A 55,960-nucleotide genomic window follows, 5' to 3' on the forward strand; every position below is an offset into this window, starting at 1 on the left:
GGGTGAAGCAGGCGTTCAGCGAGTTGTAGAAACCCTGGTTGTCCTGGGTCTGGTTCACCGATTCCTTGACCAGCAGTGCCGCCATGGTCGGCACCTTGGCGATACGGCGGGCGAATTCGACCGTCTTGTCGGCCAGTTCGTCGGCCGGGAAGATCTTGGACACCATGCCCAGCGCGTGCCCCTCCTCGACCGAGAGGGTGTCACCGGTGAGCATCAGCTCCTTGGTCTTGCGGGCACCGAACTCCCAAGGGTGCGCGAAGTATTCGACACCGCACATGCCCAGCCGGGTGCCGACGACGTCGGTGAACCGGGTGTTGTCGGCGGCGACGATCAGGTCGCAGGACCACATCAGCATCAGCGCCGCCGCGTAGACGTCACCGTGCACCGAGGCGATGGTGATCTTGCGCAGATTGCGCCAACGCCGGGTGTTCTCGAAGTAGTGATGCCACTCCTGCAGCATCAGACTCTCCGCGCCCTGCCGCGTCCCGCCGTTGACGGTGAAGCTGGGGTGCTGGTCCGGGCCCGGGGTGTATTCGGCGCGCTGCACCTTGGAGCCGACATCGTGGCCCGCGGAGAACATCGGACCGTTGCCGCCGAGGATGACGACACGCACGGTGTCGTCGGCCTCGGCACGCAGGAACGCCTCATGCAGCTCGACGAGCATGCCGCGGTTCTGCGCATTACGCGCCTCCGGCCGGTTCAGCATGATCCGGGCGATGGTGCCCTCGTCGAGGGTTTCGTATGTCACGAAGCGATATTCGGGAGTCTCGTCTGCCATGAATCGCACTCTATTCCTATGAGAACGCCGTTACCGCGACGGGCGCATTACAGCGAAAGGATGGTCGCCGACGCCGTTCCGGGGGCGCCGTACACCTGGGCCAGACCGACGCGCGGACTGCCGGGGACCTGACGCTCGCCCGCCTCGCCGCGCAACTGCCGGACCAACTCGTGCATCTGGCGCAGGCCCGAGGCACCGATCGGCTCGCCGTTGGCGATCAAGCCGCCGTCGGTGTTCACCGGGATGGAACCGTTGATCTCGGTGGCACCGTCGATCAGCAGCTTCTCCTGCTCGCCGTCGGCACACAGCCCGGTCTCGGCCATGTGGATGACCTCGGCGCCGGCATCGGTGTCCTGGAGCTGCGCGATGTCGACGTCCTCGGGCCCGATGCCGGCGGCCTCGTAGGCGGCCTTGGCGGCGAACACCGTCGGCGAGGGATCCTCGTCCAGCGGAGCCGAGGTGGCGTGCACCTCGTAGGCCCCGAAGGTGCGGGTGCGGATCTCACTGGCGCGCACGTACACCGGCTTGTCGGTGTATTTGTGGGCGATGTCGGCGCGGCACATGATGACCGCGGCCGCGCCTTCGTCCGGGGCGCAGAACATGTACTGGCGCAGCGGGTAGTTCAGCACCGGCGAGGCCATGATCTCCTCGACGGAGATCTCCTTGCGCCGGAAGGCGTTCGGGTTCAGCACACCGTTGCGGAAGTTCTTGTTGGCCACCCGCGCCAGCGTCTCCTCGGAGATGCCGTGCTTGTGGATGTAGTGATTGGCCTTGATGCCGAAGAACTTCGTGGTCACGAACTGGCCATTGTTGGCGTACCACTGCGGCAGCGCCAGCTTGGCCGGGTCATCGGTGAAGGCGCCGCGCGGATGCTTGTCCAGGCCGATCGCGATACCGATGTCGTACTTGCCCAACCGGATGGTGTCCGCGGTCTGCTGGATGGCGCTGGCCGAGGTGGCGCAGGCGTTGAAGACGTTGGTGAAGGTGATGCCGGTGAGCCCCACCAGGCGCGTGACGGCGTCGGGGTTGGACACCTCGTAGCTGCCGCCGAACCCGAACTGGATGTCTTTCCACTCCAGCTTCGCGTCGGCCAGCGCGCTGGTGATCGCCTCGGCGCCCATTTCCATCGCGGTCTTGTCGAACCGGCCGAACGGATGGATACCGACGCCGATGATCGCTACGTCATTGCTCATGAGTCGGAGCCTTTCTGAACCGGCTTGAACCAGAAGGTGACGAGCTCGTCACCGTCGGCATCGGTGGCGAACGGCTCCATGGTCAGTTCGACCTCCATGCCGAATTCCAGTTTGGCGGGGTCGTTCTCGGTAAGCCGTCCCTCGACGCGGATCAGGTCACCGAGTTGGACCAGGCCGACACCGAACGGCACGAAGTCCTTGCCCGTCGGACCGGCATACGGCGCTCCCGGCGGGAAGCCCTGGGTCGTCCACGCCACGACGGTGCCGCGGCGGGGCAGCAGCAGATCAGCCATCTCGGCCTTGCTGCATTTGGGGCAGCGCTCTTGACGCGGGAACGTCGTCGCGGAACACGCGCCACACTGGCTGCCGATGAGTTGCGGGTTCTCATCGGGCCAGGTGGAGATCTCGGGGGCAAGCGCCTTCTGCATCAGGCTCCTCGGCTACCTGTAGAAGAATGTATTGACGAATTCGTACAGTAGCATTTGTCTAAAGTGGAAACCACATTCTCATTGAGGTTTGACCTGCGCACCATCGAGTAGCCGGGTGGTCGCCGCGTAGACATCGAGGTGGCCGTCGGCCACCTGCGCGGCCAGTTCATCGAGACCGGAATCAGACTGCAGCGCACTCTGTGCCAGCGACAGAATCTGCAGCCGGGCACGAATCGCCCGTCGCTCGGCAGTATCGGTGCGATGGTGGGCGTCGATGGCGACGATCAGTTCCTCGATACCGGTGTTCTGCGACGCGATGATCTTGAGGAYCGGCAACCCGGTCTCGATGTGCAGGTCCCTGGCGGTCTGATCGGCACCGTCGCGGTCGGCCTTGTTGACGACGATGATGTCGGCGATCTCCAGCAGACCCGCCTTGGCGGCCTGGATCGCATCTCCGGCCCCCGGGTTGAGGATGGCCACCGTCGGGTCTGCGACGGCGGCGATCTCGATCTCCGACTGACCCACTCCCACCGTCTCCAGCACGACGATGTCGTAGTGCAGTGCCGCCAGCAGCCGGATCGCCGCGGGCACCGCGGCGGCCAACCCGCCGAGGTGTCCGCGGGTGGCCACCGAACGGATCATGACGTCGGGGTCGTTGATGTGGGCGGCCATCCGGATCCGGTCACCGAGCAGCGCTCCCCCGCTGTACGGCGAGGACGGGTCGACGGCCAGCACCGCGACCCGTAACCCCCTGGCCCGGTACGCCGATACGAGCACCGCGACGGTGGTGGACTTTCCCGCGCCCGGCGGACCGGTGATCCCGACGGTGCGCACCGGCGATGCGGGCAGCATCGCCAGCACCTCGTCGCGACGCTCGCTTTCGACCAGGCTCAGCAGCCGGCCTGCGGCACGCTGCGATCCGGCACGCGCGGCGTCGAGCAGTTCCTGGATGTCCATCGACTGCGACTTTATGGCGCGACCTCGATGACCGTGGCCGAACCCATACCGCCACCCGCGCACATCGCGGCCACGCCGATACCACCTCCGCGCCTGCGCAGTTCGTGCACCAGGGTGACGATCATCCGGGCGCCGGTGGCCGCCACCGGATGCCCCAGCGAACAACCGCTGCCGCTGACATTGACCTTGTCCGGGTCGATGTCGAGCAGCTTGATGGTGGCCACGCACATCGCCGCGAACGCCTCGTTGATCTCGAACAGGTCGACATCGGAGAGCGAGATCCGGGCCCGGGTAAGGGCTTTGGTGATGGCCTCCACCGGGGCGAGCCCGGTGAATGCCGGATCCACCCCGACCGATGCCCAGGCGCGGATGGTGCCGAGCGCGGGCAGTCCGAGCCGGTCGCTGGCGATGGCCAGCGCCGCCGAGGCGTCGTTGGCGCCGCAGGCGTTGCCCGCGGTGATCGAGAAGCCGTCGATCTCCGGGTGCAGCACCTTGAGTCCGGCCAGCTTCTCCAAGGTGGTGTCGCGGCGGGGATGTTCGTCGGTGTCGAATACCCCGTGCGGGGTGTCGATGGGCAGGATCTCGTCCTTGAAGCGTCCCTCGTCGATGGCCGCGATGGCCTTCTGATGTGAGCCCAGCGCCCAGGCGTCCATCTCCTCGCGGGTCACCCCGGCCTTGACCGCGGCGTTCCATCCGACGGTGATCGACATGTCCATATTCGGTGCGTCGGGCCGGTCGGGATGGGTCGGCGGGAACCACGGCTGGAACTCCTCGCCCACCTGGCGGATGAACCGTGGTGAGGTGGAGGCCGAGTTCACCCCTCCGGCGATGATCAGCTGATCCATCCCGGACCGGATGCTCGCGGCGGCAGTCTGTACCGCCGCCTGTCCGGCGGCGCAGTGCCGGTTGAGCGCCAGTCCGGGTACCGAGGTCAGGCCGGCGGTGACGGCCGCGTGCCGGGCGACCACGCCGCCGCCATAGAGGCCCTCGCCGAGGACGATGTCATCCACCGGGGCGCCGTCGAGTCCGGCGGCCACCGCTGCGACCACGTGGTCGGCGAGCACGTAGGCGTCGGTATCGCGCAGTGTGCCCTTCTTGGCGGTGCCGATCGGTGTGCGCACTGCGGAGACGATGACTGCCTCAGGCATCGGAACTGCCCCTTTCACGCTGGAATGAGAATGTTATTCTCTCAGTCTGAGAGTGCCAGTTGCAAGAAGGAGAAGTAGATGGACATCGCCGGTAGCTCCGCGCTCGTCGTGGGTGGCGCAGGAGGCCTTGGAGAAGCGACGGTCCGCCGATTGCACGCTGCGGGCGCCAAAGTGGTGGTCGCGGATCTGGCCGACGAGAAGGGCCCCAAGCTCGCCGAGGAGCTCGGCGTGAAGTACGTCCGCACCGACGCGACCTCCGAGGAATCCGTCAACGCCGCCATCGCCGAGGCAGAAGCCCTTGCCCCGCTGCGTATCTCGGTGGACACCCATGGCGGCCCGGCGGCCGGTGGCCGGCTGATCGGCAAGGACGGTTCGCCGCACGGCCTGGAGGGGTTCGAGACGACGGTCAAGTTCTATCTGACCGCGGTGTTCAACGTGATGCGGCTGGCCGCAGCGGCCATCGCGCGCACCGAACCGCTGGAAGAAGGCGGCCGCGGCGTCATCGTCAACACCGCATCCATCGCCGGCTACGAGGGACAGATCGGCCAGCTGGCCTACGCCGCGGCCAAGGGCGGCGTGCTGGGCATGACGCTGGTGGCCGCACGCGACCTGTCCCCGTTGGGCATTCGGGTCAACACCATCGCCCCCGGCACCATCAACACCCCGGCCTATGGCAAGGCCGCCGACCAACTGGAGCAGTACTGGGGCCCGCAGATCCCGTTCCCCAAGCGGATGGGCCGCTCGACCGAGTACGCCCAACTCGCCCAGAGCATCATCGAGAACGACTACCTCAACGGTGAGATCATCCGTCTCGACGGGGGTCTGCGGTTCCCGCCCAAGTGAGCTCGCTCGCCGGTAAGACGGCATTCGTCGCCGGAGCCAGCCGCGGGATCGGGGCCACCATCGCCCACGCGCTCGCCGCGGCGGGTGCATCGGTGGCGGTCGCGGCCCGTTCCGAACAGCGCGGCAAGATGCCCGGCACCATCGGCTCGGTGGCGGATTCGATCCGCGCACAGGGCGGTCGTGCGTTGGCCGTCCCATGCGATGTCACCAGCGAGGAGTCGGTCGACAGCGCTGTCGCCGAGACGGTTTCGGAGTTCGGCGGGATCGACATCCTGGTCGCCAATGCGGGCGTGCTGTGGCTGGGACCGGTGGAATCGACACCGCTCAAACGCTGGCAGCTGTGCCTGGACGTCAACCTGACCGGCGTCTTCCTGGTGACCAAGGCGGTGATCCCGCACGTGCGGGCCCGTGGCGGCGGATCGCTGATGGCCATCACCACCACCGGCGTCGGGATGGCCGGCGCGAACGCCTACTGGGTGTCCAAGGCTGCCGCCGAGCGGCTCTACCTGGGTTTGGCCGACGATCTGCGCCCGGACAATATCGCGGTGAACTGCCTCAGCCCGTCCCGGGTGGTGCTCACCGAGGGGTGGCAGGCCGGTGGCGGCGGAGTCGAGATCCCGCCCGAGTTCGTCGAACCACCCGAGGCGATGGGCCGGGCCGCGGTGCTGCTCGCCGGGCAGGACGCCACCGGGATCACCGGCACCGTGCAGCGCTCCGAGGAACTCACCGTCTGATCTTCGATCAGGAGTACTGGTCGCGCAGTACCCGCCGCAGCACCTTTCCCGACGGCAACCGCGGGATCGCGTCGACGAAGACCACCCGGCTCGGGCGTTTGTAGGACGACAGCCGCTCCCCCACCAGCGCGATCAGTTCCCGCTCGGCGACCGGCGTTCCGGCCGCGACGGCCGCGATGACCGCCTCACCATTCACGCCGTCGGGGATGCCGAACACCGCGCAGTCCTCGACCGCCGGGTGCCCGTGCAGCACCGCCTCCACCTCCGCGGGCGCCACCTGGAAACCGCGGACCTTGATCATCTCCTTGAGCCGGTCGGTGATCCGCAGCCAGCCATCGCTGTCCAGTTCGCCGATGTCCCCGGTGCGGTACCAGCCGTCGTCGAACGCGGCCGCGGTCGCGTCGCCGGGCAGGTAGCCGACCATCGCCGACTCCGAACGAACCTGGATCTCACCGCTGCCGGCGATCCGCACCGCCACACCGGGCACCGGTTTGCCCACCGTGTCCAACCGTGCGTCTCCGATCGGGCAGCAGGCGATCACCGGTAGTTCGCTGGCGCCGTAGGCCGAAATCCATGGCACACCGACCCGTTCGGTGACGGTATCGGCGACGCTCTTGGTGACCGGAGTCGCGCACCACATGATGTAGCGCAGCGAGGACAGGTCGTAGTTCTCCAGGTCCGGATGCGCGGCGATGGCCAGAGCGATGGGCGCGACGGCCATTTCGATGGTGATGCGGTCATCCTGGATATGGGACAGCATCCGGTTGATGTCGAAGCGTGGATGCAGGCGCATCCAGGCGCCGGCGTCGAGCACGGTGGCGATGTTGAGCAGCCCGAGGATGTGCGAGGGCGGCGTCATGATCTGCATACGATCGTCGGCCGTGAGACCGAGCGCGGTCCGCCAGTGCCGCACCGCCGCAGCGAAGCCCGCATGTGTGTGCCGCACGGCCTTGGGCATCCCGGTCGTCCCGGAGCTGAACACGAACAAAGCGTCGGCCTCGGGCAGCGCCGGTGCCCATCCGCCGTCGGCGGGTGAAATCGGCTCGTCCAGATGCAGCATAGGGATCAGGTCGGCCAGCACCGCGGTATCCCCGACGCCCAGCACCGGCGAGGTCAGCTCCAGCGCATGCGCAACCTCGGCCGGTTTCCAGGCAGAACTGAGCAGCACCACCGATGCACCCAGGCGCCAGATCGCCCGCAGTGCAACGACGAACTCGGGACGGTTGGACGACATCAGCGCGACCCGGTCACCGGCGCTCACGCCGCGGGCGGCGAGCGTGGCGGCCATCCCGTCGGACAGCGCGTCCAGCTCGGCCATGGTGTACTGACGGTCCCCGAATGCCAGGACCGGTTGGTTCTCTGCAGCCATCAACCGACTACCTTATCCGTAACGGAGAATGATATTCTCCATTTGTCAGAATCCGACGCCCAGGAGAGCTTGATGACGGCCGAACCAGTGCCCGCCGACGAAGTGACGATCCTGCTCGACGGTGCCCGCACCACGACGCTGCCGGTCGCAGGCGACACGCTGCTGGAAACGGCACGACGCGCCGGCCTGACTCCCCCGTTCGCCTGCGAGGCGGGTAACTGTGGCACCTGCATCGCCAAACTCACCGAGGGCAGCGCGACCATGAAGGTCAACGACGCGCTCGACGACGACGAGGTCGAAGAGGGCTATGTCCTGACGTGCCAGGCGATCCCGAACCCGGGCCCGCTGACGGTCGATTACGACGACTGAGGCACAACGTCGAACATCGGTGCCGGCCGGTACTCCGGTTCGAAACCCTCCACCCGGATCGGGCTGGCCACCAGCCGGAAATCACCCGCGGTGACCACCATCTCCGGGGTGTCCTCCAACGCCTGCGGCAGTGAGCGCACCGCCGCCGCCGGGATGCCGAGCGGCTTGAGTCTGATCTCCCAGTTCACCGCGGTGTCGGAGGCCAGCGCCGCCGACACGAGCGCCAGCACGTCCTCGCGGGCCGCGGCCCGCTCCACCCTGGTCTCGAAGCCGGCGATTCCCGCCTCCCCCGCGAAGGAACGCCAGAACCCGTCATGGGTGATGAACAGCGCGAGGTGGCCGTCAGCGGTCGGAAAGAGCTGTGCGGGAACGTAATAGGAGTGCGCCCCGAACGGGTAGCGCTTCGGCTCGGCGCCGTCGTTCAGGTAGGCCGCGGCGCGGTAGTTCAGTTGCGAGAGCATGACGTCGCGCAGGCACACGTCCACCTGTCCGCCGTCGCCGGACACGATCTTCGCGAGCAGGCCCAGCGCGGCGGTCAGACCCGTCGAATTGTCGGCGGCCGAGTAGCCCGGCAGCGTGGGCGGCCCGTCCGGGTCACCGGTCATCGCGGCCACGCCGGTCGCGGCCTGGATGACGTAGTCGAAGGCCGGGTCGTCCCCGCCGTGCAGGCCGAATCCGGTGAGTGCGACGCACACGATCTTCTCGTTGTACCGGCGCAGATTCTCATACGTCAGGCCCAGCTTCTTGATCGCCGAGGGCTTCATGTTGACCAGCAGCGCGTGCGAATCGGCCACCAGCTCACCGAGTCTGGCGCGGCCGTCCTCGGATGCCAGGTCCAGGCAGACGCTGCGCTTGTTGCGGTTGAGGCTGGCGAAATAGCTGTCGCTGACCTGCCTGGAGATCTCACCGCCGGGCGGCTCGACCTTGATGACCTCGGCGCCGAGGTCGGCGAGCAGCATGGTGGCGTACGGGCCTGCCAGCATCACGCCGATCTCGATAATGCGGATGCCGGCGAGCGGGCCCGTCACAACCGTCTGCTCTTCGCGCAAGCGCTCATCACTGCACCTGCTTGGCGAGTTCGGCGATCACCTCACGCGTCCGATACTTGGACGCGATCAACTCGTCACGGTTATCACCGATCGGCAGCAGTCGCACCGACAGGTCGGTGACACCGGCGTCGGCGAAGGCCCTGAACCGCTTGAGGATCGATTCTTCGTCACCGGCGGCGCAGAGATCGCCGACGGTGCGGGCATCCCCACGGTCGAGCAGTCGCTGATAGTTGGGCGAGGTTTCGGCCTCGGCCAGGATGCGGTTGGCCCGGTCCTTCGCCTCGTCGATCTCGGAATTCGCGCACAGCGTGACCGGGATGCCCGCCACGATGCGCGGCGCAGGTTTGCCCGCCCCGGCGGCGGCCTTGTTGATCTTGGGGGCGATGTGCTCGCCGATGGCCTTCTCATCGGCCATCCACAGCGAGGTCCCGTCGGCGTGCTCGCCGGCGATCTGCAGCATGACCGGGCCGAGAGCCGCCACCAGTACCGGAAGCGGGGTCGCGGCGCCGAGCGCGGTCGGATTGTGCACGGTGAAGGTGTCGTTCTCGACATCCACCGGTCCGGGCCCGGAAATGGCAGCGTTGAACACCTGCAGGTAGTCGCGGGTGTACGCGGCGGGCTTGTCATACGGCAGGCCCAGCATGTCCCGGATGATCCAGTGATGCGACGGCCCGACCCCGAGAGCCAGCCGCCCGTTGGACACGGCATGCACCGAAAGCGCCTGACGAGCAAGGGCAATGGGGTGCTGCGCCTGTAGCGGCACCACGGCGGTTCCGAGTTCGATGCGGGTGCTGTGTGACGCCATCAGCGCCACCATGGTCAGCAAATCGAAATCGTCGGGCACCTGCGGCATCCAGGCGGTGGCCAGGCCGGCCGAGTCGGCCCATTCGATATCGGAGATCAGCTTGCTGACCTTGCGGGCCATATCGCCGCGCTCGGCCCCGATCATCACGCCGAGTCTCATGACTTGGAAACCTTCTCGGTGAGCGCGCGCACATCGGTCACCAGTTTCTCCAGCGACGTCCCGGTGGGGAACACCGCGGCCGCACCGGCATCCAGCAGCTTCTGCACATCGGCTTCGGGAATGGTGCCACCGACCACCACGGCGATATCGCCGGCATCAGCGGCCCGCAGCGCGTCCACAACACGGGTGGTCAACCCCACATGCGCGCCGGAGAGGATCGAAAGGCCCACCAGAGCAACGTCTTCCTGCAGCGCGATGGAGACGATGTCCTCGACACGCTGACGGATACCGGTGTAGACGACCTCGAAGCCGGCATCACGCAGCGTGCGCGCGACAATCTTGGCGCCCTTGTCGTGACCGTCCAGACCAGGCTTGGCGACCAATACGCGTGTAGCCACTAGAACACCACCGGCTGCTGGAACTCGCCCCACACTGCCTTGAGCGCCGAGACCATCTCGCCCACCGTGCAATACGCGTTGGCGCAGTCGATCAGCTTGTGCATCAGATTGTCGTCTCCCTCGGCTGCTCGGGCCAGCGTGGCAAGAGCTTCTTTCACGGCGACGTCGTCACGTTCGGCCTTGACCTTGGCCAACCGCGCAAGCTGCTTGTCCCGGCCCTCGGCGTCGAGCTCGTAGGTGGCCAGGTCGGGTGCGGGCTCGTCGACGACGAACTTGTTCACGCCGACGACCGGCCGCTCGCCGGACTCGATCTCGTGGTGGATCTTGAACGCTTCGTCGGCGATCAGGCCCTGCAGGTAGCCGTCCTCGATGCAGCGCACCATGCCACCGTGCTGTTCGAGATCGTGCATGATCTCGATGATCTTGGCCTCGGTGGCATCGGTGAGCGCCTCGACGAAGTACGAACCACCCAGCGGGTCGGCGACTTTCGTCACGCCGGTCTCATACGCCAGGATCTGCTGGGTGCGCAGCGCCAGCGTCGCCGACTCCTCGCTGGGCAGCGCGAACGGCTCATCCCAGGCCGYGGTGAACATCGACTGCACCCCGCCCAGAACCGCCGCCAACGATTCGTAGGCCACGCGAACCAGGTTGTTCTGCGCCTGCGGGGCATACAGCGACGCGCCGCCCGCGACACAGCCGAACCGGAACATCGCGGCCTTGTCGGTGGTGGCGCCGTAGCGCTCGCGCACGATGGTGGCCCACCGCCTGCGGCCTGCCCGGTACTTGGCGATCTCCTCGAAGAAGTCGCCGTGGGTGTAGAAGAAGAAGGAGATCTGCGGAGCGAACTTGTCGATGGTCATGCGGCCACGCTCGATCACCGTGTCGCAGTAGGTGACACCGTCGGCCAGGGTGAAGGCCATCTCCTGGACGGCGTTGGCGCCGGCGTCGCGGAAATGCGCACCGGCCACCGAGATGGCGTTGAAGCGCGGTACCTCGGCGGCGCAGAATTCGATCGTGTCGGCGATCAGCCGCAGCGACGGCTCGGGCGGCCAGATCCAGGTGCCGCGCGAGGCGTACTCCTTGAGGATGTCGTTCTGGATGGTGCCGGTGAGCTTCTCGCGCGGCACACCCTTCTTCTCGGCGGCGGCGACGTAGAACGCCAGCAGGATCGCGGCGGTGCCGTTGATGGTGAAGCTGGTGCTGATCTTGTCCAGCGGGATGCTGTCGAACAGGATCTCGGCGTCGGCCAGGGTGTCCACGGCGACACCGACGCGGCCCACCTCCTCGCCGTACTCCGGGTCGTCGCTGTCATACCCACACTGGGTGGGCAGATCCAGCGCCACCGACAGGCCGGTGCCGCCCTGGCCCAGGAGGTACCGGTAGCGCTCGTTGGACTCTTCGGCGGTGCCGAACCCGGAGTACTGCCGGAAGGTCCAGGTCTTGCCGCGGTATCCCGAGGCGAAGTTTCCGCGCGTGAACGGGTAGTCGCCGGGCGCGGGCGGATCTCCCGCGCGGTCCGCGGGACCGTACACGGGAGCCAGCGGGATCCCAGAGGGTGTCGCTACCGGGGAGGAGGATTGGTCGCTCATCACTGGATAACGTACTTGCTCAAAATGAGAATGCCAATACCGCTGGCTGAAAACATGCACTGTGACGGCCTGCAACACACTGCGACGCACCCGTCACGGGTTCCTCGACGACACCCCGGCGGCACGTCGTGCCTGGACATGAGCGATTATGACACTTGCCGAAAATGAGAATGCCAATACCATCAGGGGAAGCAAGACCCCTTCCGTCCGAGGAGTCAGTATGTCCAGCGAGCAACGTCCGCTTGCCGATCGCACCCTGGTGGTCTCCGGTGGCAGCCGCGGTATCGGGCTGGCCATCGCCCTAGGCGCCGCCAAGCAGGGAGCCAATGTGGTGTTGTTGGCCAAGACCGCCGAGCCCCACCCGAAGTTGCCGGGAACCGTGCACACTGCGGTCGCCGATGTCGAGGCCGTCGGCGCCAAAGCGGTGGCCGTGGTCGGCGATGTCCGCAAGGAGGAAGACGTCCAGCGGGCCATCGACACCGCGGTGCAGACCTTCGGCGGCATCGACATCGTCATCAACAACGCCAGCGCGATCGCCACCGAGCCCACCGAGGCGCTCGCGGCGAAGAAGTTCGATCTGATGATGGACATCAACGTGCGCGGCACCTTCCTGCTCACCAAGGCCGCGCTGCCCCACCTGCTGCAGTCCGCAGCAGCCCACGTCATCACCTTGGCGCCACCGCTGAACCTGAACCCGTACTGGCTGGGCGCGCACCCCGTCTACACGGTGTCCAAGTACGGGATGACGCTGCTGTCGCTGGGCTGGGCGCAGGAGGCCGCCCTACATCGGGAAGGCTCCAATATCGGGTTCAGCTGCCTGTGGCCGCAGACTTACATCGCGACATCGGCGGTGACGAACCTGGCCGACGGCGACAACCTGGCCTCGGCATCGCGCAGCCCGGAGATCATGGCCGACGCCGCGACCCAGATCCTGCTCGGTCCGCCCAAGGATGCCAACGGCCAGACCTACATCGACGCCGACGTCCTGACCAACGCCGGAATCACCGACCTGTCCCGTTATGGCGGTGGCGACGATCCCATCTGGGATATCTTCGTGGACAAATCATGAGTATCTCGCTGCTGCTGGAGATGGCGTCCTCGACCGATCCGGACCGCACCGCGGTCGTATCGGGTGACCTGCGGTTGACCACCGGCGAACTGAGCGAGCTCGCCGACGGCGGCGCCGGCGTGGTGGCCGCCTCGGGGGCCCAGCATGTCGCCTATGTCGGCGCCGGCGGCGCCCTGCTGCCGCTGCTCTTGTTCGCCTCGGCGCGTGCCGGAGTGCCGGTGACACCGCTGAACTACCGGCTGTCCCACGACGGCCTGCGCGCGCTGATCTCGCGGCTACCGGATCCGCTGGTCGTGGTGGACGACGAGTACCGCGCCGCCGTCGGCGACGGGTTCCGGGTGATCGGGTCGGCGGAGTTCCTGGCCGCCGCCCGCACCGCCGAGCCCGCGGCCGAGTTTCCCGATCCCGACTCGGTGGGCGTGGTGCTGTTCACCTCCGGCACCACCTCGGCGCCGAAAGCCGTTGAGCTCACCCATAACAACCTCACCAGCTATATCACCGGCACGGTCGAGTTCGCCTCCGCCGAACCCGGTGACGCCGCCTTGATCTGCGTGCCGCCCTATCACATCGCAGGCGTTTCGGCGGCGCTGTCGAACCTGTATGCCGGCCGGAAGATGGTGTATCTCACGCAGTTCGATGCCCGGGAGTGGGTGCGCCTCGTCGCATCCGAAGGGGTCACCTCGGCCACCGTGGTGCCGACCATGCTGGACCGCATCGTCACCGTGCTGGAATCCCAGAGCACGGCGCTGCCGACGCTGCGCACGCTGGCCTACGGCGGATCCAAGGTGGCACTTCCGCTGGTACGCAAGGCTCTTGAACTGCTGCCTGCGGTCGGCTTCGTCAACGCCTACGGCCTCACCGAGACCAGCTCGACGATCGCGGTGCTGACCCCCGACGATCACCGGGTCGCACTGAGCTCCGATGATGACGCGATCGCCAAGCGGCTCGGCTCCGTCGGCCAGCCGGTGCCCAGCATCGAGGTGCAGATCCGCGGCGAGGACGGAACCGTCCTGGGCGCAGGCGAAACCGGGGAACTGTTCGTGCGCGGTGAGCAGGTCTCCGGCCGCTACACCGGTATCGGCTCGGTGCTCGACGAGCAGGGCTGGTTCCCCACCAAGGATGTCGCGACCCTCGACGCGGACGGCTACCTCTATATCGGTGGACGCTCCGATGACACCATCATCCGCGGCGGCGAGAACATCGCGCCCGCCGAGATCGAAGATGTACTCGTCGAGCACCCGCATGTGCGGGATTGCGCGGTGGTCGGCCCCGAGGATCCCGAGTGGGGCCAGATCATCGTCGCGGTCGTGGTCCCCGCGGCCGGTGCCGAACCGCAACCCGAGGAACTCCGGGAGTTCGTCCGCGCGCAGCTGCGCGGATCCCGCACCCCGGACCGGGTCGTCTTCCGCGACGAGTTGCCCACCAACGCGACCGGCAAGGTGCTGCGCCGCGAACTCGTCAGCGAATTGAACGCAAAGGAGCCCGCATGATCAAGAACGGCACCCGTCTGCAGAGCCAGGTCTGCGACACCCAGGTCATCGTGGTGCGCGCCTCCGAGGGGCTCGAGGACCTGCGCGCCGGCGGCGCACCGCTGATCCCCGTCGGCGAGACCGCCGCCGAGGGCCTGTCGCTGGATCCCGCACTGTCCGACGGCAACCTGATGGGCAAGCGCTACGTCGATGACAGCGGCGCAGAGATCCTGGTGACCAAGGCCGGCGCGGGCACGCTCAGTATCGGCAGCACCCCCCTGGCGATCAAGGAAGCAAAGCCGCTGCCTGCCAGCGACTGAGTGGGAGACTGGATCTGGCACCCCTTTAGGCTCAGTCCATGACGACCATCAGCAAGTCGCGCTCGCTGGGCGTGGTGACCGCGGCCTACGTCGTCGCCATCGCGGTGGCGGTGGCGTGGTTGTGGCTGGGCCCGAGCACCGATCGACTCTGGCTCGACACCCTGATCGCCGATCTGCTGGCGACCGTGGCGATCTTCGTCTTCAGCCGGGTGTACCGCAATTCCAGCTTCTATGACGCCTATTGGAGCGTCATTCCGCCGCTGCTGTTGTTCTATTGGGTGTATCGCAGCGCCGATGTCGACCCGCTGCGCACCTGGCTCATCACCATCGTCGTGGTGCTGTGGGCGATCCGCCTGACCGCGAACTGGGTGTACGCGTTCCCGGGTCTGCATCACGAGGACTGGCGCTACCCGATGTTCAAGCAGCGCGCCGGCCGCTTCGAGATCCTCGCCGATCTGGTCGCCATCCACCTGATCCCCACACTGCAGGTTTTCCTGGCCATGGTGCCGGTGTACGTGGCGGTGACCCACCCCGGTCCCGGACTGGGGTGGCTTGCCTGGATCGCCTTCGTCGTGGGCCTGGCCGCGGTGACGCTGGAACTCGTCGCCGATGCGCAGATGCACCGTTTCGTCGCCGAGCGCCGCAGCGGTGACGCCATGGATCGCGGGGTGTGGGGTTGGTCGCGGCATCCCAACTATTTCGGTGAGTTCAGCTTCTGGGCGGCGCTGGCGCTCTTCGGTATCGCGGCGGCGCCGGCGGACTGGTGGTGGTTGATCATCGGCGCGCTCGCCATCCTGGCGATGTTCCTCGGGGCGAGCATCCCGATGATGGAAGAACGCAGCCTGCAACGCCGTCCCGCCTATCGGGATGTGGTGGACCGGGTCTCGCGGTTCGTGCCCTGGCCCCCGAAACGCGAAAGCGCGCCCCGCTCGGCGTGAGGCCGAGCGGGGCGCGCGATTGACGACGGTCAGTAAGTGGGGACGAAGACGTTGTTGATCCAGACGCCCCAGTGGTTCCAGCCGGCATCCCAGACCTGCGGGTTGCCCTGCGCCCATGCCGGGTCGGCCGGCTTGGGYGGCGCCCACGCCGGTGCGGTACCCGCGCTGGGGCCGGCCGGCGGCAGCGGAACCGGAGCGGGGTCGGCGAACGCCGTGCCAGCCAACGCAAGCGGGCCGGCGACGAGGCCACCGGCGATGGCGGCTCCAGCGATCATCTTCTTCACATTCATCACGAGATCCTCTTTCTGAGCACCTACGGAGCGGTCTGCCCCGTTGCAAACTGAACTGCAGACAAATACCGCTTCTATTGGCTAACTAAACGCGGGCGTCCGTGTGATCCGCGTCATTTCGCTACGCCCGCATGAGACGTGATGCGACCGTGGCGGCCTCGGCGGCGCCGCCGGGGAGCGGGCTCGCGGCCGTGGACCGCAACCCGTCGAGCAGCAGTGATATTTGACGACGGGCCACCACCGTCGCCTCCGGCCCGCCGTGATCGGCCAGGCAGGCGTTGAGCCACAGCGCGGTGTACAGGTCATCGACGGTGACGTCCGCGCGCAGGGCGCCGTCGGACTGGGCGTCGGCGATCAACCGTGCGCCGAGTTGGAGGCCGGCCCCGCACACCTTTTCGATGGCGGGTGACGCGTACCGCGAGCTGCACATCGCATCGCTGAAGGCGTGGTCGCCGGCCTGCAACTCGGACAACCCGAACACGTAGGCGGCGAGGCGATCCCACGGCGAGGAGGCGGCCAGCGACCGCTCGGACAGTTCCCCCAGCGTCTGGGTGAGCAGCGCCGGCAGGGCCGCATCGATGAGTTCCTCGCGGGTGGAGAAGCGGTTGTACAGCGTGCCGATGCTGACCCCGGCGTGGGCCGCGACGGCTTCCAGCGGTGCGCCCAGTCCGCGCTCACGGAACACGGCCCGCGCCGCGTCCAGCAGTTTCTCCAGGTTGCGCCGGGCATCGGCGCGCATCGCGCGTTGCTGGGCCATCGCACCTCCGGAACTAAGTTGACGCAGGTCCTCAATATAACGGTAGGCTGGCGTCGGTAACTTGAGTGTCGACCTCAATTTGGAGTGAATGTGAAACTGCCCTGGTACATCAAGCCCGGCAACGCAGTGATCGTTGCGCTGTCGCGGATCGGAATCCGTTTCGGTGCAAAGGGTCCGGTGATCCTCACGGCCACCGGACGCACATCGGGGCAGCCGCGGGCGACACCGGTGACACCGATGTTCGTCGACGGCAGGCAGTACGTCGCCGCAGCACCGGGGGCGGCCTGGATCGCGAACGCGCGGGCCAACCCGTCCATCACGCTGGGCCGCGGGCGGCGGATCGAGCGGGTCATGGCGGTCGAACTCGCTGACGACGACGCCCGACCGCTGCTGCGACTGCTACCGAGCCTCATTCCGGGCTGGGTCGGCTTCCTGCGCCAGGGCGGGCTGGTCACCGAGGGCGGTCCCGACGAATTCGAGGCGTTACTCGGGAGGATGCCGATCTTCCGGATGGACCCGAGGTAGGGCGGCCGGCCTAGCCGACCGGCTACGCTGGCCGCGTGAGCACCGAGGGCAGGCTGGCGCCGACCACCTACAGCGCCGCACAGACCCGCGTGATCACTGCCGCCCTGGACCTGTTCGGCGCGCACGGTGTCAGCGGCACCTCGCTGCAGATGATCGCCGATGCCATCGGTGTCACGAAAGCCGCTGTCTACCACCAGTTCAAGAGCAAGGACGAGGTCGTCATCGCCGTCGCCGAGACCGAGCTGGCCGCGCTGCAGGACGCCCTGGACGCCGCGGAAGAAGAGGCCGACCAGGTGACCGCGCGTGATGTGCTGCTCACCCGGGTCGTCGACATGGCTGTCACCCGCCGCCAGCTCACCGGCGTGCTGCAGTTCGACCCGGTCGTGGTGCGCCTGCTGGCCGAGCACCAGCCCTTCGCGCAGTTCATCGAGCGGCTGTATCAGGTGCTGCTCGGCGGCGGTGTCGGAGTCGAGGCCCGGGTCAATGCCGCGGTCATGTCCGGGGCACTCAGCGCGGCGGTGATGCACCCGCTGGTCACCGATGTCGACGATGACACCCTGCGGGCCCAGATCCTCAAGGTGACCCGACGCATCCTGGACCTGCCTCAGGCGTGACGACTGGTCACTCCCCCGTCGACCACCAGGTAGGTACCGGTGATGAACGACGCCTTCGGTGACATCAGGAACGCCACCGCCGCGGCCACCTCCTCGGGATCGCCGATCCGGCCCAGCGGTGCGGCCTGCACGAAACTGTCGCGGACCTCCTCGACGTCCAGCGCGATCTGCAGCATCGGCGTGCGGATGAAGCCGGGGCACACCGCGTTGATCCGGATCCCGGACGGACCGAGCTGAGCCGCCATCGACCGGGTCAGTCCGAGCAGCCCGGCCTTGGACGCGCAGTAGGCCGGGATGAACGGATTGGCCGTCAGCCCTTCGATACTCGAGATGCCGACGACCGCCGGCGCGCCTCCGGAGCGAGCGCTGACCTCCAGCTGAGGCAGCAGCTGCTGCACCAGCATCGCCTGTGCGCGCAAATTCACATCGAGCACCGCATCCCAGGATTCCTCGGTGTAGGCGCCCACCGGTTCCGGGATCACCCGGCCTGCGGCATGCACCAGCCCGTCGACCCCGTCGAGCGACCCGATGGCGGCCGCGGTCGCCGCGGTGTCCGTGACGTCGACGACGGCACCGGGCATCCCCAACTCGGCCGCGACCTCGATGACCTCAGCGGCCATATCCCACAACACGACCCGTCTCCCGTCGGCGACCAACGCCTGCGCGCTCGCCCGTCCGATACCCGATGCCGCTCCGGTGATCACCACTGCTGTCATGGGCAGAACCTAGGTCAGCAGGTACGCCGTTCGTGCGGCTTTGCGCCACGTGCCGCCCGCACCACGTCATCGGTGAAGCGTTCCAGCAGCACGGCCTGGGTGGCGGCCAGGTGCTTGCGCGCGATGCGTTCGGCCTCGGACGCGTTGCCCGCGGCGATCTCCYCGACGAGCCTGCGGTGGGTGCGTACGGCGCCGCGCGCCTGCGCCGGTGAGGGGTACTCGCCGCGCTTGACGACGTAGTCGGCCCACTTCTCCTCCTGTGCCGACCACAGCGCGACCAGGCTTCCCACCACGTGTCGGACGGTGGCGTTCGGGGTGTATTCGACCACCAGATCATGGAATTCACGCGCGATGCGGGTGAAGGCGGCGCCATCGGCGACCGCTTCGGCGGACGCGTCGACATTGCGGGTGAGTGCCGGCACCACGATCTTGAGCCGATCCGTGCGGCGCGCCACCTCGGCCACACACAGCGGTTCGAGTAGCTGCAGTCCGGCCGCCAGGTCGCCCAGCGACACGGCGGACCCCTGCAGCGCCAGACCCAGGTGATAGGCCGCCGACGATTCGTCGGGCCGGTGTACCTCGGCGCCGCCGACGCTGCCGCGGCGCACCGTCACCAACCCCTCGGTCTCCAGGATGCGCAGCGCCTCGCGGACCGAGGGATAGCTGACACCGAACTCGGTGACCAGCTGGTCCTGGGTCGGCAATCGGTCGGCGCCGGCCAGGATCCGGTCCCGCAGCTCGCCCGCGACGGTCTCGGCGATGCGGTGTTGCGGGGTACGCATGGAACAAATACTAGCAATCCTTATAAGGATTGCCCTACGATCGCGAACGTGGACTTCGAAATGGGGCCGGACGCCGCCGCGTTGCGCGGCGAGCTGCGCGACCTGGTGAAATCGCATATCGCCGAGGACTACCTGGGCGCGTTCACCCACAATCCCGACGATCTCGAGGTGGCCCAGGCCTTCTGCCGGCTGCTCGCCGAGCGCGGGCTGCTGTGCATGTCCTGGCCCACCGAGTTCGGCGGGAAGGCCTCCTCAGCCTGGGAGCAGACGGTGGTGCGCGAGGAGATGTGGGCTCACCACGAACCGCGCGGCGCGCAGTACATGGGGGTGAACTGGGTGGGGCCGATCATCATGCGGCACGGCACTCCCGAGCAGCAGGCCAGACACCTGCCGCCGATCGCGGCCGGTGAAGTGATCTGGTGCCAAGGGTTTTCCGAGCCGGAGGCGGGATCGGACCTGGCGTCGCTGCGGACCTCGGCGGTCCGCGACGGCGACGGCTGGGTGATCAACGGGCAGAAGATCTGGACGTCGTACGCGACGATGGCGCAGTGGTGCTTCCTGCTGGCCCGGACCTCCAAGATCGGAGAGGATCCGGCTCGTAAGAAACAGCACGGCTTGACGATCTTCCTGGTGCCCATGGCGGATCCGGCGATCACGGTGCGGCCCATCCAGACCATGATGGGCCCACACCACCTCAACGAGGTGTTCTTCGATGATCTGCGGGTGACCGACGCCGATGTGCTCGGCACCGTCGACGACGGCTGGACGGTGGTGCAGAGCGTGCTGGCGTTCGAGCGCGTCGGCATCGCCCGCTATGCCCGCTGTGAACGGCTGCTGCACCTGGCCCCGAAAGCCCTGGCCGAGCACTGGGCCGAGCTGCCCGAGGAGCTGCGCGGCCGGTGGGCGAGGATGCTCACGCATTGCCGACGCGCGCGGCTGATGGCCTACCGACTGGTGGCGCTGCAGGCCGAGGGACAGGTGCGCCCCACCGATTCGGCGGCCTACCGCATCGCGGTCACCAAACTCGACCAGGACAGCGCCGAGGTGCTCATGGAGATCATCGCCGCACTGCCCGAAGGGGTTTCGCAGATCTACACCTCCGAGGTCGAGGACCACTGGCGGTACTCGCAGCCCTCCACAGTGTCTTCGGGCAGCATCGAGATGCAGCGCATTCTGCTGGCCCGCACCCTGTTGGCGGCGTCGTGAACATCGACCTCAGCCCCGAAGCCCGCGAGTACGGAGACCAGGCGCTGCGCGCGTTCGAGTCCGCCGGCGGTGATGCGCTGCTGCAGCGCGCCGAAGCCGATCCCTCCCAACGGGAATCGCTCGTCGGGGCGACACTGAAGGGTCTGGGCGCCTGGGACCTGGAGCCACGCGGTGACACCGACTCCGCCGAAGCCGCGGCCGCGCTGTGCCGCAGTGCCGGGTACTGGGGTCTGCCCTACCCGTTGGCCGAGCGGCTGGCCCGCCCCGCCGATATCGAGGCCGACGGTCTGATCGTGGTTGCCGGGCCCGCGCCGGCCGCCGCCATCGCCGGTGTCGATGGCGCCTGGGCGACAGTCACGGTGGACGGTCACCGTGCCCGGGTGACGGGTACCTCCGGGGCCCGCACGGGTTTCGTCACCTCGCTGGAACTCGACGACCTCGACGATGCGGGCGCCGGGGATATCGCTCTGGCCCTGGTGCTGCCGTGCTGGACGTTGCTCGGCATGCTGGACCGGGCAATGGAACTCACCGTCGCGCACGTCAAACTGCGCCGGCAGTTCGGTCAGCCGCTGTCGGCATTCCAGAGTGTGCAGTTCCAGCTCACCGATGCCGAAGTGGAGCGCAGCGGCCTGGAGATGCTGGCCCGCTACGCGCTGTCCACCGTGACCGGCCCCGATGCACTCGCCGACGCGCTGGCCCTGCGGCTGGCCGCGCTGGAAGCCGCCGAGGTGGTGTTCCGGGTGACCCATCAGCTGCACGGCGCCGTCGGGTTCTGCGACGAGACCGTGTTGTCCTGGCTGTCGCGGTACAGCCAACCGCTGCGCCGGCTGCCGCTGGGACTGTCCGCGACCCGCGCACAACTGACCGAACTGTTGGGCACCCGTGGCCTGACCGGACTGTACAGCGACGCAACATGACCCAAGATCTCGACGAGTTCCGCGAGCGGGTCCGGCAGTGGTGTGCCGAACATGTGCCCGCCGATTGGCGCGCCGCCCAGACCGGGGTGAGTGATGACGAATACGTGCGGTTCCAGAAGGCCTGGTTCGCCGAACTGCACACCGCGGGTTTTGCGGTGCCACACTGGCCGGCCGAGTGGGGCGGCGGCATGACGGTGGCCGAACAGATCGTGCTGTACTCCGAACTCGCCGCACATGACGCACCCCGGCTGGTGCTGGCCTTCGTCGGCATCCACCACGCCGCGTCCACCCTATTGGCCGCGGGCACCGAGGAGCAGCGCCGCCGACACCTCCCGGCGATCCTCGATGGGGAGATCTGGGTGCAGGGCTTCTCCGAGCCCGAGGCCGGATCCGATCTCGCCGCCCTGCGCACCACGGCACGGCGCGACGGTGACGATTTCGTGGTCAACGGGCAGAAGGTGTGGGCCAGCGGCGGACTGCATGCGGACTGGTGTCTACTGCTCGCCCGCACTGATCCGGAGGCCAAGAAACGACACGGCATCTCGTACTTCCTGATGGACATGAAGTCCCCGGGCATCGAGGTCAGACCGATCAAACAGGCCACCGGCGAATCGCATTTCTGTGAAGTCTTCCTCAACGACGTCCGGGTCCCCGCCGCGAACCTGGTGGGCCCGGAGAACAAGGGGTGGCAGGTCGCCCAGGAGACCCTCGGCGCCGAACGCGGGATGACGATGCTCGAGCTGGCCGAGCGCCTCGGCAACGCCGGCTTGCGCTGGCTGATCATCGAATGTGAACGTGCGGGCCTGCTCACCGATGCACTGGTGGCAGACCGGCTGGCGCAGTTCGAGATCGAGATCACCGGGTTGCGCGGGCTGTGCCGCGATCTTGTCGAGGGCCGAAGCGACGGCCCGGCCGACGCCTCGGTGGTGAAGCTGTTCTACAGCGAGCTGCTGCAGCGGCTGACCGATTTCGGGGCCGAGATCAGCGGCCTGGCCGGGCACACCGTGCTGACCAAACCGATATCCAGCGGCTGGGAATCCGGGGCCTGGGTGCTCGACTTCATCGGATCCTGGGAGTGGACCATCCCGGGTGGTGCCAGCGAGATTCAGCGCACCATCATCGGTGAGCGCGGATTGGGCCTGCCCCGCGAACCGGCAGGAGCCTGATGACACGCGAATTCGCCGACCTGCATCCCGAGCTGCGTTCGGTGGCCAGAAATCTGCTGACCACCGGGCACCCGGACTGGACGCTCGTCACCCGGGCCGGCTGGCCGGGCCTGGAGATCGCGGAGACACTCGGCGGCGCCGAGGTGTCTTTTGCCGAAACTGCCGTCGTCGCAGAGGAACTCGGACGCGCCTCTGCGCGCAGCAGCCACCTCGGCGTCAGCCTCGGCATCGGGGCACTGCTCGCGCTGTCCCCCGACACCGCGCGCGATGACGCGTTGTCCGCGGCCGCCGAGGGCACCGAACTGCCCGTCGCCGTGCTGAGCACCGGTGACCGCCCCGGCGTCGGGTTCACCCTGGCCGCCGGCGGGCTCAGCGGCACCGCCGATTTCGTGCCGGACGCCGCCGAGGCGACCCGTCTGCTGGTTCCCGCCCAGGACTCCGAGGGCACGCCCGTGCTCGTGGAGATCGACCCGGCGGCCACCGGACTGGTGATCACGGTGCAACCGACGCTCGATGAGACCCGTCGGCTCGCCACCGTCACCGCCGACGGTGCGCAACCCACCCAGGTGTGGCCGTTCCCGGCGACCCAGTACCTGTTGGACCGCGGCACCGTCGCCATCGCCGCCGACAGCCTCGGTCTGGCCGAGGCCATGCTGGCCGCCACCGTCGACTATGTCGGTATCCGCCACCAGTTCGGCCGCCCCATCGGGTCCTTCCAGGCGGTGAAACACGCGTGCGCGGACATGCTGGTCCAGATCCGGGTGACCCGCCGCCTCGTCGAGGCTGCGGTCGACGCCGTGGCCGCGAACTCCGACGCCCAGACGGCGGTGTCCATGGCCAAGGCCTACGCGTCCGAGACCGCCGTCGCTGTCGCGGGCAAGGCCATGCAACTGCACGGCGGCATCGGCTACACCTGGGAAAGCGGCGTACACGTCTACCTGAAGCGGGCCACCCTGAACCGGGCGCTGTTCGGGTCACCGATCGCGCACCGGCGCGCACTGGCGGCGCGCTTCCGATAACGCTGCCGGCCCGTCGGACTTGTGCCATCGTGCTGCTATGCCTCGGTGGTCGACGGTCGCGCCGGCGCTGGTCGCCATGGTGATGCTCGGGTCGTGTTCGGTGCCGACCGACAAGAGCGTCAGCAGGGAACGCGTCCAGGATCAGATCGTCGAGGAAGTCACCGAGCAGTCCGGTGCGGCCCCGGATTCGGTCAGCTGCCCGGGCGATCTCGCGGCTTCGGTCGGGGCCACTCTGGAGTGCACGCTCGCCGATGACGGACAGCAGCGCCACGTCAGCGTGACGGTGGGCAGTGCCGAGGGCGACCAGGTCGACCTGCACATCGAGCAGACCATCGGCAGGGAGACCGTCGCCGAACAGATCGCCGAGCAGATCGGCAGACAAATCGGCCGGGCCCCGCAGTCGGTGACCTGCCCGGCCGATCTCGGCGGCAACGAGGGTGCCACGCTGCGCTGCGAACTCAGGGATGCGGGCAAGACCTACGGCGTGACGGTGACGACCGTCAACCGTGGCGAGGTGACCTTCGATATCAAGGTCGACGAGCAGCCGAGGTAGCCCCCAGACAGTTCTCGAACCCAGGTCCCGGCCCGCGCCTTGTTAGCCTGACGGCATGCACCGACGGGCCGGACGCCTCGCTGGATGGCTCAGTGTTGCACTCACCGCGGCCTTGTTGCTCACCGGATGCGGCACGACCATGCTCGACGGCCGCGCCGTGTCGATGCTCTACGACCCCTCCCGTGCCGGTGGATTGCCCGCCAGCGACGGCCCCAGTGGGCCCCGCCCCGACGCGCCCGCTCCCACCCGCACCGCGGAGAACAGCGATGGCGGCCCGGTGGATCAACTGGCGTTGCGGGCCATCGACGATCTGGAGCAGTTCTGGTCGGAGAACTGGAATGGGGCGCTGACCGGGACCTACAGCCCGGTGTCCGCGCTGGTCTCCTATGACGCGTCGGACCCGAACAGCCCGCAGGTCTGCGGCAATGACCTCTACGAACTGTCCAACGCGTTCTACTGCTACGACGGCGACGTGATGGCCTGGGATCGCGGCGAATTCGTCCCCGGCGCGGCGCAGTATTTCGGCGAGATGGGCGTGGTGGGCGTGATGGCCCACGAATTCGGCCATGCGGTGCAAGCCAAGGCACATCTGGTGGAGAAGTCCACCCCGGTGCTGGTCAAGGAACAGCAGGCCGACTGCTTCGCCGGGGTGTACCTGCACTGGGTCGCCGCCGGAAAGTCACCGCGCTTCGCGCTGAGCACCGGCGACGGCCTCAATCACGTTCTGGCCGGCGCGATCTACATCCGCGACCCGCTGATGACACAGGAGGAAGCCATCCTCACCGGGGATGCGCACGGATCGGCCCTCGACCGGATCAGCGCCTTCCAGATCGGGTTCAGCGGCAACGCCGATCAGTGCGCGGCCATCGACATGAATGAGATCATCGAACGCCAGGGCGACCTGCCGCAGTTCCTGTCCTACGACTCCTACGGTGACCCGACCGCCGGCGACAGCGTCATCGACGTCGATCTGCTGAACAACCTGATGACCACCCTCGGTGACATCTACTCCCCCTCCAGCCCCCCGGCGCTGAACATGGAGATGGCCAGTTGCCCGGACGCGGAATCGATTTCGCCCGCCGCGTACTGCCCGTCGACCAACACGATCAACGTCAATCTGCCCGCCCTGCAGGAGCTCGGCACGCCGAAATCCGAACAGCAAGGTGTGCTGCTGCAGGGTGACAACACCGCGCTGTCGATCATCACGTCGCGCTATGCGCTTGCCGTGCAACACGAACGCGGCATCCCGCTGGAATCGCCTGTGACGGCTCTGCGCACTGCCTGCCTCACCGGGGTGGCCCAGGGCCGGATGGCCGAGCCGGGAAGTCCGCTGACGCTGTCGGCCGGCGATACCGACGAGGCGATCTCCGGCCTGCTGACCAACGGCCTGGCCGCCAGCGATGTCAACGGTGTGACCGCCACCGCCGGTTTCACYAGAATCCTGGCCTACCGGGCCGGGTTGTCCGGTGATCCCGAGCAGTGCTACGAACRGTTCTCGGCATGAGCGACGCTTGCGGGTTCCGAGCCTGCGAGGGAACCGCATGACGCGCCCACCGGACCCCTCGCAGCAGCCGTGGTGGACACGCCCGGGTGGCGCGCCGGCACCGGGCGGGCCACCACGGCACGGAGCGCCACCGTCGCCGGGCCGGCCGCCCGGACCACCTCCGCGACAGTCCTATCCGCCTGCCCCGCAGCAATACCCGCCGCGCCAGCAGCCGTACCCGCCCTCCCCGGGATACCCGCCGCAGCCACAGCCGCAGCGCATGCCCCCGCCGCCGCAGCCACAGCGACCGGCACCGGTCGTCGACCCGAACCGCTACACCCTGCCCCCGGGCACCCCGACGCCGCACCGCGCGCCGGCCAAGCGGTCCGGGCCCGACAAGCGCACGTTGCTCATCGGCGCCGGCATGGCCGTCGCACTGGTGATCGCCGGGGTGGCAGTGTGGCAGTTCCTCTTTCGCGATACGACCGTCATCAACGTCGAGCAGGCCGAGGCAGGCGTCCGGGAGATCCTGACGGACCCGATCAACGGTTACGGCGCCAACAGCATCAGCGCGCTGCGGTGCAATGACGGCAAGGACCCGTCGGCGGCCAAGGGTGACAGCTTTACCTGCGCGGTGGAGATCGACGGCACCGTCCGCCACGTCTATGTCGAATTCCAGGACGACAAGGGCACGTTCGCGGTCGACGGACCCCGCTAGTTCACGCTCCGGGGCGCTTGTGCGGCGTCCCGTGCACACCCTCGGCGTAGGCGGTCTCCGCGTGCTGGGTGAAGTCGATGCCGGACAGTTCATCCTCGCGGGTGACGCGGAAGCCGACCGTCACCGCGATGAGTTTGGCAAGCGCGAAGGACACCGCGAACGCGAAGGCAGCGACGACGACGATCGCGAGCGTCTGCTTGCCCAGTTGGGTGATCCCGCCGCCGTAGAACAGTCCTTCCGGTCCGCCCGAGACCATCTCTGCGGCCAGCAGTCCGATCAGAAACGTGCCCACCACACCCCCGACGAAGTGCACCCCGACCACGTCGAGGGAGTCGTCGTAGCCGGCCTTGAATTTCCAGCCGATGGCAAACGAGCAGACCACGCCGGCGACGAGGCCGACCAGTATGGCACCGAGCGGTGTGACGAACCCGCATGACGGGGTGATCGCGACCAGACCGGCGACCACACCGGAGGCTGCACCGAAGGTGGTCGGATGGCCGTCGCGGAACCGTTCGACCGCCAGCCAGCCGAGCATGCCAAGGCATCCGGCAAGCAGGGTGTTGAGGAAGATCACGGCGGCCTTGCCATCGACGGCGAAGGCCGATCCGGCGTTGAATCCGAACCAGCCGAACCACAGCAGGCCGACACCGAGCAGCACGAACGGAAGGTTGTGCGGACGCATCGCCTCGGACTTGAAGCCGATGCGCGGGCCGAGCACCAGGGCAAGCGCCAGCGCCGATGCCCCCGAAACGATTTCGACAACCAGTCCGCCCGCATAATCGAGCGCACCGAACGTCGAAAGCCAGCCGCCCGGTCCCCACACCCAGTGCGCCACCGGCGAATACACCAGCAGAGTCCATGCCGCCACGAACAACACCCAGGACGAGAACTTGGCGCGGTCGGCGATGGCCCCACTCACCAGGGCCGCGGTCAGGATCGCGAACGCCAGCTGAAAGGTGACGAACAGGAGTTCGGGCACATTGGAGCGCACCGCGTCCAGGTCGATACCGGACAGCCCGATGTGCTGCAGCCCGCCGATCAGTCCGCCACCGGCATCCTGGCCGAAGGCCAGGCTGTAGCCGGCCACCACCCACGTCACCGTGACGACCGGGATGGAGATGAAGCTCATCATGATCATGTTGAGTACGCCGGTCGAGCGCACCATGCCGCCGTAGAAGATGGCCAGACCGGGTGTCATCAACAGGACCATTGCGGTGCTGACAAGCAGCCAGGCCGTGGCGGCCGGATCGATCTGCACGGGGACTCCTTCGTCTGAGCAAAACGCCCGGACGACTATGACACAGCCGTGCTGAGCGGCCGACGGTTTCCCGTCGGCATGGAGCAACTGGTGGCGTTCGCCGGCCTCGATGCGGGGTACTAGGGCTTCATGGCTGACAACTCATGGATGGTCCAGATCGGCGTGCTCGACGATCCACAGAACACGGGTGTACCGCCGGTGCCGACCGACGTCTTCCAGGGCGACGAAGTGGGTGCGCGGGCGGAATACGCCGAGCGCTCCGCCGAGGCCCGCGAATCGGATTACCGCTACGTGATGTTGCGGCATCTCGGTGATGTCGTCGAGTGCTGGGGAACTCCGCCGGCCGCGGGCTGACAGCGGCAAGGCTGGACTCGGAAAGTCACTACATGGTGCGGGCGGAGGGATTCGAACCCTCACGCTCTTCCGAGCACCGGCACCTAAAGCCGGCATGTCTGCCGTTCCATCACGCCCGCAAGCGGGTTCAGACTACCGTCTCGCTGCGCGTATCTGGTTGTCGGTAGCCCGAATTAACGTCGAGCGCAGGCAACGGGAGGCCCTATGCGCTCGATCGAAGATTTCACCACTGTGCGCTCGCTCATCGATGCCGGATTGAACGACTGTGCGATCGCACGACTAACGGGGATACCCCGGCGGACCGTCTGCGATTGGCGGCACAACCCCCTTTCAATCGCACCTCGCGACAGCTGCAGCAGCCACGACTACAGCATGCTGCCGTCGGACGCGTACAGCTACCTCCTGGGCATGTACCTCGGCGACGGATACATCAGCCGCTGCCGTTCCGTGTGGCGGCTCCGCGTAACACTCGACAAGAAGTATCCGGGGATCATCGAGAGCTGCTGTGACGCCATTGACAAAATCATGCTCGGCCAACATGCGACGGTATTCCCCCGCAAGACCGGTTGCGTCGACGTGTCGCTCTTCTCCAAACACTGGCCGTGTCTGTTTCCCCAACACGGAGCAGGCCCGAAGCACCGCCGCCCGATCGTCCTGGAACCCTGGCAACAGGCCCACGTCGACGCCGCCACCGAGCACTTCGTCCGCGGCCTCATCCACAGCGACGGCTGCCGGGTGGTGGCCAACGACCGCGGGGTCGCCAGCGTCCGATACCACTTCACCAACCACTCCACGGAGATCCGCGAGCTGTTCTGCGCGGCCCTCGACTCTCTGCGCATCCCGTGGACCCAGAACAGCCGCTACATGATCGCGGTGTATCGAAAAGCCGCGACCGCGCGCCTCGACGAGTTCATCGGCCCCAAGGTATGAATCGGCGGACGGTAAAGTCGACCCATGTCCACTACACGACGTAGGAGACCGGCGCTCATCGCGCTGGCCGCCGTCGGCGCCGGCGGCTGCCTGCTGCTGGCGTGGTGGCAGTGGACCCGCTACGAGTCCAACTCGGGCACGTTCCTGAATCTCGGGTACGCCTTGCAGTGGCCGATGTTCGCCGCGTTCTGCGTCTACGCGTACTTCAAGTTCGTACGCCTCGAGGAAGCCCCACCGAGCTACGAGCCGACCGATGCCGAGCGCGCCACCGAGATCCCGGCCGGCCTCCTCCCGGAACGCCCCAAGGCCGCGGCGCCGGCCGACGACGATCCGACGCTGCGGGAGTACAACGCCTACCTCGCCGATCTCGCACAATCCGAAAACCCTGACGACAGGACCAGCACATGAGCACGCCCGAGACCCCGGCCGAAACCAGCAGCCAGGAACCCTTGGTTCCGCTGTCCTCCATCCAGAAGGCCCTGGCGAGCTACCGGGTCCTGGCCTGGGCGACCGGCCTCTGGCTGATCGCGCTCTGCTACGAGATGGTGCGCAAGTACGGGTTCCAGGACGACTCACTGAGCTGGATCGCCGTGGTGCACGGCTGGGTGTACTTCGCCTACCTGATCGCCACCGCGAACCTGGCGGTGAAGGTCCGCTGGCCGCTCGGTCGCGCGATCGGCACCCTGATCTCCGGAACCGTTCCTCTGCTGGGGCTCATCGTGGAGCACTTCCAGACGCAAGACGTGAAGAAGCGCTTCGGTCTGTGACCTCGGCCTGCTGACGCGCCACCGGGATCAACAGCGTCAGCACCGCGGACAGTGCGGACACCGCCGCCGCGACGATCAGCGCGACCCGGAACCCGTCCAGGGTGGGCACCTCGTGTCCTCCGGCGGTCATCGTCATCGCCGCCAGGATGGCGCCGAGCACGGCACTGGAGATCGAGGTGCCCAGCGACCGCGCGAGCGCGTTGAGACCGTTGGCGGCCGCGGTCTCCGACATCGGCACCGCGGCGTTGATGAGCGCCGGCATGGACGCATAGGCGAAACCCACCCCGATGCTGATGAGCACGTTGAGCGCGAGCACCTGCGGACCGCTGCCGAGCAGCCACAGCCCGGACAGGTAGGACGCGGCGATGATGACGCAGCCGACAAACAACGTGAAACGGGGTCCGCGGGCCCCGGCCACCCGGGCCGCGATCGGCGCCATCACCATCATCGCCAGCCCGCCGGGCGCCATCCACAGCCCCGCCTCCAGCATGGTCATGCCGAGCCCGTAACCGGTGTCGGTGGGTAATTCGAGCACCTGCGGCGCGATCAACGTCAGTGCGAACATCGCGAATCCGACACCGACCGAGGCGATGTTGGTGAGCAGGACCGGCGGCCGAACCGAGGTGCGCAGGTCCACGATCGGTGAGTCGAAGCGCAGCTGCCACACCACGAAGACGGCGAACACCGCCAGCGATGCCGCGAACATCCCGACGGTGATGCCCGAGGTCCAGCCCCAGTCCCGGCCCTTGGTGATACCGAGCAACAACGTCACCAGCCCACCGGCGAGCAGGAGTGCACCCAAAGGATCGAGCCGGTCACTCGAGGAGGCCGGCACCGCGGGCACCAGCACGACGAAGAGCACCAGCAGCACGACGCCGAGCGCCGCGGCGAACCAGAACAGGGCATGCCAGCTGAACTGCTGAGCGATCGCGGCCGAGAGCGGCAACCCGAGCGCGCCGCCCACTCCGAGCGAGGAACTCATCAGGCCCATCGCACTGCCCACCCGCTCGGCGGGCACCGAGGCCCGCAGCACGCTGATGCCCAGCGGGATGATCGGGATACCCAGCCCCTGCAGGCCACGGCCGATGACGAACGGGACGAGCGAGGTGCTCAGTGCGGACACCAGTGATCCGGCGACCAGCACCGCGGCGCAGACGATCATGATCGGTTTCGGGCCGTAGAGATCGCCGAGGCGCCCGAAGACCGGTGTGGCGACGGCGGCCGTCAGCAGCGTGGCGGTGATGGCCCAGGACGCGTTGGACGGGCTGGCGTGCAACAGCTTCGGCAGCTCCGGGATGAGCGGGATGATCAGGGTCTGCATCAGCGAGACGCTGATACCGGCAGCGCACAGCACGGCGACGAGGACGCCGGGATGGGCCGATAACGGCCGTCGCTGCTCGGTGGAGACCACGGCCGCGAGCATTACACGTTAGTTGCGCTATGCAAAATTCTGGCGGTCCCCACACTGTGGCGAAACTCGCGTACCGGTTGCTTGCGCGCGCGGATTTACGACGGGTACGCGAGTTTCACCCGAAAAGTTGTCGAGCGGCTACACCAGCGTGCGCAGTGCCGGCACCAGCAGCGCCAGCGCGCGGCCGCGATGCGAGGCCGCGTCCTTCTCGGCCGGGGTCAGTTCGGCCGCCGACCGCGCCGATCCGTCCGGGACGAAGATCGGGTCGTAACCGAACCCGCCGTCGCCCCGCGGTTCCCGCGCGATCGCGCCGGACCACTCGCCACGGACCACCGTCTCCCCCGCACCGGAGACCACCGCACACGCCGAGACGAAAGCCGCCCCGCGCCGCTCGTCGGGCACATCGCGCAGCTGACCCAGCAGCAGTTCCAGGTTCGCCACGTCATCGCCGTGGGCACCCGACCACCGCGCCGACAGCACGCCGGGCATGCCGTTCAGCGCATCGACGGCCAGTCCCGAGTCATCGGCCACCGCCGGGATCCCGGTGGCGGCGTAGGCGTCGCGCGCCTTGGCCAACGCGTTCTCCTCGAAGGTCGCGCCGGTCTCGGGAGCCTCCTCGAACGGGGGCACATCGGTCAGCGACAGCAGCGTCAGCCCGGAGAGTCCGGCCGCGTCGAGCACCCGGCGCAGCTCGGCCAACTTCTTGGCGTTACGTGAGGCAACCAGCAGCCGGGACATCCCTAGCTTCCGAAGGCCTTCTTGGCCGGCCCGCTGGGCTCCGGCAGCACACCCGGGTACGGCAGCTCCAACGCGGCGCGCTGGATGGTGAACAGTTCCTCGCAGGAGGCCATCGCCAGGTCCAGCATCTTGTCCAGCGTCGAACGCGGGAACGTGGCGCCCTCGCCGGTGCCCTGGATCTCGACCAGGGTGCCGGTGTCGGTGGCGACGACGTTCATGTCCACCTCGGCACGGGAGTCCTCGGTGTAGGGCAGGTCCACCCGTACCCGCCCGTCGACCACGCCGACCGACACCGCGGCGATCGCACAGGACAGCGGGCGCGGGTCGGACAGCCGGCCCGCCGCGGCCAGGTAGGTCACCGCGTCGGAGAGCGCCACATAGGCGCCGGTGATCGCGGCGGTACGGGTGCCGCCGTCGGCCTGCAGGACGTCGCAGTCGATGGCGATGGTGTTCTCCCCCAGCGCGCCGAGGTCGATGCAGGCGCGCRGGGAGCGGCCGACCAGCCGGCTGATCTCCTGGGTGCGCCCACCGACCTTGCCCTTGACGGACTCGCGGCCGGAGCGCTCGTGGGTGGCCGCAGGCAGCATGGCGTACTCGGCGGTCAGCCAGCCCTGCCCGGAGCCCTTCCGCCAGCGCGGCACTCCCTCGGTCACCGATGCGGTGCACATGACCCGGGTCTGACCGAACTCCACCAACACCGAACCGGCGGGATGAGCGGTGAAACCGCGGGTGATGACCACTGGCCTCAGCTCGTCGTCAAGCCTGCCGTCTTCTCGTCTGGACACGAGGCAACACTAACCGGCCTCAGTGACGCGTCACATCGAAGGTCTCGCCGCACACCACCGCATGCACCGGACCGTCGAACTCGGCCTTGGCCTCGCTGATCACATCCTCACGCGATGTCCACGGCGGAATGTGGGTGAGCAGCAGTTCGCCCACCCCGGCGCGGGCGGCGATCTGACCCGCCTCGGTACCGGAGAGGTGCAGGTTCGGTGGGCGCTCCGGCGAGTGTGTCCACGACGCCTCGCACAGGAACACGTCGACACCGCGCGCCAATTCGACTACGGCATCACAGATCCCGGTGTCCCCGCTGTAGGCGAACGTGACGCCGTCACGGTCGGTGAAGCGCATGCCGTAGGACTCGGTGGGATGGCACACCAGCCGCGGCTCGACCGTCAGCGCGCCCAGCTTCACGGCCCGGCCGTCTACCCAGGACTGCACCTCGAAGATGTCGGAGATGTCGTCGACCTCGCCGCCCTCGGGTGAGGACGCCGCACCGAGGCGCTCCCAGGTGTGCGTGGGGCCGAACAACAATGCGCGCCCCTCGGGCGGATTGGGGTGGTACCGGCGCCAGACGAACAGCCCGGGCATGTCCAGGCAGTGGTCGGCATGCAGGTGCGAGAGCAGCACGTTCACCGCGCCGGGATCAGCGTGACGCTGCAGCGCGYCAAGCACGCCGCCACCGAAGTCGAGCACCATCGGCGCCGTGTCGGGTTCGGTCAGCAGATATCCGGACGCGGGCGAATCAGGGCCGACAACACTGCCGGAACAACCCAGTACGGTGACTCGCACATCTCTAGCTTGCCATGCCCTACAGCATCGGGGCGAAGGCATCACCGCATTGGGCGACAAGTTTCATTTTGTGTCCCCGCCGTGACGCGGGACGGCGCCGCGCCGGGCCGTCTGCTGCGCATCATTCGCGTCGGACAGTGGTCCGACGCACACAGCACACGCGACCTCAGCCGATCGACGGGGCGCCGGTCGTTCGCCGCGCACGGGCCTTGCGTTCCGGCCCGGACAACACGTACGCCGCGATGAACCCGGCGATCGCGCCGCACAGATGCCCCTGCCAGGACACCCCGGGAGTCCCGGGGACCACGCCGAGCAGGACACCGCCGTAGACCAGCGCGACGATGACTCCGACGACGATCTCCCAGGCGGTGCGGGTGAAGAAACCGAACACGATCAGGAAAGTCAGCCACCCGAAGATCAGCCCGGACGCCCCGATGTGATTGGTGGTGCACTGCACGCCCACGTAGGGGCAGTGCGCGCCGATATTGCCGATCAGCCAGGTGCCGAATCCGCCGAGCACCCAGATGATGGCGGTGGCGCCGATGAAGCGCCCCATGCCCGCCAGGGTCATCAGGAAACCGAGCACCAACGCGGGCACCGTGTTGGCGATCAGGTGCGGCCAGCCGCCGTGCAGCAGCGGCGCCCACAGGATCCCCCACAGCCCGTCGGTCTGCAGCGGCCGGATGCCGTCGTTGTCGAGGCGGTGCCCCATGGCGGTGTCGACGATCTCCACGACGTAGAGCAGTGCGACGAAACCGATGACCGTCGCACCGCCGACCACCCAGGCCGGCTTCTTCTTCGGCTCGGGGGTGACCGGGTAATTCATGCCCACAACTGCCCTTCCAACGCGTCCTCTGCGTCATCGAGGCTACCGGCGTAGGCACCGGTGGACAGATACTTCCAGCCGGCGTCGCACACGGTGAACGCGATATCGGCGCGTTCACCGGCCTTGATCGCCTTGGCCGCCATGCCCAGCGCGGCGTGYAGGATCGCGCCGGTGGAGATGCCCGCGAAGATGCCTTCCACCTGCACGATCTCCCGGGTCCGCTTGACGGCGTCGAAGGCACCCACCGAGAACCGGGTGGTCAGCACCTCCGGGTCGTAGAGCTCGGGCACGAAACCCTCGTCGATGTTGCGCAGCGCGTACACGCCTTCGCCGTAGCGGGGCTCGGCGGCCACGATCTGAATCCCGGGCACCCGCTCGCGCAGGAACCGACCGGTGCCCATCAGCGTGCCGGTGGTGCCGAGCCCGCCGACGAAGTGGGTGATCTCCGGCAGGTCGGCCAGCAATTCGGGCCCGGTCCCCTCGTAGTGCGCCGCGGCGTTGGCGGGGTTGCCGTACTGGTAGAGCATCACCCACGAAGGGTTCTGCGCGGCAAGCTCTTTGGCGTGCGCGACGGCGGTGTTCGAGCCGCCCTCGGCCGCACTGAAGATGATCTTGGCGCCGTAGAGCTCCAGGAGCTGGCGTCGCTCGATCGAGGTGTTCTCCGGCATCACGCAGATCAGCCGGTAGCCCTTGAGCAGCGCCGCCATGGCCAGGGAGATGCCGGTGTTGCCGCTGGTCGGCTCCAGCAGGGTGTCGCCGGGTTTGATGAGCCCGTCGCGCTCGGCCTGCTCGATCATCCGCAGCGCGGGCCGGTCCTTGATGGAGCCGGTGGGGTTGCGATCTTCCAGCTTGGCCCACAGCCGCACGTGCGGGCCGTTCTCGTCTTCGTCCCAGCGCGGCGAAAGCCGCTGCAGGCCGACCAGTGGGGTGTTTCCCAGCGCCTGCAGCAGCGAGTCGTATCGCGTCAAGGCTTACCCACCTGCAACGGCGGGCAGGATCGTCACCGAATCACCGTCGGCGATCACGGTTTCCAGGCCACCGGAGAACCGGACGTCCTCATCGTTGACGTAGATGTTGACGAAGCGGTGCAACTTGCCGTTGTCCACCAGGCGCTCGGAGATCCCCGAGTAGTTGCTCTCGAGATCGGCGATGATGGCCTGCAAGGTGTCACCGGCGGCGTTCACCCGCTTCTCCCCGCCGGTGTGGGTGCGCAAGATGGTGGGGATCGACACGACTACTGACACGGTGGCTCCTTTTATCCGTACTGCTCGACGATGCTGACAGGTTCTTCGGTGACGACGCCGTCGAGGATGCGATAGCTGCGCAGTTCGTGCACCTCGGGGTCGCGGGTGGAGATGAGCACATAATGGGCGTCGGGCTCTGCGGCGATCGCGACGTCGGTGCGGCTCGGATAGGCCTCGGTCCCTGTGTGCGAGTGATAGATCACCACTGGCACTTCGTCGGCCTCGTCCATCGCCTTCCACACCCGGAGGTGCTCCATGGAGTCAAACCGGTAGAACGTCGGGGACCGCTCGGCATTGACCATCTGGATGAAACGCTCAGCGCGATCCGAACCCTCCGGTCCGGCGATCACACCGCACGCTTCGTCGGGATGGTCGGCGCGCGCGTGGGCGACCATGGCGTCCACCAGATCGGCGCGGATCACCAGCACGTCAAGACTCCGTTTCTCGGGGGAACGCTCCGGGCAACAGGCCCCGGTAGGTGGGTATTCCGGCGATCGACTCCGCTGCCAGCACACCGACCAGTACGGCACGGGCCAGGCAGTCGGCCGCGGCGGCGCCGATCGCGGTGAGCAGCGCCGTCTCCGGTGACATCGCAGTCGGGACCTTCTCCGACGGCGGCACCTGCACCGCCCCGGTGGCCAGCGCGAACACGGTGTCACCGTCCACCGGAGTGTGCGCCGGACGGATGGTGTGGGCAAGTCCGTCCTGGGCCGCGATGGCGATGCGGCGACACCCGGCCGGGCTGATCGCCGCGTCGGTGGCGACGACGGCGATGGTGGTGTTCAGCGGGCCGCTCTTCTTGTCGAGGCCGGCGAAGTCGGCCACCTCGTCGGGCGGCGGCGCGGTCAATCCGAACGCGGCGATGAGGTCGGCCATCCAGGGCAGCCCGGTGGCCGGGTCGATCACATTGCCCCCGGAGTTGACGGCGACGACCGCCCCCACCGTCACCCCGATATCGGGCAGGGTCAGCGAGGCGGTACCGATCCCGCCCTTGAGGACGCCGGCGCGGGCTCCGGCCCCGGCACCGACGTTGCCGACCGCCACGCGGTCGCCGGCGGACTGCACGGCGGTATACCCGAACTCCGCGCCCGGGCGGCAGCCCCAACCGCCGACCGGCAGATCGAAGATGACCGCGCCCGGCACGATCGGCACCACGCCGCCGTCCATCGACACACCGCGGCCATGCTCCTCGAGCCAGGTCATCACGCCGTCGGCGGCGGCCAGTCCGTAGGCGCTGCCGCCGGTGAGCAGCACCGCATCGACGTGGCGGACGCTGTTCGACGGGTCCAGCAGATCGGTCTCGCGGCTGCCCGGGGCCCCGCCCCGGCAGTCCACCGCACCGACCGTGCCCTCCGGCGCCAACACGACGGTGCTGCCGCACGCCCATCCCGAGCCCAGCGTGGCGTCATCGTCGATCCGGTGGTGATGACCGACCCGGATGCCGGCAACATCGGTGATGGAGCCGAAATCGGTCACGGACGCGACCCCATGAGGCTGAGCACCAGGTACTCCTGCAGCACCGTCAGCCACTGATACACGTCGAGGTGGCCGGCCATCGGATGCCCGACGGGCAGTTGGTCGAGGCCTTCGGGACCGATCTCCAGCATCGCACCGAGTGCAAGCCGCACATCGTTGACCGACGAGGCCCAGGCTTGCGCGTCGTCCTCGGAGAGCTCGAACTTCCCGCCACCCTCCGGCATGGTGTCCAGCAGGCGTTGCGCCGCTTGCCGTTTCGCATCGATGATGGCCGGCTCATGCAGGCTGCGCAGCGCACTGTTCAAGCTGTCGGCCGCCGCGGAGCCCGCGGGATGGCCGTTGCGGGACCGGAAGAAGTCCGGCAGCAACCGTTTCATCGTCTCGTCCTCGGGCGGCGACGAATGCCCGGTCCGGATCCCGGTGATTTCGCTGAGTTCGTCAGCCGGAGCGGCAGATTCGCGATCGTCGAGCATCCCGGTCAGCGATGTCACCAGATTGCGCAGCAGCGCAGCCTCGTGGGCGGCCAGCGAAGACCGGAATCGGGGTCCGTCGGCACCGTCGATCCGCTTCCATTTCCGCACGATCAGCGGTCCTGCTGCATGGTGGCCCACAACCCGGCGGAGTGCAGCTTGGTGACGTCGACCTCCATCGACTCACGGCTGCCGGCCGAGACGACGGCCTTGCCCTCGGTGTGCACCTGCATCATGAGTTTGGTGGCGTGCGGTTCGGAGTAGCCGAACAGTTTCTGGAACACGTAGGTCACATACGACATCAGATTGACCGGGTCGTCCCACACGACCGTCACCCAGGGACTGTCCGTGGCGGCGTCTTCGCGGCGGTCGACGTCGGCCGCCGTGTCCTCCCGGGTACCCGGCTTGGTCCGCGCTGGGGTAACCATGACGCACAGGATACCGGGGGCCGACTGCACGCCCGAACCGGAACGGTACCGATACGGTGAGATCGTGAGCGATGGCGTGAGCACAGCACTGCTGACGGACAAATACGAGTTGACCATGCTCGCGGCTGCGCTGCGCGACGGCTCGGCCCACAAGCGCTGCACCTTCGAGGTGTTCGCGCGACGGCTGCCCGAGGGGCGGCGCTACGGAGTCGTCGCCGGCACCGGGCGCTTCGTGGAAGCGCTGGCGCAGTTCACCTTCGACGAGCGAACCCTGGCGGCGGTGTCCGACTTCCTGGACGCCGACACGTGCGCGTTCCTGTCGGATTTCCGGTTCACCGGCGATGTGCACGGTTACCCGGAGGGTGAGCTCTACTTCCCGAACTCGCCGGTGCTCTCGGTGCGCGGCAGCTTCGCCGAGTGCGTCGTCCTGGAAACCCTGGCGCTGTCCATCCTCAATCACGACAGCGCCATCGCCTCGGCCGCGGCCAGGATGGTGGCGGCAGCCGGTGGCCGTCAGCTCATCGAGATGGGTTCGCGGCGCACCCATGAGGAGGCCGCCGTTGCCGCGGCTCGGGCGGCCTGGATCGCCGGATTCAACGGCAGCTCCAACCTGGCCGCCCAGCAGCGCTACGGGGTTCCGGCGCTGGGCACCAGCGCGCATGCCTTCACCCTGCTGCACACCACCGCCGACGGAACAGATGGCGCCGCCGCGCGAGATCTGTCAGAACGCTCCGCGTTCCGGGCACAGGTCGACGCGCTCGGTGTCGGCACCACCCTGCTGGTGGACACCTACGACATCACCGCCGGCGTCGCCAACGCCATCGCGGTCGCCGGCCCCGAACTGGGGGCGGTGCGGATCGACTCCGGTGAACTCGCCGTGCTGGTCCGCCAGGTGCGCGACCAGCTGGACAGTCTCGGCGCCACCGGCACCAAGATCGTGGTCTCCAGCGACCTCGACGAGTTCGCCATCGCCGCGCTGCGGGCCGAACCCGTGGACAGTTACGGCGTCGGCACCTCGCTGGTCACCGGCTCGGGCGCACCGACCGCCGGCATGGTCTACAAGCTCGTCGAGGTCGACGGCATCACCGTGCAGAAACGCAGCGCGCACAAGGCGTCTGCGGGCGGCAGCAAGCAGGCGCTGCGGGTCGCCAAGCCGTCCGGGACCGTCGTGGAAGAGGTCGTCTATCCGGCGGGCCACCCACCGGTGACCGAAGACGGCTTCAGCGCCCGGCCGTTGTCGGTCGAAATGGTCCGGAGCGGGCAGCCCGTGCACAAGCACGACCTCGAGGAGGCCCGCGCCCGGGTGGCGGCCGGGCTCGGCAGCCTGCCGTGGGACGGTCTCAAACTGTCCAGGGGCGAGCCGGCCATCCCGACCCGCGTCGTGGCACCGGACAAACCCCCGTCGTGACCAAGAGCTCAGTCACCGAATTGCTCGCCTCGGCGGTCGCGGCGCTCGGCGGGGCACAGCGGCCCGGCCAGGTCGAGATGGCGCAGGCCGTCACCGAGGCGTTCGACACCGGCCGCCATCTCGCCGTGCAGGCCGGCACCGGCACCGGCAAGTCGCTGGCCTATCTGGTGCCGTCCATCGCGCGGGCGGTCGCGGCCAACGAACCCGTGGTGGTGTCCACCGCCACCATCGCCCTGCAACGGCAGCTGGTGGACCGCGACCTGCCCCGGCTCGCCGACGCCCTCGCCGGCCTGCTCCCCCGGCGCCCCACCTTCGCGCTGCTGAAGGGACGCGGAAATTACCTGTGCCTGAACAAGATTCACAACGGCAGTACCACCGAATCGACGGAGGACCGCCCGCAGGAGGAACTGTTCGACGCGGTCGCCGCCACCGCGCTGGGACGCGATGTGCAGCGTTTGACGAGCTGGTCCTCCGACACCGAGACCGGTGACCGCGACGACCTTGTCCCCGGGGTGCCGGACAGGTCCTGGGGCCAGGTCAGCGTGTCGGCGCGCGAATGCATCGGGGTGTCACGCTGCCCGTTCAGCACCGACTGTTTCTCGGAGAAGGCCCGCGCCAAGGCCGGCAACGCCGATGTGGTGGTCACCAATCACGCGCTACTGGCGATCGACGCGATCGCCGATGCCTCGGTGCTGCCCGAACACGACCTGCTGGTGGTCGACGAGGCGCACGAACTGGTCGACCGGGTCACCAGCGTGGCCACCGGGGAACTCTCGGCCACCGTGCTCGGCGCGGCGCAGCGACGGATCGGCAGGCTGGTCGCCGACGAACTCTCCGACCGCATGGAGGCCGCCGGGGCCAACCTGGCCTCGGCCATCTACGACGCCGAACCCGGGCGCATCGACCACCTCGACGACGAGCTGGCCACCTACCTGACGGCGCTGCGCGACGCGGCGTTCACCATCCGGTCCGCGATCGACACCACCCCCACGGACCCGCAGGCGGCCGCCGCGCGCACCGAGGCCGTCACCGCGGTGACCGAGATCGGCGATATCGCGGCACGCATCCTGGACTCGTTCGGCCCGGCGATCCCCGACCGCTTCGACGTGGTGTGGCTCGACCACGAGGAGAACCATCGGGGCGGCGGAGGAAAACGGGCCATCCTGCGGGTGGCGCCGCTGTCGGTGTCAGGGTTGTTGCGCACCAGGCTCTTCGAACAATCCACCGCGGTGCTGACCTCGGCGACACTGACCATCGGTGGCAACTTCGACGGGATGGCCGCGGCCTGGGGACTGTCCGGCGGGGAAGGCAAGACCACATGGCGCGGTCTGGACGTCGGGTCGCCGTTCGACCATGCCAAGTCCGGAATCCTCTACGTGGCCAAACACCTGCCCCCGCCCGGGCGTGACGGCACCGGCTCGCCGGCCCAGCTCGACGAGATCGAGGCGCTGATCAACGCCGCCGGCGGGCGCACCCTTGGCCTGTTCTCCTCGATGCGCGCGGCCAAGGCGACCGCCGAGGTGATGGCCGAACGCCTCTCGACGCCGGTGCTGTGCCAGGGCGAGGACACCACCGCCGCCCTGGTGCAACGGTTCGCCGACGACGAGGAGACCTCGCTGTTCGGCACCCTGTCGCTCTGGCAGGGCGTCGACGTGCCCGGGCGCACGCTGTCGCTGGTGCTGATCGACCGGATTCCGTTCCCGCGTCCCGATGATCCACTGCTGACCGCACGCCAGCGCGYCATCGCCGCGCGCGGCGGCAACGGATTCATGGCGGTGGCGGCCAACCACGCCGCGCTGCTGCTGTCCCAGGGGGCGGGCCGGCTACTGCGCCGGGTCGACGATCGCGGCGTCGTCGCGGTGCTGGATTCCCGGATGGCGACGGCCCGCTACGGCGGTTATCTGCGCTCATCGCTGCCGCCGTTCTGGGCGACGACCGATCACGATCGCGTCATCGCCGCGCTGGGCCGGCTGACCGCTCGGCCCGGATAACCGCCACCACCGGCAGATTTTCACTATCCTGGCTGCACAAACGCGGCAGGCCCGTCCGGGCGCACCGAAAGGCGGGGCACCATATGAGGCGCCGACAGTTGACGGGTGCGGCGCTGGTCGCCTGCATCGCGCTCCTGCTCAGTGGGTGTGGACAGGAACTGCAGGGCAACGCGGTGTCGGTGTTCGCCGACCCGTTCCGGGTGGCGGGTATGCCCGCCACCGACGGACCGACCGGTCTGCGCGATGACGCCGCCGAACCCACCCGTGAGGTGACCGATACCGACGGCGGCGAGATCGACCACCTCGCGGTCAGCTCGATCAGTGACATCGAGGAGTTCTGGGAGACGGCCTACCCCGAGACCTTCGATGACGACTTCACTCCGGTGTCCGACGTGATCTCCTGGGACGCAGATGGTTTCGACGGCGTCTTTTGCGACACCGACACCTACAACCTGGTCAACGCCGCGTTCTGCCACGAGGACGAGACGATCGGCTGGGACCGCGGCGTGCTGCTGCCCTCGCTGCGCCGGGCCAACGGCGACATGGCCGTCACCATGGTGCTGGCCCACGAGTACGGCCACGCGGTGCAGGAACAGGCGGGGATGGTCACCAGGTCGACGCCGACCCTGGTGTCCGAACAGCAGGCAGACTGCCTGGCCGGGGTCTACATGCGCTGGGTCGCCGAAGGGAACTCACCGCGGTTCACACTGTCCACCGGTGACGGGCTGAACAACCTGCTGGCCGCGATGATCGCGTTCCGCGACCCCCTGCTCAGTGAGGGCGACTCCGACGTCGGCGACGATGAACACGGTTCGGCGTTCGAGCGGGTGTCGGCATTCCAGTTCGGGTTCACCGACGGCGCCGGGTCCTGCGCGACGATGGACCCCGCGGAGATCAAACAGCGCCGCGGCGATCTGCCGGTGTTGTTGCCGGAGGACCAGTCCGGGGAGCTGCAGATCACCGAGGACTCGGTGCGTTCCATCATGGACGCGATGGAGATCCTGTTCGACCCGGCCGAGCCACCCGAACTCACCTTCGAGCCGCAGGACTGTCCGGACGCCGATTCCGATGCGCCGGTGACGTTCTGCCCGGCCACCAACACGATCGCGGTGGACCTGCCGGCACTGGAGATGCTCGGCGCGCAATCCGATGACGAGGACACCGGGCTGGTCACCGGGGACAACACCGGATATTCGGTGCTGGTGTCGCGGTACATGCAGTCGATCCAGCATCAGCACGGCGGCGTCGCCCTGAACACGGCGCAGGCCGCGCTGCGCACCGCGTGCCTGACCGGGGTCGCGACCACGAAGATGGTCGACGAGGTGAACACCCCGGACGGCAACACGATTCAGCTCACCGCGGGCGATGTGGACGAGGCGGTGTCCGGCATCCTGCTCAACGGTCTGGCCGCCAGCGACGTGAACGGTGAATCGGTGCCGTCGGGCTTTTCCCGGATCGATGCGTTCCGGGTGGGTGTGCTCGGCGAGCAGGACCGCTGCTTCAAGCGGTTCCCCTGACGGCGGGCGGCCGCGCAGCGACTCGGGGTGGCTGGATCAGACCACCTTGGTCTCGCCGTAATAGGCCAGCACCGAATCGGATTCGTCCGTCGAGCGGGTCAGGAACGCAAACGAGCGGATGAAGGACTGGCCAACGCACCCGTCGATCTTGACCTGGAAATTGCTCACCAACACCCACGGGTTGGACCCCCGGAACTCCTTCTCGGTCACCGGGACCATGTTGATGATGCCGGGCTTCAGCCCGACGGCCACACCACCCACGACCGGGGTGGTCAGCACCGGGACCAGCCCGTCGAGTCCCGGTGATGCCACCTCGATACCGGCCAGGCCGAGTGACGGGGACATGCCCGCGGTGCCGGTGAGGGTGACACCGTTCGATGTGCTCATGTCGACACCGCAACCGATCTGGTAGCCGACCTCCAGCACACCTTCGGGGATCTCACCGCCTTCGGGCCCGGAAATGTTCCCGGTGAAGGTGCCGCCGACGATGTAGCTGCGCGACGACAGTGCGGTGGTCAGCGGTGCGGCGATCAGTTGGGTCTCGTTGACCGCGGACAGCGTCAGCCTCCAGCCGTCCGGTGTCTCGGTGCTCGTCGGCGGTGGGGAGGCCACCAAACCGTGCAGCTGTGGTTGAGGCTGCGGCGCCGCGACCGAGGCGGGCTGCATCATCGGGGCGAGCGGAGGCTCCAGGGCGGGGTCGACGGCGGGCGCGAACACCGGGTCGACATCGGGCTCGTTCGGGTCGATGCCTGGGTCCCCCGCAGCGACCGGGGCGCACAGCACGGCGGCCGCCACCACCACGGTGAACAGGGCAAAGGGCCGTGGCACGACAAACCCCGCAGTAGGCACCTCGAGGAACTTACATCGCCTATGTAACTCTGCGGCCACGACAAGGACACGGCCGGTGCGGGACTCAGCCGACCGGCAACCGCCACAGGTATCCGGCTTCCATCGCCACCCACAGCGCACCGTCACCGGCGATGGCCAGCCCGTGCGGTTCGCCGTTCTCGATCAGGTCGATCGTGCTCACCTCGCCGTCGGCCGTGATCCGGGCGATCTGGTCGGACCCCCACAGGCTGACCCACACCCCACCGGACGGATCGGCGACCACGGCGTGCGGCTTGCCGGGCAGGTCGAGTTCCTGGATGGCCTCACGGGTGGGAATCCGGCCGACCTTGTCGGCGAGAATCTCGGTGAACCAGATGGCGTCGTCGTGGGTGGCGGCGATCCCGACCGGTCCGGACCGTGGCGTGGGCACCTCGCGTACCCGTAGCGAGCCGGACGGTTCGAGCCGGCCGACCGCGTTGGCCTCGTTGAGGGTGAACCACAGGGCGCCGTCGGGGCCCGCGGTGATCATCGACGGCATGCCGCCGGGGGTGGCCACCTCGGTGACCGTGCCGTCGACGTCGACTCTGCCGATCACGCCGGAATTCATCGCGGTGAACCACAGGGCGCCGTCGGGACCCGCGGTGATGCCGAAAGGCGCGCTGCCGGAGGGCATTTCGACCTCGCTGAGCACACCGGCGGTGGTGATCCGGCCGATCCGGTCATCGCCGTTACGGGTGAACCACAAGGCACCGTCCGGGCCGGCGGTGATGATCGAGGGCCTACTGTCCGGCGCGACGTCGTAGACGGTCACATCGCCGGCTGCGGTGACGCGGGCGATCTGCCCGCTGTGCACCAGGGTCACCCACATGGCTCCGTCGGGACCCGCGGCCAGCGCGTACGGCCCGCTGGGGAGGTCGACCACCAGGATCTGGTTCATGTCCTCCTCGCTCCGCTCGCCCACCCTCACGCCAGGGTGACCAGCGCCAGTTCGTTCTCCCCGGCCAGCAGGCGGTGGTGCGGCAGCACCCGCACCGTGTAGCCGACCGGACCGGCCAGCGGCAGCGGCGTGGTCGTGGAGAAGATCTGGTTACCACCCACGGTGCCGGTGTGCGTCATCGCCACCTTCACCGGGTCCTGCAGGATGTCGCCGCTGTCGACCCGACCCACGACCGCCTGCACGACGACTTCGTCGGGCGCCAGCCCGGCCAGATACACCGATGCGGTGAGCGTCAGTTCACTGCCGATCAGCGGCGTGTCGGGCAGACCGTAACTGTCCACATCGGTGATCTGGATCTTCGACCATTCCTGTTGCGCCCGTGAACGATACGCAGCCAACTGGCGTGCCGCGCCGAACGGCACCCCGGTGGAGTCCTCGGTCGGCTCGATGGTGGCGCGCAAGGATTTCGCCGCAGGCGCGTAGTACTTCTCGGTGTAGTCGCGGACCATGCGCGAGGCGAGCACCTTGGGCCCGAGTGCCTGCAGGGTGTGGCGCACCATCTCCACCCAACGGGACGGCACGCCGTGTTCGTTGCGGTCGTAGAACGTGGTGGTCACCGAGGATTCGAGGAGCTCATACAGCGCGCCGGCCTCGATATCGTCGCGGCGGCTCTCATCGGCAAGCCCGTCGGCGGTCGGGATCTCCCAGCCGTTCTCGCCGTCGTACCACTCGTCCCACCAGCCGTCGCGGATGGACAGGTTCAGCCCGCCGTTGAGAGCGCTCTTCATGCCCGAGGTACCGCAGGCCTCCAGCGGGCGCAGCGGGTTGTTCAGCCAGACATCACAGCCCCAGTACAGCAGCCGGGCCATCGACATGTCGTAGTCCGGCAGGAAGGCGATCCGGTGCCTCACGTCCGCACGGTCGGCGAACCGCACGATCTGCTGGATCAGCGCCTTGCCACCGTCATCGGCGGGGTGGGACTTGCCCGCGACGATCAGCTGCACCGGACGGTCGGCGTCGAGCAGCAGCCGCTCCAACCGCTCCTGATCGCGCAGCATCAACGTCAACCGCTTGTAGGTGGGCACCCGGCGGGCGAACCCGACGGTCAGCACATCGGGATCGAATGCTGTTGCGATCCAGCTCAGTTCAGCCTCCGAGGCACCTCGCTCCAGCCAGGAACGACGCAGTCGTGCGCGCACGTCCTCGATGAGCTGACCGCGCAGCTCGGAGCGGATCCGCCATAGATGACCGGCGTCGACCTGCTGCAGTTTGTGCCAGGTGTCCGCTTCGCTGAGCGAGCCGAGGTCGTCACTGCCGATCAGTTCGCGGGCCAGTTCCACCCATTGCGGCGCCGCCCACGTGGGTGCGTGCACACCGTTGGTGATTGAACCGATCGGCACCTCACCCGGGTCGAAGCCCGGCCACAGCTCGTTGAACATCGCCCTGCTGACCCGGCCGTGCAGCAACGACACCCCATTGGCCCGCTGGGCCAGCCGCAGACCCATGTGTGCCATGTTGAACTTCGACGGATCGTCCTCGGCACCGAAGGCGAGCACCCGTTCCAGCGGGACACCCGGCAGCAGCCGGGTATCTGACTCATGCTCTTCGCGCGAGCGCTCATCGGTCACATGCTCTTCGCGCAAGCGCTCATCGGCGAAATACCGGGTCACCATGTCGACGGGGAACCGGTCGATACCGGCGGGCACCGGGGTGTGGGTGGTGAACACCGTGGACGACCGGACCACCGTGAGTGCGGTGTCGAAGTCGAGTCCGGCGTCGATCAGCTCGCGGATCCGCTCCACCCCGAGGAAACCGGCATGCCCCTCGTTCATGTGGAACACCTCCGGGGCGGGTAGCCCCTCCACCTCGGTGTAGGCCCGGATGGCGCGGACACCGCCGATACCGGCCAGAATCTCTTGTTTGATCCGGTGTTCCTGGTCACCGCCGTAGAGCCGGTCGGTCACCCCGCGCAGATCGTGCTCGTTCTCGCCGATATCGGAATCGAGCAGCAGCAATGGGATTCGGCCGACCTGGGCGACCCAGACATGCGCGAACAGTTGCCTGCCGTCGGGCATGGCGAGTTCGATGAGCACGGCCTGGCCCTCGGCGTCGGTCAGCAGCCTCAGCGGGAGCCCCTGCGGGTCCAGCGACGGATAGGTCTCGTGCTGCCAACCGTCGGCGGTCAGCGACTGCCGGAAGTACCCCGACCGGTAGTACAGCCCGACCGCGATCAGCGGCAGCCCCAGATCCGAGGCGGATTTCAGGTGGTCACCGGCCAGGATGCCCAGACCGCCGGAGTAGTTGGGCAGCACCTCGGCCACACCGAACTCCATGGAGAAATAGGCGATTCCGTTGGGCAGCTCCACCCCGTCGCCCGCCTGGTGCTGATACCACAACGGGCGGCTCAGATAGTCGTCCAGATCCGCGGCGAGCGCGTCGACACGCTGCAGGAATCCCTCGTCGACGGCGAGCTCGTCCAGACGTCGCGGACTGACCAGACCGAGTAGCGCCACCGGATCGGCACCGACCTGGTCCCACAGCGTCGCATCGATGGCGGCGAACAGGTCCTGCGTCGGTTTGTGCCATGACCAGCGCAGGTTGACCGACAATTTCTCCAGTGCGGAGAGCCGCTCGGGGAGATGTGCTCGGACCGTGAATCTGCGGAGGGCTTTCACGCGGCTCCACCTTACTGACCGACCCGCGGTGCGGCCCGGAGGTGTCGCTTCGGTCACCGGAGTCATCTCATCTCGCCCCCCGATGTGTCCCTGACACTAGGTTGGGTACTCACAGTCGGTAACGAGCGCGTCGAGGCAGAAACACAGAGACCAGACGGACCGCGGTCACCGAAGTCGGGGCCGCGCCGAGTGAGGAGATTCGTGCGTGACCGGTCGTATCGGAATCGATGACGTCGCGCCCGCGCTGTCCGGTGGACGATTTCCCGCCAAGGCGGTAGTCGGCGAAGTGGTACCGGTGCGGGCAACGGTGTGGCGGGAGGGTCACGACGCGGTGTCGGCCACGCTCGTGGTGCGCTATCACGGCACGGCCTATCCTCAGCTGGCCCCGGACCCGCCGGGTTTGGTCTCGGAGCCCTCACCCCCGGTGACGCCGCCGCGGATCAAACCACTGGTGCTGCCGATGACACCCGGCCGCACACCCGATGTGCTGCACGGTCAGTTCACCCCGGACCAGGTCGGCATGTGGACCTTCCGAGTCGACGGCTGGGGCGATCCGATCGCCACGTGGCGCAAGGGCGTGACCGCCAAGCTCGACGCCGGCCAGGGTGAAACCGAACTGAACAACGATCTGCTCATCGGTGCTCAGCTGCTGGAGCGGGCCGCCACCGGCGTGCCACGCGAGCAGCGCCGACCGCTGGTCGATGCCGCGGCCGCGCTGCGCGAACCGGGTGATCCGTTCACCCGTGCCGGCGCCGCCCTGTCTCCCGCCATCGCCGATCTGCTGGATCGCTATCCGCTGCGCGAACTGCTCACTCGCGGTGAGCAATTCGGAGTGTGGGTCGATCGGCCGCAGGCCCGCTTCTCGGCCTGGTACGAACTGTTCCCGCGTTCCACCGGCGGCTGGGACAGCAACGGCAAACCGGTGCACGGCACCTTCGCCACCGCCGCCAAGGATCTCCCCCGGGTCGCCCGGATGGGCTTCGACGTCGTGTATCTGCCCCCGATCCACCCGATCGGCAAGGTGCACAGAAAAGGGCGCAACAACAGCGTGACCGCGGCCGAGGGCGACGTCGGCTCCCCGTGGGCGATCGGAAGCACCGAGGGTGGTCATGACGCCATCCACCCCGACCTCGGCACCATCGAGGACTTCGACGACTTCGTCGCGGCCGCAGCCGATCAGGGACTGTCGGTCGCACTCGATCTCGCGCTGCAGTGCGCGCCAGATCACCCCTGGGCGCAGGCACATCCGGAGTGGTTCACCGTGCTGCCCGACGGCACCATCGCCTATGCGGAGAATCCGCCGAAGAAGTATCAGGACATCTACCCGCTGAACTTCGACAACGACCCGGCCGGGCTCTACGCCGAGGTGCTCCGGGTGGTGCGGTACTGGATATCGCACGGCGTCAAGATCTTCCGGGTGGACAACCCGCACACCAAGCCGCCCAACTTCTGGGCGTGGCTGATCGGCAAGGTCAAGGACGAGGATCCCGACGTGCTGTTCCTCGCCGAGGCCTTCACCCGGCCGGCGCGGTTGTACGGTCTGGCCAAACTGGGCTTCACCCAGTCCTATTCGTACTTCACCTGGCGCACCGCCAAGTGGGAACTCATCGAGTACGGCGAACAGATCGCCGAGTATGCCGACTGCGCGCGCCCGAACCTGTTCGTCAACACCCCGGACATCCTGCACGAAAGCCTGCAACACGGCGGTCCCGGCATGTTCGCCATCCGGGCGGTACTGGCCTCGACCTTCAGTTCGGTGTGGGGCGTGTACTCGGGTTTCGAGCTGTTCGAGCACCGGGCGGTGCGCGAAGGCAGCGAGGAATACCTGGACTCGGAGAAATACGAGCTGCGTCCACGCGATTTCGAGGCGGCGGTGGCCACCGGCCAGTCGCTGGAGCCGTTCATCGGCAGGCTCAACGAGATCCGGCGGCTGCACCCGGCGCTGGAGCAGCTGCGCACCATCAAGTTCCACCACGTCGACAATGACGCGATCCTGGCCTACAGCAAGTTCGATCCGGTCACCGGTGACTGTGTGCTGGTGGTGGTGACCCTCAACCCGTTCGGCCCCGAGGAAGGCACCGTCTGGCTGGACATGGCAGGCCTGGGCATGGAGCCCTACGACCGATTCTGGGTGCGAGATGAAGTCACCGGTGACGAATACCACTGGGGCCAGGCCAATTACGTGCGCCTGGACCCGGGACGGGCGGTTGCACACATCCTCAACATGCCTTTGATCCCGTACGAATCTCGACTGAGCCTCTTACGGAGGGAGTGAGTAAATCTTGACTCAAACCAACCCCAACACCAGCATTCACCTGCGCCCCGGTGCGAACGACCTGCACCGGCTGAGCGCCGGCGAGCATCACGACCCGCACTCGATCCTGGGCGCGCACGAATACGGCGACCACACGGTCATCCGCGCGCTGCGCCCGCACGCCGAGTCGGTGACCGCGCTGATCGGCGGTGAGCGCTATCCGCTGAATCACCTGGAGGCAGGCCTGTTCGCGGGCGCAGTACCGTTCACCGACCTGATCGACTACCGCCTCGAGGTGCAGTACCCCGACGCCCCGGCCATCACGGTCGCCGATGCCTACCGATTCCTGCCCACCCTCGGCGAGATCGACCTGCACCTGTTCGCCGAGGGTCGCCACGAGCGACTGTGGGAAACCCTGGGCGCGCACCGCCGCAGCTTCACCACGCCGGATGGCGTGGTGGAGGGTTACTCGTTCGCGGTCTGGGCGCCGAACGCCAAGGGCATCAGCCTGATCGGCGAGTTCAACCACTGGGACGGCGGCCAGGCACCGATGCGGGTGCTGGGCTCGACCGGCGTCTGGGAACTGTTCTGGCCCGATTTCCCCGAAGACGGCCTCTACAAGTTCCGGGTCCACGGGGTCGACGGCTCGGTCAGCGACCGGGCGGATCCATTCGCCTTCGCCGCCGAGGTGCCGCCACGGACGGCGTCGCGGGTCAACACCAGTGACTACAGCTGGAACGACGATGAATGGATGGCCGGGCGCGCGCTGCGCAATCCGGTCTTCGAACCGATGAGCACCTACGAGGTGCACCTGATGTCGTGGCGGCCGGGCCTGACCTACCGCGAGTTGGCGGTCGAACTCACCGACTACCTCGTCGAGCACGGTTTCACCCACGTCGAGATGCTGCCGGTCGCGGCGCATCCGTTCAGCGGTTCCTGGGGTTACCAGGTGACCTCCTACTACGCACCCACACCGCGCCTGGGCAGTCCCGACGATCTGCGCTATCTGATCGACACGCTGCACCAGGCCGGCATCGGCGTGATCATCGACTGGGTGCCCGCGCACTTCCCGAAGGACGCCTGGGCGCTGGGCCGTTTCGACGGGACCGCGCTCTACGAGCACTCCGATCCGCGGCGCGGCGAGCAACTCGATTGGGGCACCTACGTTTTCGACTTCGGGCGCCCCGAGGTCCGGAACTTCCTGGTGGCGAACGCGCTGTACTGGTTACAGGAGTACCACGTCGACGGCCTGCGGGTCGACGCGGTGGCATCAATGCTGTACCTGGACTACTCGCGGCCGGCCGACGGCTGGACGCCCAACATCTACGGCGGTCGGGAGAACCTGGAGGCGGTGCAGTTCCTGCAGGAGATGAACGCCACGGTGCACAAGGTGACCCCCGGCATCGTCACGATCGCCGAGGAGTCGACCTCGTGGCCAGGCGTGACGAGACCGACCAACCTTGGCGGCCTTGGCTTTTCGATGAAGTGGAACATGGGCTGGATGAACGACACCCTGGAGTTCATCAAGCGCGACCCGATTCACCGCAGCTATCACCACCACGAGATCACCTTCTCGATGCTCTACGCGTTCAGCGAGAACTTCGTCCTGCCGATCAGCCACGACGAGGTGGTGCACGGCAAGGGCACGTTGTGGAGCCGGATGCCGGGCAACGACCACAACAAGGCAGCGGGCCTGCGCGGGCTGCTGGCCTACCAGTGGGCACACCCGGGTAAGCAGTTGCTGTTCATGGGCCAGGAGTTCGGCCAGCGCGCCGAATGGTCCGAGGAACGCGGTGTGGACTGGTATCAGCTGTCCGAGCAGAGCTTCTCGACCGGGATCTCGAATCTGGTGACCGATATCAACGCCCTCTACCGCAGCCGCCGGGCGCTGTGGTCCCGCGACACCGTGCCCGACGGCTACTCGTGGATCGACGCCAACGACTCGGCGAACAATGTGCTGAGCTTCCTGCGCTTCGGTGACGACGGCTCGACGCTGGCCTGCGTGTTCAACTTCTCCGGGAACGAGCATGGGCAGTACCGGCTGGGGCTGCCGCAGTCCGGGACGTGGCGGGAGGTGCTCAACACCGACGCCACCATCTACAACGGGTCCGGTATCGGCAACCTGGGATCGGTGGAGGCGACGGCCGAGCCGTGGCACGGGCGCCCTGCGTCGGCGGTCATGGCACTGCCACCGTTGGCCGCGCTCTGGTTCGAGCTGGAACAGTAGCCCCGCGAAACAGACACGAATGGCCCCTATTTCCTACGAAATAAGGGCCATTCGTGTGTTCTCGGGCAGTTGTCAGTAGAGCGCGTTCGCCAGCTTGCGGCGGGCCGCGATGACCTCCGGGTCGGCGGCGTCGAAGAGATCGAACAATTCGATCAGTCGGGTGCGGGCGGCGGTGCGCTCGTCCCCGGCGGTGGCTTTGATCAACGCGATCAGCCGGTCGAAGGCGGCTTCGACGTTCTGCTGCAGGATCTCGACGTCAGCGGCGGCGAAGGCGGCTTCGGCATCGCCGGGCGCCGCATCGGCCAGCGCCGGTGCCTCGACCGGTCGGGTCGTCGCCCGCTGCAGGAACGTGATCTGCCGAACCGCACCGATCGCCTCGGCGTCGGTGGGTTTGGCCGCCAGAATGGCCTCGTAGGCCGTCAGCGCCGCGTCGAAATCACCGTCGTCCAGGTAGGCGCGGGCCTGCTCCAACTCCGGGTCGGCCTGCTCGGGCTGTTCGGGGACCCCGCTGAGCTTGCCCGCCGTGGCGCTGATCAGTGAATCGATCCACTGACGCAACTGATCGGGCGGCTGCGGGCCCTGGAAGCTGGAGATCGGCTGACCGCCGGCCAGAGCCACCACGGTGGGTACTGCCTGCACGCCGAACATCTGCGCCACCCGCGGGGTGGTGTCGACGTTGACCATGGCCAGCGACCACGTGCCGCCATCGGTCTGGGCCAGGGCGCCCAGCGCCTCCCCCAACTGGACGCTTGCGTCGCTGCGCGGCGTCCACAGCAGGACGACGACCGGGATCTCGCTGGAACGGACCAGCACCTCGGCTTCCAGATTCGCCTCGGTGACCTGGACCGCGCCGGTCACCTCGGCGGGCGCCGCGGCACCCGGGGGCGGCGRCGGTGGCTGCTTGAGCGCGGAGAGATCGAATGCACCGGCCAGGGCCGGTCCGACGGAAGGGCGTGGGCGTGTCACGCCACCAAGTTTGGCACGTCCTCGCCGGCGCCGGCAGCGACGGTAGGTCCACCGATCCGGCCGGTCCGGTCGGCCCAGATGACGAAGATCACACTTCCCAGCGGCACGATGCTGCCCAGCAACGCCAGCACCCAGGTCACGACGTTCCATTTGCGCGCGATACCGACCAGCAGTGCGCCGACCAGGAAGGCCATGAAGATGCCACCGTGGATAGGGCCGAAGATCTTCACACCGATCTCGGTCTGCGGGGAACCGACGTACTTGAAGTACATCCCGACCAGCAGTCCGGCCCAGCTGAGTGCTTCCGCGATCGCGATGATCCGGAACCAGYCCGCCACGCTGCGGACGTCATAGTTGTTTGCCATGAGCGCCATTGTGCCGCAGCGGGCGGCCAGCTACTACATTGTGTCGTTGCTCAAACTGAGCGCATTCTCAGCGGTCAGGGACGGCGCAGGATCAGAGCGTCGCCCTGTCCGCCCGCGCCGCACAGCGCGGCGACGGCGTAGCCCGAGCCCTTGCGCGCCAGCTCCAGCGCCGCGTGCAGGGTGATGCGGGCACCGGAGGTGCCGATCGGGTGACCGATGGCGATCGCGCCGCCGTTGACGTTCACCTTCGCCGGGTCCACCCCGAGTTCCTTGGTGGACGCCAGCGACACCGCGGCGAACGCCTCGTTGATCTCGATGACATCGAGCTGATCGACGGTGATGCCCTCGCGCGCAATGGCCTTCTTGATGGCGTTGGCCGGCTGGCTCTGCAACGTCGAATCCGGGCCGGCCACCACACCGTGCGCACCGATCTCGGCCAGCCAGCTCAGCCCGAGTTCGGTGGCCTTGGCCTTGCTCATCACCACGACGGCAGCGGCGCCGTCGGAGATCTGGGAGGCCGAACCGGCAGTGATGGTGCCGTCCTTGCGGAAGGCCGGACGCAGCCCGCCCAGGGACTCCGCGGTGGTGTTCGCGCGGATGCCCTCATCCTCGTTGAACTCGATCGGGTCACCCTTGCGCTGCGGAATCTGCACCGGCACCACCTCGTCGGCGAAGACGCCGTCCTTCCACGCCGCGGCGGCCTTCTGATGCGACTGCGCGGCCAGTTCGTCCTGCTCGGCGCGGGTGAACTGGTCGACATCATTGCGCTGTTCGGTCAGCGCGCCCATCGGCTGATCGGTGAACACATCGTGCAGGCCGTCATAGGCCAGGTGATCCACCAGCGTGGTGTCGCCGTACTTGAAACCCTCGCGGCTCTTGGGCAGCAGATGGGGGGCCTGGCTCATCGATTCCTGGCCACCGGCGACCACCACCTCGAATTCCCCGGCGCGGATCAGCTGATCGGCCAGCGCGATGGCGTCGATTCCGGACAGGCACATCTTGTTGATGGTCAGCGACGGCACATCCCAGCCGATACCGGCGCCGACGGCGGCCTGGCGGGCGGGCATCTGCCCGGCACCGGCGGTCAGCACCTGGCCCATGATCACGTAGTCGACCAGCGACGCCGGGACCTGGGCTTTCTCCAGAGCTGCCTTGATCGCGAGGGCACCGAGGTCGCTGCCCGAGAAATCTTTCAGCGAGCCCATCAGCTTGCCGACGGGGGTCCGCGCTCCCGCAACGATCACCGAGGTCGTCATTTCCATCCTCCAAAGAATTTGTAACGGGCCTGAGAAGGCAAGTGTGGCCGATCACACAGGCATAAAAACTGCAATGTCAGGTTACTTTTACTCTATGACCACCGACCACGTCGATGCCCGCCCGGCACTCGCCAGCGCGCTGGTGACCGCGATCGATCACGTGGGTATTGCCGTGCCCGATCTGGATGCGGCCATCAAGTGGTATCACGACCACCTCGGCATGATCGTGCTGCACGAGGAGGTCAACGAGGACCAGGGCGTTCGCGAGGCCATGCTCTCGGTGCGCGGCTCGGCCAAGGACAGCGCACAGATCCAGCTGCTGGCCCCGCTGGACGAGTCCTCGACGATCGCCAAGTTCATCAGCACCCGCGGCCCCGGCCTGCAGCAGCTGGCCTACCGCACCAGCGATATCGACGCCCTCTCGGAACGGTTGCGCGCCGACGGTGTGCGCCTGCTCTACGACGCGCCGCGCCGGGGTACTGCGGACTCGCGGATCAACTTCATCCACCCCAAGGACGCCGGCGGGGTTCTCATCGAACTCGTCGAGCCCAAGGTCGACGCAGTTCATTAGAACGCCGCCCACTAGGACCAGCGTCTGGTCGGGCCGCGGTTGGCCCGGTTGTTCCAGCAGGACGTGTGCCAGTGCCTGCGGTCCTCGATATCACCGTATTCGACCGGCAGCACCACCACATGCGCGACTCCGGGCTGGATCTCATGATCGCAACCCGGGCACCGATAGGCCTTGGTGGCCCGTGCCGCCGACACCGTCTTGACCTCGTAGTCGTAGCCGTCCGGACCCGATTCCACGCGCCGCTGCGACAGCCACTGCGGCACCGGTCGGTCCGCACGACGGTCGGGGCGACGCCTTCCCACTAGAAACCGCTTCCCACTAGAACAGCCGGAACTCGTTGCTGTCCAGGCCGCGCATCTTGTCGTAATCGAGTATCACGCAACGAATTCCGCGGTCGGTGGCCAAGGTGCGGGCTTGCGGTTTGATCTGCTGGGCCGCGAAGACGCCACTGACCGGGGCCAGCAGGGTGTCGCGGTTGAGCAGTTCCAGATAACGGGTCAGCTGCTCGACGCCGTCGATCTCACCGCGGCGCTTGATCTCCACCGCCACCGACCGGCCGGTCTCGTCGCGGCACATCAGGTCGACGGGCCCGATCGCCGTCATGTACTCCCTGCGCACCAGTGTGAATCCGGTACCCAGCAGCTCGACATGTTCGGCGAGCAGCTCCTGCAGATGGGCTTCCACACCGTCCTTCACCAGGCCCGGGTCCACCCCGAGCTCATGGCTGGAGTCGTGCTCGATGTCCTCCACGGTGATACGCAGCTGCTCGCCGGCCTTGTTCTCCACCACCCAGACCGGCGCTGCCCCCTCGGTCAGCTCTTCCTGGGTCCAACACGGTGGGGTCATCCAGTTCAGCGGCTTGTAGGCGCGATCATCGGCGTGCACACTCACCGATCCGTCGGCCTTGAACAGCAACAGACGCCGAGCGGACGGGAGGTGTGCCGTGAGCCGGCCGACGTAGTCGACGGTGCACTGGGCGATGACGAGACGCACCGAACCACCATAGATTGCGCCCGCCGGTTCACTAGGCTGACGCCACGATGACGGACAAGAAGAACGCGGCCCAACGTCTCGGTCTGGTCCTTGAGCGCATGACGAGACAAACCGGTCGCGTCACCGACACCTCGGAG

Annotated in this window: 60 protein-coding genes and 1 tRNA gene; 26 read left to right on the forward strand and 35 right to left on the reverse strand. The window is 67.7% G+C overall.

Annotation, left to right across the window (positions count from 1 at the left end; genetic code table 11):
• From AC1DTF_RS16980 to AC1DTF_RS17000, 5 genes are all read right to left on the reverse strand, one after another.
• Positions 1-778: enoyl-CoA hydratase (locus AC1DTF_RS16980; RefSeq protein ID WP_477474905.1), on the reverse strand; the 778-nt coding region annotated here is incomplete at its 3' end.
• A gap of 47 nt (positions 779-825) precedes the next feature.
• Complete coding sequence (locus AC1DTF_RS16985; RefSeq protein ID WP_477474906.1) at positions 826-1,971, reverse strand: thiolase family protein; 1,146 nt, start codon at positions 1,969-1,971, stop codon at positions 826-828.
• Positions 1,968-2,399 carry a Zn-ribbon domain-containing OB-fold protein gene (locus AC1DTF_RS16990; protein WP_477474907.1) on the reverse strand — a complete coding sequence of 144 codons (432 nt, stop codon included), beginning with the start codon at positions 2,397-2,399 and terminating at the stop codon, positions 1,968-1,970. The genes AC1DTF_RS16985 and AC1DTF_RS16990 overlap by 4 nt, the downstream gene beginning before the upstream one ends.
• 78 nt (positions 2,400-2,477) lie before the next feature.
• On the reverse strand, positions 2,478-3,356 hold the full coding sequence (locus AC1DTF_RS16995) for an ArgK/MeaB family GTPase (RefSeq protein ID WP_477474908.1): 879 nt from the start codon (positions 3,354-3,356) through the stop codon (positions 2,478-2,480).
• Between the two features lie 11 nt (positions 3,357-3,367).
• Positions 3,368-4,504 (reverse strand): thiolase family protein, encoded by a 1,137-nt coding sequence (locus tag AC1DTF_RS17000; protein WP_477474909.1) that lies wholly within the window; start codon positions 4,502-4,504, stop codon positions 3,368-3,370.
• A 78-nt stretch (positions 4,505-4,582) separates the two neighbouring features.
• Here AC1DTF_RS17000 and AC1DTF_RS17005 point away from each other — a divergent pair, with 78 nt between their 5' ends.
• The gene (locus tag AC1DTF_RS17005; RefSeq protein ID WP_477474910.1) at positions 4,583-5,347 is read left to right on the forward strand and encodes an SDR family oxidoreductase; all 765 of its coding nucleotides are present in this window, start codon (positions 4,583-4,585) and stop codon (positions 5,345-5,347) included.
• Positions 5,344-6,081 (forward strand): SDR family NAD(P)-dependent oxidoreductase, encoded by a 738-nt coding sequence (locus AC1DTF_RS17010; protein ID WP_477474911.1) that lies wholly within the window; start codon positions 5,344-5,346, stop codon positions 6,079-6,081. Before AC1DTF_RS17005 ends, AC1DTF_RS17010 begins: the two co-directional genes overlap by 4 nt.
• A 7-nt stretch (positions 6,082-6,088) precedes the next feature.
• Here the strand turns inward: AC1DTF_RS17010 and AC1DTF_RS17015 are convergent, their stop codons facing one another.
• Positions 6,089-7,450, reverse strand: a complete 1,362-nt coding sequence (locus tag AC1DTF_RS17015; RefSeq protein ID WP_477474912.1) for a class I adenylate-forming enzyme family protein — start codon at positions 7,448-7,450, stop codon at positions 6,089-6,091.
• A gap of 72 nt (positions 7,451-7,522) precedes the next feature.
• On the opposite strand from AC1DTF_RS17015, the gene AC1DTF_RS17020 reads away from it, so the two are divergent.
• Complete coding sequence (locus AC1DTF_RS17020) at positions 7,523-7,819, forward strand: 2Fe-2S iron-sulfur cluster-binding protein (protein WP_149442482.1); 297 nt, start codon at positions 7,523-7,525, stop codon at positions 7,817-7,819.
• On the opposite strand, the gene AC1DTF_RS17025 is transcribed toward AC1DTF_RS17020, so the two are convergent.
• From AC1DTF_RS17025 to AC1DTF_RS17040, 4 genes are read right to left on the reverse strand one after another with little or no spacing between them, the layout of a single operon-like run.
• Complete coding sequence (locus AC1DTF_RS17025; RefSeq protein ID WP_477474913.1) at positions 7,807-8,847, reverse strand: CaiB/BaiF CoA transferase family protein; 1,041 nt, start codon at positions 8,845-8,847, stop codon at positions 7,807-7,809. The genes AC1DTF_RS17020 and AC1DTF_RS17025 overlap by 13 nt on opposite strands.
• Positions 8,848-8,875: 28 nt before the next feature.
• Entirely contained in the window at positions 8,876-9,832 is a 957-nt protein-coding gene (locus AC1DTF_RS17030) for an LLM class F420-dependent oxidoreductase (RefSeq protein ID WP_477474914.1), read from the reverse strand.
• Positions 9,829-10,230 carry a cobalamin B12-binding domain-containing protein gene (locus tag AC1DTF_RS17035; RefSeq protein WP_057167308.1) on the reverse strand — a complete coding sequence of 134 codons (402 nt, stop codon included), beginning with the start codon at positions 10,228-10,230 and terminating at the stop codon, positions 9,829-9,831. Before AC1DTF_RS17035 ends, AC1DTF_RS17030 begins: the two co-directional genes overlap by 4 nt.
• The gene (locus AC1DTF_RS17040) at positions 10,230-11,819 is read right to left on the reverse strand and encodes a methylmalonyl-CoA mutase family protein (protein WP_477474915.1); all 1,590 of its coding nucleotides are present in this window, start codon (positions 11,817-11,819) and stop codon (positions 10,230-10,232) included. The genes AC1DTF_RS17035 and AC1DTF_RS17040 overlap by 1 nt, the downstream gene beginning before the upstream one ends.
• A gap of 220 nt (positions 11,820-12,039) precedes the next feature.
• Here AC1DTF_RS17040 and AC1DTF_RS17045 point away from each other — a divergent pair, with 220 nt between their 5' ends.
• Genes AC1DTF_RS17045 through AC1DTF_RS17060 form a run of 4 tightly spaced genes read left to right on the forward strand, consistent with a single transcriptional unit; the run spans position 12,040 to position 15,615 of the window.
• Complete coding sequence (locus AC1DTF_RS17045; RefSeq protein WP_477474916.1) at positions 12,040-12,888, forward strand: SDR family oxidoreductase; 849 nt, start codon at positions 12,040-12,042, stop codon at positions 12,886-12,888.
• Entirely contained in the window at positions 12,885-14,378 is a 1,494-nt protein-coding gene (locus tag AC1DTF_RS17050) for a class I adenylate-forming enzyme family protein (protein WP_057167311.1), read from the forward strand. Before AC1DTF_RS17045 ends, AC1DTF_RS17050 begins: the two co-directional genes overlap by 4 nt.
• On the forward strand, positions 14,375-14,677 hold the full coding sequence (locus AC1DTF_RS17055) for a hypothetical protein (RefSeq protein ID WP_057167312.1): 303 nt from the start codon (positions 14,375-14,377) through the stop codon (positions 14,675-14,677). The genes AC1DTF_RS17050 and AC1DTF_RS17055 overlap by 4 nt, the downstream gene beginning before the upstream one ends.
• 38 nt (positions 14,678-14,715) lie before the next feature.
• Entirely contained in the window at positions 14,716-15,615 is a 900-nt protein-coding gene (locus AC1DTF_RS17060) for a DUF1295 domain-containing protein (protein ID WP_477474917.1), read from the forward strand.
• Between the two features lie 29 nt (positions 15,616-15,644).
• Here the strand turns inward: AC1DTF_RS17060 and AC1DTF_RS17065 are convergent, their stop codons facing one another.
• Positions 15,645-15,905, reverse strand: coding sequence for a hypothetical protein (locus AC1DTF_RS17065; RefSeq protein ID WP_057167313.1), 261 nt, complete (start codon positions 15,903-15,905; stop codon positions 15,645-15,647).
• A 121-nt stretch (positions 15,906-16,026) separates the two neighbouring features.
• Positions 16,027-16,662 (reverse strand): TetR/AcrR family transcriptional regulator, encoded by a 636-nt coding sequence (locus AC1DTF_RS17070; RefSeq protein ID WP_477474918.1) that lies wholly within the window; start codon positions 16,660-16,662, stop codon positions 16,027-16,029.
• 84 nt (positions 16,663-16,746) lie between these two features.
• Here AC1DTF_RS17070 and AC1DTF_RS17075 point away from each other — a divergent pair, with 84 nt between their 5' ends.
• Positions 16,747-17,187: a nitroreductase/quinone reductase family protein gene (locus AC1DTF_RS17075; protein WP_477474919.1), complete on the forward strand. Its 441-nt coding sequence runs from the start codon at positions 16,747-16,749 to the stop codon at positions 17,185-17,187.
• A 35-nt stretch (positions 17,188-17,222) separates the two neighbouring features.
• Positions 17,223-17,801 (forward strand): TetR/AcrR family transcriptional regulator, encoded by a 579-nt coding sequence (locus AC1DTF_RS17080; protein WP_057167316.1) that lies wholly within the window; start codon positions 17,223-17,225, stop codon positions 17,799-17,801.
• Here the strand turns inward: AC1DTF_RS17080 and AC1DTF_RS17085 are convergent.
• On the reverse strand, positions 17,792-18,517 hold the full coding sequence (locus AC1DTF_RS17085; protein ID WP_477474920.1) for an SDR family NAD(P)-dependent oxidoreductase: 726 nt from the start codon (positions 18,515-18,517) through the stop codon (positions 17,792-17,794). The two genes, AC1DTF_RS17080 and AC1DTF_RS17085, sit on opposite strands and share 10 nt — an antisense overlap.
• A 14-nt stretch (positions 18,518-18,531) precedes the next feature.
• Positions 18,532-19,299: a FadR/GntR family transcriptional regulator gene (locus AC1DTF_RS17090; protein WP_477474921.1), complete on the reverse strand. Its 768-nt coding sequence runs from the start codon at positions 19,297-19,299 to the stop codon at positions 18,532-18,534.
• Positions 19,300-19,347: 48 nt separating this feature from the next.
• Between AC1DTF_RS17090 and AC1DTF_RS17095 the strand changes: the two genes are divergently transcribed.
• Genes AC1DTF_RS17095 through AC1DTF_RS17125 form a run of 7 tightly spaced genes read left to right on the forward strand, consistent with a single transcriptional unit; the run spans position 19,348 to position 26,361 of the window.
• Entirely contained in the window at positions 19,348-20,505 is a 1,158-nt protein-coding gene (locus AC1DTF_RS17095) for an acyl-CoA dehydrogenase family protein (RefSeq protein WP_477474922.1), read from the forward strand.
• Complete coding sequence (locus AC1DTF_RS17100; protein ID WP_477474923.1) at positions 20,502-21,422, forward strand: acyl-CoA dehydrogenase family protein; 921 nt, start codon at positions 20,502-20,504, stop codon at positions 21,420-21,422. The genes AC1DTF_RS17095 and AC1DTF_RS17100 overlap by 4 nt, the downstream gene beginning before the upstream one ends.
• On the forward strand, positions 21,419-22,588 hold the full coding sequence (locus AC1DTF_RS17105) for an acyl-CoA dehydrogenase family protein (RefSeq protein ID WP_477474924.1): 1,170 nt from the start codon (positions 21,419-21,421) through the stop codon (positions 22,586-22,588). Before AC1DTF_RS17100 ends, AC1DTF_RS17105 begins: the two co-directional genes overlap by 4 nt.
• Entirely contained in the window at positions 22,588-23,607 is a 1,020-nt protein-coding gene (locus AC1DTF_RS17110; protein WP_477474925.1) for an acyl-CoA dehydrogenase family protein, read from the forward strand. Before AC1DTF_RS17105 ends, AC1DTF_RS17110 begins: the two co-directional genes overlap by 1 nt.
• Before the next feature lie 37 nt (positions 23,608-23,644).
• Positions 23,645-24,160, forward strand: a complete 516-nt coding sequence (locus tag AC1DTF_RS17115; protein WP_057167323.1) for a DUF4333 domain-containing protein — start codon at positions 23,645-23,647, stop codon at positions 24,158-24,160.
• A 55-nt stretch (positions 24,161-24,215) separates the two neighbouring features.
• Entirely contained in the window at positions 24,216-25,664 is a 1,449-nt protein-coding gene (locus AC1DTF_RS17120) for a neutral zinc metallopeptidase (RefSeq protein WP_477474926.1), read from the forward strand.
• A 37-nt stretch (positions 25,665-25,701) separates the two neighbouring features.
• Positions 25,702-26,361: a DUF4333 domain-containing protein gene (locus AC1DTF_RS17125; protein WP_477474927.1), complete on the forward strand. Its 660-nt coding sequence runs from the start codon at positions 25,702-25,704 to the stop codon at positions 26,359-26,361.
• Between the two features lies 1 nt (position 26,362).
• On the opposite strand, the gene AC1DTF_RS17130 is transcribed toward AC1DTF_RS17125, so the two are convergent.
• The gene (locus AC1DTF_RS17130; protein WP_082614138.1) at positions 26,363-27,619 is read right to left on the reverse strand and encodes an ammonium transporter; all 1,257 of its coding nucleotides are present in this window, start codon (positions 27,617-27,619) and stop codon (positions 26,363-26,365) included.
• Between the two features lie 129 nt (positions 27,620-27,748).
• Here AC1DTF_RS17130 and AC1DTF_RS17135 point away from each other — a divergent pair, with 129 nt between their 5' ends.
• Positions 27,749-27,973 (forward strand): hypothetical protein, encoded by a 225-nt coding sequence (locus AC1DTF_RS17135; protein WP_477474928.1) that lies wholly within the window; start codon positions 27,749-27,751, stop codon positions 27,971-27,973.
• A gap of 33 nt (positions 27,974-28,006) precedes the next feature.
• On the opposite strand, the gene AC1DTF_RS17140 is transcribed toward AC1DTF_RS17135, so the two are convergent.
• Positions 28,007-28,092 (reverse strand) — tRNA-Leu (locus AC1DTF_RS17140).
• 85 nt (positions 28,093-28,177) lie between these two features.
• Between AC1DTF_RS17140 and AC1DTF_RS17145 the strand changes: the two genes are divergently transcribed.
• The 3 genes from AC1DTF_RS17145 to AC1DTF_RS17155 are packed head-to-tail and all read left to right on the forward strand — an operon-like array spanning position 28,178 to position 29,670.
• Positions 28,178-28,903, forward strand: coding sequence for a hypothetical protein (locus tag AC1DTF_RS17145; protein ID WP_477474929.1), 726 nt, complete (start codon positions 28,178-28,180; stop codon positions 28,901-28,903).
• A 24-nt stretch (positions 28,904-28,927) separates the two neighbouring features.
• Entirely contained in the window at positions 28,928-29,311 is a 384-nt protein-coding gene (locus AC1DTF_RS17150; RefSeq protein ID WP_477474930.1) for a hypothetical protein, read from the forward strand.
• On the forward strand, positions 29,308-29,670 hold the full coding sequence (locus AC1DTF_RS17155; protein WP_057167328.1) for a DUF3817 domain-containing protein: 363 nt from the start codon (positions 29,308-29,310) through the stop codon (positions 29,668-29,670). The genes AC1DTF_RS17150 and AC1DTF_RS17155 overlap by 4 nt, the downstream gene beginning before the upstream one ends.
• Here the strand turns inward: AC1DTF_RS17155 and AC1DTF_RS17160 are convergent.
• From AC1DTF_RS17160 to clpS, 11 genes are all read right to left on the reverse strand, one after another.
• Positions 29,618-31,093 (reverse strand): MFS transporter, encoded by a 1,476-nt coding sequence (locus AC1DTF_RS17160; protein WP_477474931.1) that lies wholly within the window; start codon positions 31,091-31,093, stop codon positions 29,618-29,620. The genes AC1DTF_RS17155 and AC1DTF_RS17160 overlap by 53 nt on opposite strands.
• Positions 31,094-31,219: 126 nt before the next feature.
• Positions 31,220-31,819, reverse strand: a complete 600-nt coding sequence (rdgB, locus tag AC1DTF_RS17165) for an RdgB/HAM1 family non-canonical purine NTP pyrophosphatase (protein WP_477474932.1) — start codon at positions 31,817-31,819, stop codon at positions 31,220-31,222.
• A gap of 2 nt (positions 31,820-31,821) precedes the next feature.
• The gene (rph, locus tag AC1DTF_RS17170; RefSeq protein WP_477474933.1) at positions 31,822-32,604 is read right to left on the reverse strand and encodes a ribonuclease PH; all 783 of its coding nucleotides are present in this window, start codon (positions 32,602-32,604) and stop codon (positions 31,822-31,824) included.
• A gap of 19 nt (positions 32,605-32,623) precedes the next feature.
• Positions 32,624-33,391, reverse strand: coding sequence for a cyclic nucleotide-degrading phosphodiesterase (locus AC1DTF_RS17175; protein WP_477474934.1), 768 nt, complete (start codon positions 33,389-33,391; stop codon positions 32,624-32,626).
• A gap of 166 nt (positions 33,392-33,557) precedes the next feature.
• Entirely contained in the window at positions 33,558-34,217 is a 660-nt protein-coding gene (locus tag AC1DTF_RS17180) for a rhomboid family intramembrane serine protease (protein WP_477474935.1), read from the reverse strand.
• Complete coding sequence (locus AC1DTF_RS17185) at positions 34,214-35,185, reverse strand: cysteine synthase (protein ID WP_057167333.1); 972 nt, start codon at positions 35,183-35,185, stop codon at positions 34,214-34,216. The genes AC1DTF_RS17180 and AC1DTF_RS17185 overlap by 4 nt, the downstream gene beginning before the upstream one ends.
• 3 nt (positions 35,186-35,188) lie before the next feature.
• Complete coding sequence (locus tag AC1DTF_RS17190) at positions 35,189-35,461, reverse strand: MoaD/ThiS family protein (protein WP_057167334.1); 273 nt, start codon at positions 35,459-35,461, stop codon at positions 35,189-35,191.
• Positions 35,462-35,472: 11 nt separating this feature from the next.
• Complete coding sequence (locus tag AC1DTF_RS17195) at positions 35,473-35,889, reverse strand: M67 family metallopeptidase (RefSeq protein WP_057167335.1); 417 nt, start codon at positions 35,887-35,889, stop codon at positions 35,473-35,475.
• A 1-nt stretch (position 35,890) separates the two neighbouring features.
• Positions 35,891-36,937, reverse strand: coding sequence for a P1 family peptidase (locus AC1DTF_RS17200; RefSeq protein ID WP_477474936.1), 1,047 nt, complete (start codon positions 36,935-36,937; stop codon positions 35,891-35,893).
• Positions 36,934-37,518: an oxidative stress transcriptional regulator AosR gene (aosR, locus tag AC1DTF_RS17205; protein ID WP_057167361.1), complete on the reverse strand. Its 585-nt coding sequence runs from the start codon at positions 37,516-37,518 to the stop codon at positions 36,934-36,936. Before aosR ends, AC1DTF_RS17200 begins: the two co-directional genes overlap by 4 nt.
• Before the next feature lie 2 nt (positions 37,519-37,520).
• Positions 37,521-37,835, reverse strand: coding sequence for an ATP-dependent Clp protease adapter ClpS (clpS, locus tag AC1DTF_RS17210; protein ID WP_057167337.1), 315 nt, complete (start codon positions 37,833-37,835; stop codon positions 37,521-37,523).
• A gap of 115 nt (positions 37,836-37,950) precedes the next feature.
• On the opposite strand from clpS, the gene AC1DTF_RS17215 reads away from it, so the two are divergent.
• From AC1DTF_RS17215 to AC1DTF_RS17225, 3 genes are all read left to right on the forward strand, one after another.
• Positions 37,951-39,243: a nicotinate phosphoribosyltransferase gene (locus tag AC1DTF_RS17215; RefSeq protein WP_477474945.1), complete on the forward strand. Its 1,293-nt coding sequence runs from the start codon at positions 37,951-37,953 to the stop codon at positions 39,241-39,243.
• Entirely contained in the window at positions 39,240-41,234 is a 1,995-nt protein-coding gene (locus AC1DTF_RS17220) for an ATP-dependent DNA helicase (protein ID WP_477474937.1), read from the forward strand. Before AC1DTF_RS17215 ends, AC1DTF_RS17220 begins: the two co-directional genes overlap by 4 nt.
• A gap of 83 nt (positions 41,235-41,317) precedes the next feature.
• Complete coding sequence (locus tag AC1DTF_RS17225) at positions 41,318-42,751, forward strand: neutral zinc metallopeptidase (protein ID WP_477474938.1); 1,434 nt, start codon at positions 41,318-41,320, stop codon at positions 42,749-42,751.
• Positions 42,752-42,787: 36 nt separating this feature from the next.
• On the opposite strand, the gene AC1DTF_RS17230 is transcribed toward AC1DTF_RS17225, so the two are convergent.
• The 3 genes from AC1DTF_RS17230 to glgP all read right to left on the reverse strand — a co-directional run bounded on the left by AC1DTF_RS17230 (position 42,788) and on the right by glgP (position 47,191).
• Positions 42,788-43,579: an MspA family porin gene (locus AC1DTF_RS17230; protein WP_477474939.1), complete on the reverse strand. Its 792-nt coding sequence runs from the start codon at positions 43,577-43,579 to the stop codon at positions 42,788-42,790.
• An 85-nt stretch (positions 43,580-43,664) separates the two neighbouring features.
• A complete protein-coding gene (locus AC1DTF_RS17235) occupies positions 43,665-44,516 on the reverse strand; it encodes a Vgb family protein (protein WP_477474946.1) in 852 nt (283 codons plus the stop codon).
• A gap of 26 nt (positions 44,517-44,542) precedes the next feature.
• The gene (glgP, locus tag AC1DTF_RS17240) at positions 44,543-47,191 is read right to left on the reverse strand and encodes an alpha-glucan family phosphorylase (protein WP_477474940.1); all 2,649 of its coding nucleotides are present in this window, start codon (positions 47,189-47,191) and stop codon (positions 44,543-44,545) included.
• 205 nt (positions 47,192-47,396) lie between these two features.
• Here glgP and AC1DTF_RS17245 point away from each other — a divergent pair, with 205 nt between their 5' ends.
• Together AC1DTF_RS17245 and glgB are read left to right on the forward strand one after the other, a co-directional pair.
• The gene (locus AC1DTF_RS17245) at positions 47,397-49,466 is read left to right on the forward strand and encodes an alpha-1,4-glucan--maltose-1-phosphate maltosyltransferase (protein WP_057167342.1); all 2,070 of its coding nucleotides are present in this window, start codon (positions 47,397-47,399) and stop codon (positions 49,464-49,466) included.
• Positions 49,467-49,473: 7 nt separating this feature from the next.
• A complete protein-coding gene (gene glgB / locus AC1DTF_RS17250) occupies positions 49,474-51,672 on the forward strand; it encodes a 1,4-alpha-glucan branching protein GlgB (protein ID WP_057167343.1) in 2,199 nt (732 codons plus the stop codon).
• A 72-nt stretch (positions 51,673-51,744) separates the two neighbouring features.
• Here glgB and AC1DTF_RS17255 read toward each other — a convergent pair whose 3' ends face one another.
• The 3 genes from AC1DTF_RS17255 to AC1DTF_RS17265 form a co-directional block, all read right to left on the reverse strand.
• A complete protein-coding gene (locus tag AC1DTF_RS17255) occupies positions 51,745-52,638 on the reverse strand; it encodes a co-chaperone YbbN (protein WP_477474941.1) in 894 nt (297 codons plus the stop codon).
• Positions 52,635-53,012 (reverse strand): DUF3817 domain-containing protein, encoded by a 378-nt coding sequence (locus tag AC1DTF_RS17260; protein ID WP_477474942.1) that lies wholly within the window; start codon positions 53,010-53,012, stop codon positions 52,635-52,637. The genes AC1DTF_RS17255 and AC1DTF_RS17260 overlap by 4 nt, the downstream gene beginning before the upstream one ends.
• A gap of 65 nt (positions 53,013-53,077) precedes the next feature.
• Positions 53,078-54,259: an acetyl-CoA C-acetyltransferase gene (locus tag AC1DTF_RS17265; protein ID WP_477474947.1), complete on the reverse strand. Its 1,182-nt coding sequence runs from the start codon at positions 54,257-54,259 to the stop codon at positions 53,078-53,080.
• A gap of 94 nt (positions 54,260-54,353) precedes the next feature.
• Between AC1DTF_RS17265 and mce the strand changes: the two genes are divergently transcribed.
• Complete coding sequence (gene mce / locus AC1DTF_RS17270) at positions 54,354-54,830, forward strand: methylmalonyl-CoA epimerase (RefSeq protein WP_477474943.1); 477 nt, start codon at positions 54,354-54,356, stop codon at positions 54,828-54,830.
• A gap of 11 nt (positions 54,831-54,841) precedes the next feature.
• Here the strand turns inward: mce and AC1DTF_RS17275 are convergent, their stop codons facing one another.
• Complete coding sequence (locus tag AC1DTF_RS17275) at positions 54,842-55,132, reverse strand: hypothetical protein (RefSeq protein ID WP_477474944.1); 291 nt, start codon at positions 55,130-55,132, stop codon at positions 54,842-54,844.
• A gap of 16 nt (positions 55,133-55,148) precedes the next feature.
• Positions 55,149-55,823, reverse strand: coding sequence for an endonuclease NucS (nucS, locus tag AC1DTF_RS17280; protein WP_057167347.1), 675 nt, complete (start codon positions 55,821-55,823; stop codon positions 55,149-55,151).
• Positions 55,824-55,960 lie beyond the last annotated feature (137 nt).

The sequence above is a fragment of the Mycobacterium sp. P4_H6 genome, from assembly GCF_056400845.1.

Excerpts from the sequence above, each read along its gene's own strand:
- AC1DTF_RS16985 (WP_477474906.1), bottom strand. The coding sequence starts at position 1,971 with ATGAGCAATGACGTAGCGATCATCGGCGTCGGTATCCATCCGTTCGGC.
- AC1DTF_RS16990 (WP_477474907.1), bottom strand. The coding sequence starts at position 2,399 with ATGCAGAAGGCGCTTGCCCCCGAGATCTCCACCTGGCCCGATGAGAAC.
- AC1DTF_RS17000 (WP_477474909.1), bottom strand. The coding sequence starts at position 4,504 with ATGCCTGAGGCAGTCATCGTCTCCGCAGTGCGCACACCGATCGGCACC.
- AC1DTF_RS17005 (WP_477474910.1), top strand. The coding sequence starts at position 4,583 with ATGGACATCGCCGGTAGCTCCGCGCTCGTCGTGGGTGGCGCAGGAGGC.
- AC1DTF_RS17015 (WP_477474912.1), bottom strand. The coding sequence starts at position 7,450 with ATGGCTGCAGAGAACCAACCGGTCCTGGCATTCGGGGACCGTCAGTAC.
- AC1DTF_RS17020 (WP_149442482.1), top strand. The coding sequence starts at position 7,523 with ATGACGGCCGAACCAGTGCCCGCCGACGAAGTGACGATCCTGCTCGAC.
- AC1DTF_RS17030 (WP_477474914.1), bottom strand. The coding sequence starts at position 9,832 with ATGAGACTCGGCGTGATGATCGGGGCCGAGCGCGGCGATATGGCCCGC.
- AC1DTF_RS17045 (WP_477474916.1), top strand. The coding sequence starts at position 12,040 with ATGTCCAGCGAGCAACGTCCGCTTGCCGATCGCACCCTGGTGGTCTCC.
- AC1DTF_RS17050 (WP_057167311.1), top strand. The coding sequence starts at position 12,885 with ATGAGTATCTCGCTGCTGCTGGAGATGGCGTCCTCGACCGATCCGGAC.
- AC1DTF_RS17055 (WP_057167312.1), top strand. The coding sequence starts at position 14,375 with ATGATCAAGAACGGCACCCGTCTGCAGAGCCAGGTCTGCGACACCCAG.
- AC1DTF_RS17060 (WP_477474917.1), top strand. The coding sequence starts at position 14,716 with ATGACGACCATCAGCAAGTCGCGCTCGCTGGGCGTGGTGACCGCGGCC.
- AC1DTF_RS17070 (WP_477474918.1), bottom strand. The coding sequence starts at position 16,662 with ATGGCCCAGCAACGCGCGATGCGCGCCGATGCCCGGCGCAACCTGGAG.
- AC1DTF_RS17085 (WP_477474920.1), bottom strand. The coding sequence starts at position 18,517 with ATGACAGCAGTGGTGATCACCGGAGCGGCATCGGGTATCGGACGGGCG.
- AC1DTF_RS17105 (WP_477474924.1), top strand. The coding sequence starts at position 21,419 with ATGACCCAAGATCTCGACGAGTTCCGCGAGCGGGTCCGGCAGTGGTGT.
- AC1DTF_RS17110 (WP_477474925.1), top strand. The coding sequence starts at position 22,588 with ATGACACGCGAATTCGCCGACCTGCATCCCGAGCTGCGTTCGGTGGCC.
- AC1DTF_RS17115 (WP_057167323.1), top strand. The coding sequence starts at position 23,645 with ATGCCTCGGTGGTCGACGGTCGCGCCGGCGCTGGTCGCCATGGTGATG.
- AC1DTF_RS17125 (WP_477474927.1), top strand. The coding sequence starts at position 25,702 with ATGACGCGCCCACCGGACCCCTCGCAGCAGCCGTGGTGGACACGCCCG.
- AC1DTF_RS17135 (WP_477474928.1), top strand. The coding sequence starts at position 27,749 with ATGGCTGACAACTCATGGATGGTCCAGATCGGCGTGCTCGACGATCCA.
- AC1DTF_RS17145 (WP_477474929.1), top strand. The coding sequence starts at position 28,178 with ATGCGCTCGATCGAAGATTTCACCACTGTGCGCTCGCTCATCGATGCC.
- AC1DTF_RS17150 (WP_477474930.1), top strand. The coding sequence starts at position 28,928 with ATGTCCACTACACGACGTAGGAGACCGGCGCTCATCGCGCTGGCCGCC.
- AC1DTF_RS17155 (WP_057167328.1), top strand. The coding sequence starts at position 29,308 with ATGAGCACGCCCGAGACCCCGGCCGAAACCAGCAGCCAGGAACCCTTG.
- AC1DTF_RS17160 (WP_477474931.1), bottom strand. The coding sequence starts at position 31,093 with ATGCTCGCGGCCGTGGTCTCCACCGAGCAGCGACGGCCGTTATCGGCC.
- rdgB (WP_477474932.1), bottom strand. The coding sequence starts at position 31,819 with ATGTCCCGGCTGCTGGTTGCCTCACGTAACGCCAAGAAGTTGGCCGAG.
- AC1DTF_RS17180 (WP_477474935.1), bottom strand. The coding sequence starts at position 34,217 with ATGAATTACCCGGTCACCCCCGAGCCGAAGAAGAAGCCGGCCTGGGTG.
- clpS (WP_057167337.1), bottom strand. The coding sequence starts at position 37,835 with ATGGTTACCCCAGCGCGGACCAAGCCGGGTACCCGGGAGGACACGGCG.
- AC1DTF_RS17215 (WP_477474945.1), top strand. The coding sequence starts at position 37,951 with ATGCTCGCGGCTGCGCTGCGCGACGGCTCGGCCCACAAGCGCTGCACC.
- AC1DTF_RS17225 (WP_477474938.1), top strand. The coding sequence starts at position 41,318 with ATGAGGCGCCGACAGTTGACGGGTGCGGCGCTGGTCGCCTGCATCGCG.
- AC1DTF_RS17235 (WP_477474946.1), bottom strand. The coding sequence starts at position 44,516 with ATGAACCAGATCCTGGTGGTCGACCTCCCCAGCGGGCCGTACGCGCTG.
- AC1DTF_RS17265 (WP_477474947.1), bottom strand. The coding sequence starts at position 54,259 with ATGACGACCTCGGTGATCGTTGCGGGAGCGCGGACCCCCGTCGGCAAG.
- mce (WP_477474943.1), top strand. The coding sequence starts at position 54,354 with ATGACCACCGACCACGTCGATGCCCGCCCGGCACTCGCCAGCGCGCTG.